We start from the raw sequence: 57,177 nt of genomic DNA on the forward strand, positions 1-57,177 counted from the left end.
CATAAAGGAATTAGATTTAACTGTGTTTTTAAAAACTATTTTAAAAGACGCCTTTCTCAGGGTCTGCCCTTTAAAAAGGCCATCTTTGCTGTAGTTCATAAACTTGTTAGAGTTATCTATGCTTTGCTTACTAAAAGGATGCTCTTTAATCCAACTCATTGCTTATAGTTGACTCCTTAAAAACATTTAAATCCCCTCATCCATCTTTTCCCTATTTTTCTTCAGCCACTCTATTAATTTATCTAGCACCTGTTTTATTTCATCCAAATGATAATAACAGATTTCATATAATTCTTCTGGTGTAATTTCATGGTAAAAGTGAACCATACGATTACGATAGCCAGCCATTTTTTTTAATAAAATTGCTTCTTTTTCTGGAAGGATATCTTTTTCTAAAAGCCCCTTTGCTACATCCTTATATTCTGTAGCAGGATAGCCAAAACCTTTGGCTAAAATGTGTCTGCCAAGGTCAAGCAATGCTTCCAATGCCCTTCTTAAGTAAGATTCAGCAGATGCCACATTTCTTTTGTCTTTTAAAAATTCATTTTGATCTTGGAGAGGCAATTCCTTTATAGACTCTATCATCTTTAAAACCCAAGAGATTCTTTGTGTAACCACTTCTTTATTAATCTTTGTAGGTGTCATTTAAAACCCTAAAATCATCTTTTGTTTCATGCGTTCATAATGAATGAGCTCTGCTGCCTGACGCATGATGTATAGTTGATATTCTGCTTCATAAGTTAAATCTTTGGCATAAAGCAATTCGCCTTTTACTATCTCAAGGGCTAAAAAGATAGGTGCTTCAGGAATGATTACTAAATCAACCCTTTTAACATCAAAAATTTCTTCAAGAGCTAAGGCAATTTCAACCTTTTCTTCTACATTAAGTCTTCTTCTTGGCTTTATGCCTATATCAAGGTCAGAAACACCTTTTGAAAGTCTTTCAATCTTTCCTTCAACTAAATTAAGTGCTTCCTTTGCCCTACTGCCAAAGGCATAAATGATTTGAATGTCATATTTTTCTGCCAGTTGTTTAAGTTCATTTTTAATTTTATTCATACTCCAACTCTACTAAATATGCTTCTATTTTTTTATTAACCTCACTAAGTTCCTTTTCAATCCACATAAGCTCCTTCCATTCTTTAGCAATGTCAATCTCCTCTATCTCCTCTTCTGGGAATATATATAAAGTAACATTTAAGTTATAGTCATTTTCTTTTATTTCATCTAAACTTACTACCTTGCAAAAGCCCTTTATATCCTTAAATTCCTTATAAGCATTTGCTATTTTTTTTATATGCTCATCCCCCAAACGATTTAGTTTTCTTACTTCTGGATGTTGTTCATATTCTTTGCTGGCATTTATAAATAAAATTTTATTTTTATTTTGTTTATTTTTATTAAGAATAATGATTGCCCCTGGTGCACCAGTATTATAAAAAAGTTTTTCTGGCAAAAGAATAACAGCTTCTATCAGGTCAGCATTTAAAATCTGTGTTCTTATAACCTTTTCCTTCCCTCCTCTAAAAAGGCAACCATTATCTATGACTACACCTACTCTGCCTGTATCATCCTTTGCTGATGAAAGCATGTGCTGTATCCAAGCCCAGTCTGCAGATTGTCTTGGTGTAAATCCAAATTTATACCTTTCTTTCCAAAACTCCCCTTTTTTTAGCACTGTTTCATCATAACCATCCTGATTCCAAGGGGGATTAGCTATGACAATATCAAATTTTTTTATACCTTCTCCTTCCTTAAATTTGGGATAAAGGAGGGTGTCTCCAAGCACTAGTTGGGCATTGCGTATATCATGGATATAAAGATTCATCTTGGCAAGGGCTAAGGTTTTATGATTGGCCTCCTGTCCAAAAAGAAAAAGTTTATCTGCTTCTTTACGACCATGTTCATTTTCCACATATTTATAAGAAACAATAAGCATGCCACCTGAGCCACAGGCTGGGTCATAGATGCTTTCACCTGGTTTTGGAGCAAGTATTTCTACGATTAATTTTATAACCTCTCTAGGTGTATAAACTTCTCCTTCTTTTGCCTTCTGTGGTGCAAAATAATGTAAAATCCATTCATAGGCATCTCCTAGAATATCAGGAGAGACATTATGAAGCGATTTTGCACTAAATAACTCAACAAGTTGTCTTAAAATTTCTGCATTTTCCCTACTAGTTGTAAACTGAACAAAATCCACATTCTCAAAGACATCTCTAAGCTCTGGATTTCTCTCTGCTAATGCTTTCATTGCCTTAGAAAAATTTTCTGGAAGGCGAGAGGGTTCTCTTCTTAGTTTTTCCCAAAGGAATTCTTCAGGGATATCAAAATCATGATATACTACGTTTTTTGCTTCTTCTTTCGCTTCTTCTTCGCTTAAGCCATCTGCTAAAGCCTCTTTATAAGCCTCTTTGAATTCCTTTTCCCATTTATCACAGATTCTTTTATAAAAAAGCAAAGTTAAAATAAAAGTATAATCTACCCTTGTTCTGATAAGGTCTGCTGCTTTCTTTAAAAGTGCTTCAAGTTCACCCCTTGTAAGTTCTTCCTTGCTAACAGAAAGCAAGTTAAAGATTATTTCTTTTTTACTTTTTAGTTTATATATCCTTTTTCTTGCATCTTGAGGATCAAATTCTACTGTAAGCCATCCCTTTTTTCTTAGCTCTGAAAGAAAGACATTAACCTGGTCTTCGTTATCTTGATTTTTTTCTTTCAATACTTTAGCCGCATCTTCAAACTTAAAAGGAGAATTTTGAAATGCCTCCCATAAAATTTCATGCCTTTTCTCTAACCATCTTGGTATCATAAGCTTTATATTATAAACTTATCGAAAGTTTTAAAATCATAAATAATTTCTAAAATCAAGAGGTAAATTATGTTAAAGAAAGTTTATATTGTTTGTTTTGTCATTTTTCCTTTTATGGTGTGTTCTGGGATGGTTTATTCTATTCTTTCTCTTTTTTTTGCTAAAGTAGGAGCAACAAAAAGTCAGATTGGATTTATTTATACTAGTGGTGCTCTTGCCGGTGCTGTCACTGCTCCACTTTGGGGAAAATTGGCAGATAAATGGGGGAAAAAGAATGTACTTTTAAGTTCTATGGCTGCTTTTATATTAGTATTTCTTGGTTATGCATTTAGTTCACATTATACTCATTTCTTTTTTATTCAAGTAATAGAAGGAATGGCTTGGACAGCTATGGTAGCAAGTGCTACTGCTTTAATCGCTGATTTAGCACCAAAAAGACAAAGAGGTGAAGCTATGGGTATTTATAATACTGCTTGGAGTATAGGCTGGGTTATTGGACCTACTCTTGGAGGAGTACTTTCAGAACATCTTGATTTTCAACTTACCTTTATTTTCTGTGCCTTTCTTATGTTAAGCGGTATTTTTTTAGGAATTTTTTTCCTTGATAAATAACTTATTCTTCCTCCTCTCCTCTCATACGAGTTAACAGAGCCTTATTATAAGCAGCCCAAACATCTCTTTGAGATAAAAATCCTACTAATTTTTTAGGATTATTAGGATCAACCACAGGTAATCTTTCAATATGATGATACCTCATCTTATCCATTGCCTTCTCAAGACTGTCTTCAGGATGAGCTGTTATCACTTCTTTTGTCCCCATATCTTTTACACGGATGTGATCTTTAGGGCCTTCTTCTGCCAACATTTCTCTAAAATTTTGAAAAGAAATGATGCCACACAATTCACCTTTTTTATTAACAACAGGAAAACAAGTATGTTTTTTATCTCTTACAAAACGGATAAATTCACTAAAAGTCATATCCTCTGGAACTACAACAACATTATGTGTCATAGCATCCTTAACTTTAACAGAAGCTAAAACATTTCTTTCATGACCTGCATGAAGATTAATACCTTTTTGGCTTAATTCATATGTATCTATTGAATCACGACTAAAGGCATAGGCAATTATTACTCCTATAACAGAAGCAAAAAGAATAGGCAAAATAATATAATAATCGCCTGTCATTTCAAAAGCTAAAAAAACAGCTGTAACTGGTGCATGAGTAAGAGCAGCTAAAAAAGCAGCAATACCTACAACAGCATAAGCTGGATAGGTTGCTGTAATTTCTGGGAAAAAATGATGAACAATGGCACCAAAACTCCCACCAGCCATAGCTCCAATATAGAAGGCAGGAGAAAACATTCCTCCCACACCACCAGACCCTAATGTAATAGCAGTAGCAAAAATTTTTAAAAATACTAATATAAGCATTAAGTTAAGTTCCATTTGCCCATCCAAAACCGTTTGCACTTGAGCATAACCAACACCAAATATTTGAGGGAAAAACATACCTATTAAACCTACAAGAAAAAATCCAATGAATGGTTTAAAGTAAGGTGAAAAAGGTAAATTGGAAAAACTTTCCTTTATTGCATAAAAGACACGAATGAAAAGGTAAGCAAGCAGTCCTAGAAAAATCCCTAAAATTATGTAGAAAAACAATTCCCAATAAGTGATAAAACTATAGGGTGGTAATTGGAAGATAGGTTTATTTCCAAAGAAAATTCTAGCAATAATAGTTCCCATACCAGAAGATACAACTACTGGCATAAAATTAGTAAGCTCAAAATCACCTAAAAGCACAATTTCTTGAGCAAAAAAAACACCTGCAATAGGGGCATTAAAAACAGAAGCAATCGCACCTGCTGACCCACAAGCAATAAAAGTGCGTCTTCTTTGTTCAGAAGCAACAAAAAAACGACTTATAATAGCACCTGTTAATCCTCCAATTTGGGCAATTGGGCCTTCTTGTCCAGCACTACCACCTAGACCTAAAGTAACAAGAGAACCTAAAATTCTTCCTAACATATCTTTAATTCGAATTACACCGCCTCTTAAATTGACATTGGTTAGAAAAGTAGGAAATCCATAACCATAAATTTGAGAAGAAAATAATTTAGTTAAAATAAACAATAAAAATGCGGCTGTGAGAGGCAAAAATGGAATTATAATGCGATTAAAAAAAGAAGATTGACAAAAAGTAAGTGCAGGGAGAAAGCAATGTTCCCATAAAAATTCTACTCCTTTTAAAAAAAGATAGCTACCAAAAGCAGAAAAAGTACCAATTATAAAAGCTACAAGGACTAAAAATACGTATTCAGGAAGACGAATTTTTGTGACAAACCTAACAATAATTTGTCTTATTTGAGTAATCTCCATACTTTTTTAATAAACCATGAATGAGAAAAAAATCAACCATTTTTAGAAAAAAATAGGTCTTTTTTTAAATCAGATTAAGTGTAAAATAAATTTAAGATGGCTATGATTCTTTCTTCTTTTGAAATCGAAAAGGCAGTTAGAATAATAAAAGAAGGAAAGGTAATTGTTTATCCCACTGAAACATTTTATGGCTTAGGAGCAAATGCCTTAGATAAAAAGGCTATTAATAAAGTCTTTTATATAAAAAAACGTCCAATTAATAAACCTATTAGTATCCTTATTCCAGACATAACCTGGCTAGAAAGACTTGTAGAAGAAATATCACCATATGCTAAAGAATTAATTAGACATTTTTGGCCTGGGCCTTTAACTCTTGTCTTTAAAGCAAAAGAAACTGTTCCATCAAATCTTATTGCAAGTACTGGAAAAATTGCTATTAGGATTTCAAGTCATCCTTTAACCCAAAAATTTGTTAAAAATCTTAACCTCCCTATTACTACTACCAGTGCTAATTTGTCTAACAATCCCCCTCCAACTTCTATAGAAGAAATAGATCAGGAAATAAAAAATAAAATAGATGCAATAATTGATGGGGGAAAGACAAAAGGAGGTCTTGCTTCCACTATTATAGATGTTACCACAGAAAATCTTTGCTGTTTGCGAAAGGGGGCAATAAGACTTGAAGATATTTTAAAAATTACTGGATTAAAGATTTATTAATATGGAATCTTTTGAAAAACTTATTGAGAAACTTCTCCGTCCTTTTTTGCTAGCTAAAAGAAATAATTATGCAGCTTTAGAAAAAATTAAGTTTCTTGAAAGCTTTGTTTCTATCATGATAGAAAAACTTATGCCCTTATCTGCTCCTTGGCAACAGACAATCCTTAATCAATTAAGAGATATTATTAAAGGCTTTGATAATGCTTCAAGATTAGAAAAACAAAATAGAGTAGATCAAATTATAAAACTCATAAAAAATTTATATCAACCTCCTCCTTGTTTTGAAGTATTACTTACCGCAATAGATAATATACCTTTACTTTCTACAAGATGGAAAAAGATTTTTCAAAAAAAGGGACTTCTTTCTTTAGAAGATCTCCTTTATTTTTTACCTACACGCTATGTTGACCATCGTCATTTTAAACGTATTGAGGAGTTAAAACCAGAAGAAACTGCCATTATTCAGGGAAAGATTATAGCAAGCGGAATAACTCCCATAAAGCAAGGTGAGCGCAAATTGTATAAAGTTGTTATTTCTGATGGGACTGGATACTTATCAGGTGTATGGTTTAATTTTAAATTAAAATATATGCAAAAGGAATTTAAACCAGGACGTACTGTAACTTTTATTGGCACAATCTATCAATATGGTGGAGAAAAGATTATATATCATCCAGAAGTAAATTGGAAAAAAGAAATCAAACCAGAAATTGTACCTATTTATCCAGAAATAGATGGTGTTTATCCAAAAGAATTACGCCATATTATGCAAAAGATTGCCTTAAATTATGCATCTTTTCTTGGTTGTCCTTTACCTGAGGAAATCAGAAAAGAATATAATTTGCTCCCATTATGGAAGGCGGTTTTATCTTTACATACACCAGAAATAAATAATTCTGTTTCTGCCCTTAATAGAAAAACTTCTCCTTTTCATTATACTCTTAAATTTTTAGAATTCTTTTTATTGGAATTAGGCTTAGCTTTAAAACGCAAATCTTTTTTGGAAAAAAAGGGTATCTCATTTTCTCCAACTGGTATTTATATTGAGCCTTTTTTAAAAAATCTTCCTTTTACTTTAACTAAAGCTCAACAGAGAACATTTACTGAAATTAAACAAGATATGATTTCTCCTCGACCTATGCATCGTTTATTACAAGGAGATGTAGGCAGTGGTAAGACTATTATTGCTTTATTGGCAGCCCTTATAGCCATTGAATCTAATTATCAAGTGGCTATTATGACACCTACAGAAATTTTGGCAGAACAACATTTCCTTACTACTAAAAAATGGTTTAAAGATCTTCCTATTAAAATCACACTTCTTACAAGCCAATTAAAATTGAAAGAAAAACAAAAAATATATGATGAAATTTCTAATGGAAATTACCATTTAGTTATTGGCACACATGCTTTAATTCAAGAAAAAGTCAATTTTGCTCAATTAGGATTAGTTATTATTGATGAACAACATCGTTTTGGTGTTATTCAACGAGCAAAACTAATAACAAAAGGTAATACTCCAGATGTGCTTGTAATGACAGCTACCCCAATCCCTCGTACCCTAGCAATGACCCTTTATGGAGATTTAGATATATCTATAATAGATGAGATGCCACCTGGTCGTAAGCCTATTAAAACTTTACATTTTTGGGAAGAACAGAGAGAAGAAGTATATCAATTTCTAGAAAAGATGCTTGCAAAAGATGCCCAAATTTATATTGTTTATCCTTTAATTGAAGAATCTGACACTTTAGACATAAAAGCTGCTACAACCATGTATGAGGATTTGAAAAAGCGTTTTTCCAAATTCCGCCTTGCTTTACTTCATGGGAGGATAAAAGCCGAAGAAAAACAAAATATTATGCAAGCATTTAGGCAAGGCAAGATAGATATATTAGTAGCGACTACAGTAATAGAAGTAGGAGTAGATGTTCCTCAGGCTACTGTAATGGTTATTGAACATGCGGAAAGATTTGGACTTGCTCAATTACACCAATTAAGAGGACGTGTGGGTAGAGGGAAAGAGCAAGCTTATTGTATTTTGCTTACACCAAAAAAGATTACCCCATTAGCTCAGGAAAGGATAAAAGTTATGGTTAAAACTAATGATGGATTTAAGATTGCTGAAGCAGATTTACGGTTACGTGGACCAGGAGAAATTTTAGGAATTAAACAAGCAGGTTTCCCAGATTTTCGATTTGCCGACATTATAAGTGATATAAAAATTCTTAAAGAAGCTAGAAAAGCTGCATTTAAAATTGTATCTAAAGACCCTGAACTAAAATTACCAAATCATACTTATCTTAAAGATTATCTTTATCATTATTGGGGAGAAAAACTAAAATTAGCTATGGTCGGTTAATCCCATATAATCTTTGACGGCATTTCTTCTTTTAATTTAGGCTTTTTTTCTTTTTTCTCCTTTTTTTCTTTTGGCAATTTTAAATAGCGGCGAATAAACCAACTCTTTTTAGCTGCTTCTATAACCTCTACCGCTCCTTCTGAAGCAGTACGAAGCCTTTCAACAACTATTGGTAAATCTTTCGAAGCTATTTTTGCTTTCTCTCCTACATATTTTAAGTCTTTTATCAATTTTTCTGCTTCATTTAACCAATTATCTAAACGAACAAAAAATATTTGCATTTGTTGAATAGTCTTTTTAGTCTCATTTGCTATTATAGGAAGTTCTTTAGTATTTTTTTGTAAGCGGAAAATCAATTCATTAAACTGACGTATAGTAATTAAAGTTTCTTGATAAAGGTCTTTTTTCTGCAATAAAGCACCCAAAGTCCCTTTCCCTGCAGCTAAGTCATTAGTAATTTTTTCTATATTGTAGAAAATTTGACGATATGTTTCATGCTCTCTTTTTATTTTTTCTGTAATTTCTGCTAAATTTTGTGCAACTTTTGTAACATTCTCAATTACAGGATATAATTGTGAGATAAAATCTTCCAATTGAAATGGTTCTATTGAATTAATAACACTTCCATAAGGTAAAATTGGTGCATTTGGGTCATCCCCTCCAACAATATCTATTGCCTTATCACCTAAAATACCTACAGATACAATCTTTGCATAACAACCTTTTCGAATTTGCTTATGATAACGAGCTTCAATACGCATAATTACTTCAACTTGACCATTTTCTAAAAAACGAAAACGAGCAACATGTCCTACTCTAAGTCCATAGCGGTAAACAGGAGATTCTTGAGAAAGCCCTGCAACAGATTTAAATTTAGTTTTTAAAATAAATGTCCGTTTAAAGGTCTGTCTTTCTTTTCCAAGAAAAACAATAACTGTTCCTAATAAGGCAAAGGAAAAAATAAGAAATAATAATGTTTTTAAAATAAAAACCCATTTTTCTTTCATTTTTTACTCCTTAATCGGCCCTTCTATTTTACCTTCAAGAAATTGTTTAAGATAAGGATTTTTATCCTCTCTAAATGTATCAACATCACCTGTAACTAGAATTTTCCCTTCATGTAAAAACATAAGCCTATCAGCTACTTTAAAAGCACAATTTAAATCATGAGTAACAACAATAGAAGTAATGCCATATGTTTTTTGAAGATGACGGATAAGTTCACTAATAACAGCTGAGCGAATAGGGTCAAGACCAGTAGTTGGCTCATCATAAAGTATTAAAGGAGGATTAAGAGCGATAGCCCTAGCTAAAGCAACTCTTCTTTGCATACCTCCAGAAAGTTGAGCAGGGTATTTATCTTCTATCCCCTCTAATTGAACAGCAGAAAGAACCTCTTTTACTTTTTTCTTTATTTCAGTTTCAGGAAGCTTTAAATGAAAACGTAAAGCAAAAGCAATATTTTCATAAACTGTCATAGAATCATAAAGACCACCAGCTTGAAACAAAAAGCCTGTTTTTAATCGTATGGGATACCATTCCTTTTCATGACGAAAACGTGTAACTTCATAACCATGTACCCAAATTTTACCTTCATCAGCTGACAATAATCCTACAAGAATTTGTAATAATACTGATTTTCCACTTCCACTCGCGCCAAGAATAACAACTGTTTCACCTGAATAGACTTCAAAACTTATCCCACGTAATACTTTTAAAGTACCAAAAGATTTTTTTAAATTTTGTACACAGACAATGCTTTTCATTATGAAAAAACCATAAGTAAAATCTTTGTTAAAATGACATCAGAGATAAGAATAGCAAGACAGGCTGTAACTACAGCAGTTGTAGTTGCCTTTCCTATCCCTTGAGTACCTCTAGGGGCATTAAAACCAAAATAAGTAGAAATCCAAGCAATTATTCCTCCAAAAAAGGCTGCTTTTATTAAACCTGGGAAAAAATCTTCAAATTCAATAAATTGAGCAGTTACTTTTGCATACCAGCCTGCAGTACTCAAACCTGTAAATACACTTACAATTCCACCACCAATAATGCCTACTACATCAGCAATTACTGTAAGTAATGGAAGGCAAATAGTACAGGCAATTAAACGAGGCACTACTAAATAATTTAAAGGAGAAATAGCACTTACTCTTAATGCATCAATTTGTTGAGTAACTTTCATTGCCCCTATTTCAGCAGTAATACCTGATCCTGAACGACTAGCTACTAATAAGGCAGTAAGAACTGGCCCCAATTCTCTAACAATGGATAGACCAACAATGGCAGCTATATATTTTTGAGCACCAAATCGGTGTAAAGTAGCACCTGTTTGAAGTCCTAAAACAATGCCTACTGCTGCAGCTGCTGTGGCAATTAAAGGAAGTCCATCTGCTCCAATAATATATATTTGTTTTATTATTTCAGAGAAAAAAAAGGGTCTTTCAAAAACAGACTTTAAAGTTTTTATTATAAACAAAATGGGGTTTTTATACACTATCCACTTAAATATTTCAAAAAAATAGTGGCAATAATCATATAAATCAAAATACCAACAACATCATTGGCTGTAGTAACAAAGGGGCCAGAAGCTACTGCTGGATCCACTCCTAATTTACGTAAAATAACAGGCATTAAAGTTCCCATTAAAACAGCAACAGTCATAGCACAAAACATAGCTAATCCTACAACTAAACCCAATATTGCTTCTCCATGCCATAAAAAAGCAATTAGACCTACAGTTGCCCCACAGATATTGGCCATGAGAAAAGCTACTTTAATTTCTTTTATCAAATGATATTTAAAATTAAAAGACCTAACTCTTCCTGTAGCCAATCCTCTTACTGTAATAGTAGAAGATTGAATACCTACATTTCCCCCCATACCAGTAATAACAGGTATAAAACTAATCAACGCAATTGCTTCTCCGATAGTACGTTTAAAAAACCACATAATCAAACCTGTAAGCAAGCCACCAAAGAGATTAGTTATTAACCAAGGCAATCTAACCCGAGAAATTTTTAATATTTCATCACCATAAACTATTTCTTCTACATCTGTACCAGCTAAACGATAAAAATCTTCTGAAGTCTCTTTTTCAATAACATCAATAATATCATCAATAGTAATACGCCCTAACAAAACTCCTTGATCATCTACGACAGGTGCAGAAACAAGATCATATTTTTGAAATTTTTTAGCTACTTCTTCTTGATCTTCATCTACTTTTATAACTACTTCTGGTTTTTCCATAATAGCAAAAAGTTTTTCATAAGGAGGAGCAATTATTAATTTATAAAGTGGAATAATACCTAATAATTGATGTTTTCCATTAACGATAAAAATTGCATGATATTTTTCTTCTGTTTCTTCTGATAAACTTCTTATTTTTTCAATGGCTTCTTCTACTGTAATGTCTGCTGGTAAAGTTAAAACTTCTGTTTGCATGAGACCGCCGGCAGTTTCTTCATGATAACGTAAAAGATGTCTAAGTTTTGCTTGATTTTTTGGTGGTATTTGATCTAAAACTTTTTTAGCCTTTTCTTCTGGTAAATCACCAATAATATCAGCAGCTTCATCAGAAGGTAAATCTTCAACAATATCAGCTAAATGTCCATGAGTAAGTTCTTCTAAAATAAGGCGTCTAGTATCCTCTGAAAGTTTAACAATAACTTCTGAAGCAATATCTACATCAAGTAATTGAAAAACTTGAATTTTTTCCTCTTCATCAGGAAGATTTTCTATAAGCTCAGCAATATCTGCTGGATGAATTTCCCTTAATAATTCAATAGTTTGTTTAAATTCCTTTTGTTTTAAGAGTTTTTCTATTTTTTCTTTTAATTCTTCTGAATACAATTTTTTCTCCTTAAATTTAAACTTTTTTCATATTAATCCCTAGCTATTTTTCGGGCAAGACTAAAATTTTAAATTTTTGACACCATATTTAGAAAATGATACAATTTTATAAATTTCTCAATTAATTCTTTCAGGGAGTAGATATGGCAGTTTTAAGAGAAAAAATAGAATTAGTGCGTTTAGAAGAGGAGTTAAAGCGTTCTTATCTAGATTATGCTATGAGTGTGATAATTGGAAGGGCATTGCCTGATGTCCGTGATGGATTAAAACCTGTACATCGCCGTATTCTCTATGCTATGAAAACACTTGGTAATGAATGGGATAAACCTTATAAAAAATCTGCTAGAATTGTTGGTGATGTTATTGGTAAATATCATCCTCATGGTGATGCTGCTGTCTATGATGCGCTTGTAAGAATGGCTCAATCTTTTTCTCTCCGTTATCCATTAATAGATGGACAGGGAAATTTTGGTTCTATTGATGGCGATCCACCTGCAGCTATGCGTTATACTGAAGTACGCATGAGTCGTATTGCACAAGAATTACTTCGAGATCTTGAAAAAGAAACCATTGATTGGGTGCCAAATTATGATGGTACATTAGAAGAACCATCTGTTTTGCCATCTCGTTTACCAAATTTACTTGTCAATGGCTCAGCAGGCATTGCTGTTGGTATGGCTACAAATATCCCTCCTCATAATTTAGGAGAAGTATTAGATGCTCTTATTGCCTGTATTGAAAATCCTAACATTTCTTTAGATGAACTGATGAAAATAATCCCTGGTCCTGACTTTCCTACAGGTGGCATTATTTATGGTATAGAGGGAATAAAAGAAGCATATAGTAAAGGTAAAGGAATCATTTATATAAGAGGTAAAGTTGAAATAGAGGAAAAAAAAGGAAAAACTTTTCTTGTAATTAAAGAGATTCCTTTTCAAATATGTAAAGCAAAATTAGTAGAAAAAATTGCAGAATTAATTAAAGAGAAAAAATTGGAAGGTATTTCTGAAATAAGGGATGAATCAGATAGAGAAGGTATTCGTGTAGTAATTGAGCTTAAAAAAGGAGAAGATGCGCAGGTAATCTTAAACAGACTTTATACATACACTCCATTAGAAATAAGTTATGGCATTATATTGCTTGCATTAGTAAATAATCGTCCTTTGCTTCTTAATTTAAAAGATTTACTTTTTCATTTTATCGAGCATCGTAAAGAAATTGTTATTAGAAGAACTCGTTTTGAATTAAAAAAAGCAAAAGATCGCGTTCATATTTTAGAAGGTTTAATGTTAACATTAAATCATTTAGATGAAATCATTAGCCTCATTCGAAAAGCAGAAAGTCCAACATCAGCTAAAAAAGATTTAATTGAGAGATTTTCTCTTTCAGAGGTTCAAGCACAGGCAATCTTAGATATGCGCCTTCAACGTTTAACACAATTAGAAAGAGAAAAACTTATTAAAGAATACAAAGATTTAATTAAAGATATTGAACGTTATGAATCAATTTTAAGTAGTGAAGCTTTGGTAAATGAAATTATTAAAGATGAATTTAAAGAATTAAAAGAAACTTATGCTGATGCACGTAAAACAGAAATAAGAGAAAAGAAAGAGATTATTTCAATTGAAGATTTGATCCCTGATGAAGAAGTAGTAGTTACTATTACCTATCGTGGTTACATAAAAAGGATTAAATTAGATATATATAAAAGTCAAAAACGTGGAGGAAAAGGTATTATTGGAACAGAAGTAAAAAAAGATGATTTTGTCCAAGACATATTTGTTGCTTCCACACATAGCTATTTACTTATTTTTACTTCTAAAGGCATTGCATATGCCTTAAAAGTGCATGAAATTCCTACAGCAGGACGTATAGCTACAGGTAAGCCTCTTATTAACCTTCTTCGTTTATCACCTCAAGAAAAAATTGCCATTATTTTACCAATAAAAGATTTTGAAAATGATTATTTTATTACTATAGTAACTAAAAAAGGTTTTATTAAAAGGACATCCATTAAAGAATTTGCCTTTCTCTCAACTACTACTAGAGGTATTAAGGCAGCTACTATTGATTCTGAAGATGAATTAGTAGCAGGTCGTCTTACAGATGGAAAAAACGAAATATTTCTACTTACAAGGAAAGGACAATGTATTAGATTTAAAGAAACAAATATTAGATTTATGGGAAGAACAGCTAAAGGTGTAAAAGGAATAGATTTAGGTTATGATGATGTTGTAATTGGTATGGAAACATTAAATAAAAATAAAGGATATATTTTAATTATTACAGAAAATGGTTATGGAAAAAGAACCCCTGTGGAATTTTTCAGACCACAAAATCGAGGTGGAAAAGGTATTATTGCTATAAAGCCATCTAAAAAGACAGGAAATGTTATTGGAATGTGTCATGTGGAAAATTCTGATGAAATATTGTTGATAACTAACTTAGGAAAAATCATTAGATTAAAGTCAGAAGATATTTCTGTTATGGGAAGACAAGCAAAAGGAGTCAAATTAATAAATTTAGGAAAAGATGAAAAAGTAGCTGGTCTTGCAAAAATTGTTAAAAAAGATGTAGAAAATTTTTATTAAAATTTATGTTTTTTAGAAAAAAATTAACAAATTTTAATGTTATTATGATTAAATTTAAAGGAGATAAAAAATGAAGTTAATAGTAGAACGTCAAAATCTTTATTCTTGTTTACAAAAAATTCGTCCATTTATAGGAAAAAAAACAACAATGCCTATCCTATCACATATATTACTAGAAGCTCGTGAAAATGAGCTGATTATGATGGCAACAGACCTTGAACTTGCATTTAAAGGAAGTTGTCCAGCAGAAGTTTTTGCACCTGGTCAGTTACCTGTGCCTGGAAAGACCTTATATGATTTTGTTAGAACTCTTGAATATGAAAAGATAGAACTTAAAGAAAATGAAAATCATTGGCTTGAAATCACTGGAGGTAATTCTTATCTCTGTTTAGCTACACTCCCTCCAGATGAATTTCCAACTTTTCCTGAAATTGAACACTTTCATTTAATTTCTTTTCCTGGTGAATTGTTTAGAAAGGCAATTATGAAGACTTATTTTTCTATGGCTAAAGAAGATGTAGATACTAATCTTGCTGGTTTATGTTTAGAAAAACAAAAAGATAAATTATGTTTTGTTTCAACAGACACATATCGATTAAGTTATATGGAAATTCCTTATGCTGATTTAGATCTCCTTCAATTTGATAAAAGTATTATGTTGCCAAGAAAAGCAGTATTGGAAATATTGCGGCTTTGTTCAACAGGTATGTTACAAATAGGTTTTGATAATAGTGCTGGTGTGATAAAAACTGATGGTTATATTTTTTATTTCAGACTAAAAGAAAACAAATTTCCTGAATATCATTCTATTATTCCTAAAAAAAGTGAATATGAAGCAAAAATACCAAAAAGAATACTAAAAGATATTTTAAAAAGGACATCTGTGCTTATTGCAGATAAGTTTAAAGTAGCAGATTTTCTATTTTATAGAGATAGATTGATTGTTAGGGCAGAAAATCCTGCAGTAGGTAAGATTGAAGAAAATTTAGATATAGAATTTTCAGGTGATAAGTTAAAAATGGCTTTTAATATTTCATTTCTTTTAGATATTCTTAATGTTATGGATAGTGAAGAATTTATCTTTGGATTAAATACAGAAAGAACACCTTGTGTCATTACAGGTAAAAATGATATTGGTTTTAAAGCATTAATTATGCCAGTAATAGAGAGGGAATAATAAAAATGGAAAAATACACAGCTGAAAGCATAAAAGTGTTGGAACAGTTGGAAGCAGTAAGACAGCGACCTGCAATGTATATTGGTAGTACAGGTAGTGAAGGTTTGCATCATTTAGTTTTTGAAGTAGTGGATAATAGTGTGGATGAATCAACGGCAGGCTATTGTGATTTGATTAAAGTAACTATTCATCCTGATAATAGTGTGACAGTAGAGGATAATGGGAGGGGTATTCCGGTTGATATTCATAAAACTGAAGGAATTCCTGCTGTTGAAGTAGTTATGACTAAATTACATGCAGGAGGAAAATTTGATCAAAAAATATATAAAATTTCTGGAGGATTACATGGAGTGGGTGTTTCTGTAGTTAATGCCCTTTCTGCTTATTTAGAAGTGGAGATAAGAAGAGAAGGAAAGGTATATTGGCAACGTTATGAAAGAGGAAAACCTGTTACTTCCCTTATGAGTATTGGAGAAACAAATCGAACTGGTACAAAAATAACATTTCTACCAGATGATGAGATTTTTAAAAATATTCGATTTGATTTTGATATCTTAAATCAAAGATTACGTGAACTTGCCTTTCTTAATCCTAAATTAACTATTGAATTGATTGATGAACGTGCAGACAAAAAAGAAATTCATAATTATAAAGGAGGCATTATTAGTTTTATTAAACATTTAAATCGCACAAAAACTGTTTTACATGAGCCTATTTATTTTGAAGATAAGAAAGAACAAATAGAGATTCAAATAGCAATTCAATATAATAATAGTTATCATGAAAAAATTTTAACATTTGTAAATAATATAAATACACGCGAAGGAGGAACTCATTTAGTTGGTTTCAAAGCAGGACTTACACGCTGCCTTAATAATTATGCCAATCGGTATAATTTTATAAAAAAAGTGAAATTTTCTGGTGATGATGTGAGAGAAGGTTTAACAGCAGTCATCAGTTTAAAGATGCCAAATCCTCAATTTGAAGGTCAAACAAAAACAAAGTTAGGTAATAGTGAAATTAAAGGGCTAGTTGAATCTATTGTAAATGCTCAACTTTCTGCATATCTTGAAGAACATCCTGAAACAGCAAAGATTATTATTGAGAAGGTAATTGAGACTGCCAGAGCGAGAGAAGCAGCTAGGAAAGCAAAGGAACTTATTAGACGAAAAAATGCACTTGGAGATACAATATTGCCTGGTAAATTGGCTGATTGTCAAGAGAAAGACCCAACAAAAAGTGAAATATTTTTGGTGGAAGGTGAATCAGCTGGTGGTTCTGCAAAACAAGGAAGAGATAGGCGTTTTCAGGCAGTTTTACCTCTAAAAGGTAAAATTTTAAACGTGGAAAAAACAACATTTGATCGGCTACTTAAAAGTGAAGAGATTCGGACAATTATTTCAGCTTTAGGTACAGGTATTGGAGAAGATTTTAATATCAATAATATACGTTATCATAAAATTATTATTATGACCGATGCTGATGTAGATGGACTTCATATTCGCACTTTATTATTAACTTTTTTCTATCGTCAAATGAAGCAAGTTATAGAAAATGGTTATCTTTATATTGCTCAACCACCTTTATATCGAATAGCAAAAGGAAAAAAAGAAGAGTTTTATGTAGAAGATGAAATTTCTTTACAAAAGTTACTTATAGATAAAGCAAGCAAAACTGTTATAGTAAAAGGAAAAAATGGAAAAGTTTTAGAAAAACAGGAATTAAAAGATTATCTTACAAATGCTTTTATTTATTATTCTCTTATAGAAGATCTTTCAAAACAAGGCTATCCTTATAAACTTGTGGAAATGCTTATATCTTTTGGCATTAAAGAAAAGACAGTACTTCGGGATGAAAAAAAACTTTTTGCTTTAAAAGAATTTTTAAAAGAAAAAGGAATTTCTTTAAAGAATGAAAGAAGAGATAAAGAGACAGGATTTTATACTTTAGAGGTAATTGTTGATGGACATCTTACAACTATTAATAGTGAGTTAATAAATTCTTTTAATTATCAAAAATGTTTTCTTTTAAAGAAAAAAATTCTTCTTCCTTTTTCCTCTCCATACCTTTTACAGATTGGTCAAAGAAAGATAACAATAAATTCTGAGAAGGATCTTTTTCTTCAAATTCTTGAAGAAGTAAAAAAAGAATATACTATTCAACGTTATAAAGGTCTTGGGGAAATGAATCCTGAACAATTGTGGGAAACAACAATGGATCCAAAGAGAAGAATTTTGCTTAAAGTAACAATTGAAGATGCAGCAATAGCAGATGAGCTATTTAGTATTTTAATGGGTGAAGCTGTAGAACCTCGTCGTGAATTTATTCAAACACACGCACTTGAAGCAAAAAGATTAGATATATAAATCTTATCTTTGTCCAATGTTCAGTAGGACAGTTCATAAAGTTTAAAAACTCCTCTAAATCCTTTTTCATACTTTATCTCTAAAATAATACTTAATAGATTCTCTACCAGAAGTGTACCTATGAACCTTTGCTAAATAGGAAAATAGCTGTTAGAATAGTTTAAAACTTATAAGTTACTAATTTAATGTTAAAAGGGAGGTAAATATATGCCCATAGCTTTAAAGGAATTGATAAAGTTTGTTGAAAACCTTGGCTACAAGGTAATCTATCCGGAGAAATTAGAGGAAACCAGTTTAGTTGATGAACTGTTGGGGGAATTTGAGGGGGCGATTCCAGAGGATATGACAAGTACGGAGTACCTGAAAAAACTCAGGGAAAGCGGTTATGGCAAATATTAAGGTATTTTTGGATACGGATGTGATAATAAATTGGCTGTCCAAGGAGATAGACCCACTGGTTCTGAGCTTTGGAAGGCTCCTTATGAGATCCTTTTGATTCTATTTACTTTGCAATTTTTAGAAAAACAACAGATTACTTGATTTCCAGAGATAGGGTGTTATCAATCTTATAAACAAAGCCGAGAACAAACCTGTTGCCTTTACTCCAGAATCCTTTTTGGAAGAGATGCGGTTTTAGATATAAAAAAAGAATATACCCTATTTTTTTCTCTTTGGAAATTACACACTTTTTATTTTACACTGCCGGGCTAATAAAAAACTTGACAAATATGTATCATTATATTAAAAAATTTAAATTTAAAAGGGGGAAATTCAAATGGAGGTGCAGGATAAAGAACTAACAAAAGAGGAGATATGGGCTTTACTTAGCAAGGAAGAAAAGGAAATTATTGCTGGAGGCTGTCAAGTTTTACCTGATAAAGATTGGCTTTTGACAAGAATAGGACAAGCATTTCCAGCAGTAGGATTAGATCTTTATATTGTTAATGAACTATTTAAAAATTTGGGTAAATTAAGATTTCCTGAAGAAAGTAAGTGGTTAATAAGTTTTTATTATGATCAATTTTTTAATGGAAAAAAATAAATCTATTTCCATTCTTTAAATTCTTTTTATTTTTTAAGAGTTGCTAAAAATTTTAGATTGGGTAAAATAGCAAAAGAGGTGAATTATGTTTGAAAATTTAAGTGAAAAGCTTAATGCTATTTTTAAGAAATTAAAAGGGCATGGTCGGCTTACAGAAGAGCATATTAATCAAGCACTAAGAGAAGTTAAATTGGCATTACTTGAAGCAGATGTAAATTATAAAGTTGTAAAAGACTTTCTTAATCAGGTAAAGGAAAAGGCATTAGGACAGGAGGTGATGCAAAGTCTTACTCCAGCTCAACAGGTAATAAAGATTGTAAAAGATGAATTGACTACCTTAATGGGAGGCAGTGGAGTTGAATTAAATTTAAAAGGAATGCCTGCAATTATTATGCTTGTTGGTCTTCAAGGTTCAGGAAAAACAACAACTTGTGCTAAATTGGCAAAATTTCTTAAAGAAAAAAGAGGAAGAAGACCTTATTTAGTTTCTGCTGATGTTTATCGACCTGCTGCTATTGAGCAACTTAATAAATTAGGAGAACAAATAAGTATAGATGTTCATCCTATAGAAGATTCAAAAACTCCTTTAGATATCTGTTTAGATGCAGTGATAAAAGCAAGAAAAAAAGGCTATGATACGATTCTTATTGATACAGCAGGAAGGCTTCATATTGATGAAAAAATGATGGATGAATTAAAGCAACTTAAATCTCAAATTATGCCTCAAGAGATTTTACTTGTTGCTGATGCTATGACTGGTCAAGATGCGGTTAATATAGCAAAGAGTTTTAATGAAGCTTTGGATATTAGTGGTGTTATCTTAACAAAGATGGAGGGAGATGCTAGAGGAGGTGCAGCTCTTTCTATTAAAGCTGTAACACAAAAGCCAATTAAGTTTATTGGTGTAGGAGAAAAGCTAGATGCACTTGAAATTTTTTATCCGGATCGCATAGCATCTAGAATCCTTGGTATGGGAGATATTCTTTCATTTATTGAAAAAGCTCAAGAAACAATTGATTTAGAAAAAGCAAAAGAATTAGAAAAAAAATTAAGAAAAAGTGAATTTACTTTAGAGGACTTTCGCGAGCAATTACAGCGTATCCGCAAAATGGGTTCTTTAGAACAAATTTTAAGTATGTTACCTGGATTTAATCAATTAAAACAATTAAAAAACTTGCAAATAGATGAAAAAGAGCTAATAAAAATAGAAGCAATTATTAATTCTATGACTAAGGAAGAAAGACTTCATCCAGAAATTATTAATGGAAGCCGTAGAAGACGTATTGCCCGGGGCAGTGGTACTACTGTACAAGATGTAAATAGGCTCTTAAAACAATATGCTCAAACAAAAAAGATGATAAAAACCTTTACAAAAATGGGGAAAAAAGGTAAAAGACTAAATTTGATGAATTTTTTTTCTTAAGGGAGGTGAGAGGGAAGGCAGATGGCTGTAAGAATACGGTTATTGAGGATGGGAGCGAAAAAAAAGCCTTTTTATCGTATTGTAGCAGCAGATGCAAGATCACCAAGAGATGGTCGGTATTTAGAAATGCTTGGATTTTATAATCCACTAACAGACCCGCCGCAGGTAAAGATAGATAAGGAAAAGTTAGAAAAATGGTTGCGGCAAGGGGCTGAACTTACAGGAGCGGTAAAAGGTTTATTAAAAATGCTTAATTAAAAGTGGAGGTGCAAGATGCTTAAGGAATTAGTAGAATATATTGCTAAATCTCTAGTTGATAGACCTGATTCGGTAGAAGTAAAAGAAATTGTAGGAGAGCAAACTTCTGTAATTGAATTAAAAGTAGCAAAGGAAGATTTAGGGAAGGTAATAGGTAAACAAGGACGCACAGCCCGGGCAATACGTACAATTTTAAATGCAGCCTCTACAAAAGTAAAAAAGAGGGCTGTTTTAGAAATTATTGAATAATCCGATGAAGGAGGAATTTCTCCTCATCGGTAAAGTAGTTAATACTCATGGTATAAAAGGAGAAGTAAGAGTAATTCCTTATACAGAATCTGTAGATTCTTTTAGGGCCGCAAAGGAAGTTTATTTAAAGCAAAAAAGCGGCCCTTTTCAAAAATTTCATGTTGTTAGGGTAAGACCTCATAAAAATATTTATATTGTTGCTTTAGAAGGGATAAATCATATTAATAATGCAGAGGCTTTGATTGGGGCTGATATTTATCGAAAAAAATCTACTCTCCCTCCATTAACCTCTCCTGATGAATATTATTGGCATGAGGTAATTGGATTAGAAGTTCGGCTTATAACAGGTGAAAAAATAGGTAAAGTGAAACAAATTTTTAATGCTGGTAGCAATGATATTTTTGTTGTTTATAATAGACATAAGAAAAAAGAATATTTAATTCCATCTATTGAAGATGTTATAGAAAAATTCGATTGGGAAAAAAGGATTTTATGGATTAAACCTATAGATGGACTATTAGATTAATTCTTCATATACAACACAATTTCTTCCTTTTTCTTTTGCTTTATAAAGAGCATTATCAGCTGTTTTTATACTTTTTTCTATTAAGTTTTCCATTTTTATATCTAAAGAAGATTTAATACAAGTTACTCCAAGGCTTATACTGATATTTAATCTTTGATTGTCTATTTTGAAAACATTTTCACAAATGCATTTGCGTAAACGTTCACTTGCTTTTATTGCCTTTTCTTTATCAATTTTTGAAATTATTATTAAAAATTCTTCTCCCCCATATCTTCCAAGATGGTCATATGGTCTTAAATGTGATTTTAAACGTTTTGCTATCTCTATAAGTATTTTATCACCTATAAGATGACCATATTTATCATTAATTTTTTTAAAATGATCAATATCTGCCATAATTATGGCTAATGTATAATTTTCGCGTTTTGCACGGTGTATTTCCTCTTTTAATCTTTCTAAAATAGCCCTTCTATTTAAAATTCCTGTTAATCCATCTGTAATAGCAAGAAATTGAAGTTTTTGATTTATTTCTTTTAGTCTTTGTTCAAGGGCAATAATACGTAAGCCCACTTTAATACGAGAGAGGAGTTCTAAAGGTTCAAATGGTTTTGTCAAATAATCATCTGCTCCCGCCTCAAGACCTGTTATAATATCTTTTTTTTCTCCTTTGGCAGAAAGAAAGATAATATAAACATAGTGATTTAGATTTGATGCTCTTATTTTTTTACACAATTTTAGACCATCCATCTCAGGCATTATCCAATCAACAATAATTAAATAAATATTTTCTTTTTCCTTTTGAAATATTTCCCAACCTTTTTTCCCATTTTCCGCTAAAATAATTTTATAACCTTGTTTTTCAAGTGTTTTTTTTAAAATTAAACGAGAAATAGCATCATCCTCTACAACAAGAAATTTCATATTTCTTCCATTACTATTTTATTTTTTCCTCTTTCTTTCGCTTTTAAGAGGAAATTATCTGCATTTTTTATTATCTTTTGCAGTTCATCAGATGGATTTTTCACAAAATTTATTCCCATGCTTACTGTTAAATTTATTTTTTTATCACCTATTTTAAAAGATTTTTCAGAAATAGCTTTAAAAAATCTTTTAGCAATTTTATAAGCTAAATCTTTATCTCCCTTTTTTACATTTATTCCAATCAAAAATTCATCTCCTCCATACCTTCCTACAAGGTCATAAGGTCTAATATTGTTAATAATTCGATTTGTTGTTTCTATAAGTACTTTATCCCCTGCATCATGTCCAAACACATCATTAATCCTTTTAAAATTATCAATATCTAATAATATAACAGCAAAAGATTTTCCTTCTCGTTTGGCTCGATTTAATTCCTCTTTTAATCTTTTTAATATCCCTCGGCGATTTAGCACTCCAGTAAGTTCATCTGTTAAAGATAAGCTTTCTAAACGTTTTTGCATTTCTCTTAATTGTTTATCAACTTCAACAATTCTTGCCCCTGTTTTTATACGGGAGAGTAGTTCATGAGGGTCAAAAGGTTTAGTAACATAATCGTCTGCACCTGCATCAAAAGCTTTTATAGCATCTTCCCTTTTTTCTTTCACTGTAAGAAAAAGAATATAAACATAGCGAGAAATTTTTGCTTCTCTAATTTTTTTACAAAGTTCTAAACCATCTATCTCTGGCATGAGCCAGTCAATTATAGCCATATTGATTTTTTCCTTTTGAAATATTTCCCATGCTTCTTTACCATTTTTTGCACAAAATATTTTATAGCCTTCTCTTTTTAAAAGATTTTCTAAAATTAATTGTGTAATTTCATCATCTTCAGCAATTAATACATTCATTTTGACTTTCTAATGAAGAAAATTTTTAAAAAGATTTTCAATTATTTCAAAAAGTTTTTGTATTTTTATAGGTTTTGAAATATATGCATCCATACCAGCAGCAAGACATTCTTTTTTATCCTCTTCAAAGGCATGAGCAGTTAGGGCAATGATAGGAAGATGCTTTCCTGTGATTTTTTCCCTTTCTCTAATTGCTCTTGTAGCAGAAAGTCCATCCATTTTAGGCATCTGAATATCCATTAACACTAAATCAAAATCCTCTTTTTCTGTTATTTCAACTGCTTCTTTTCCATTATTAGCTACAGTTACTTGCCAACCTTGTTTTTCTAAAATTTTCACTATTAATTTTTGATTTACAGGATTATCTTCAGCAACGAGAATTCTTAATGGTATATTATTAAGTTTGCTTTTAATTATTTTTTTTGGTGTTTCTGTTTTCTCTCCAGAAATTGCCTCAATAATAACATTATATAATTTTGATTGTCTAATAGGTTTTATAATATAATGTGAAATGCCAAGTTCCTTTGCTTTTTTCCTTCCTTCTATACTTTCAGTAGAGGTCATAATGATAATAGGTGTTTTTTTGTAGGATTCCATTTTTTTTATTCTTTCTGCTACTTCAATACCACTTATATCTGGCATCCTTTCATCCAAAATAATGAGCTCAAAAGGTTTTTCTTTGATAGCTTCTGCTAGTTTATCTAAAGCAGAAAAGCCATCTTCTGCCTCATCAAATTCCATTCCCCAAGATTCCAATGTTTCTCTTAAAATAAATCGATTTATAGGATTATCGTCTACAATTAAAACTTTAAGTCCTTGAATATCTTTTGGAATTGTTTCTTCTTTTTCTCCCTTTGTTAGACCAAAACATGCTGTAAAATAAAAAGTACTTCCTTTACCTACTTCACTTTCTACCCAAATTTTTCCTCCCATCATCTCTATTAGTTTTTTAGATATAGCAAGTCCTAAACCTGTTCCACCATATTTACGTGTAATAGAAGTTTCTGCTTGGGTAAAACTTTCAAATATTCTTTCTTGTTTTTCCTTTGGTATACCAATACCAGTATCTGAAATACTAAATTGAAGTATTACTTTATCTTTTTCCTCTTTAATTTTCTTCACTTCAACAACAATATGACCTTTTTCTGTAAATTTAATGGCATTGCCAATGAGATTTACAAGAACTTGACACAACCTTATATCATCTCCTATTACATAATTAGGTGTATCCTTTTTTATATGACAAAGTAATTCAAGCCTCTTTCTTTGTGCTCTTTCAGCTAAAGCAACAACAATAGATTCTACTGTCTCTCTTAATTTAAAAGGTTTCTTTTCAAGTTCAAGTTTACCAGATTCTATTTTTGAAAAATCAAGAATATCATTTATTATATTAAGGAGATTGTCAGCAGAAATCTTTAACATCTCTATATATTCTCTTTGTTCTTTTGTAAGTGGTGTATCCATAAGAAGTTCTGTCATACCAATAATAGCATTCATAGGTGTTCTAATTTCATGACTCATATTAGCTAAAAATTCACTTTTTGCCTTACTCGCTTTTTCTGCTGTCTGCTTTGCCTTAACCAATTCTGTCACATCTACCATATTTAAAAGAACTCCTTCATATTTTCCTTCTCGATAAATAGGTTGAATCCTTAAAATTACTTCTTTATCTTTAAAACGACGCTGAATAGTAACAGGAGGAGAATGTAATCTTGTTCTAAAATTAAAGATAATTTCTCTTATATGAGTATATGCCTTTTTTGAATGTAATTCTTCAAGTGTTTTACCAATAATATTATGAGCTGATGTTCCCATAAATTTGCAAAAAAATTCATTTACTTCAGTTATTCTATTCCTCTTATCAGCAAAAACCACACCTTCTTCCATGCCCTTTAGCATTGCCTTAAACTTAGCCATCTCTTGACGCATTTCATCTTCTACTTTTTTTAATTCTTCAATAGGCTTTCCTTCTATAACACCACCAATAACTTTTCCTTCCCTATCTAAAAGAGGAGCAGTATTTGTTAAAGTTGAATAAGATTTACCATCTTTGCTAAATCCTATTATTTCAAACTCTGTTCTCTTTCCTTCTAATGCAAGAAAAACTGCATCTTTTATAATTGCCATAGTTTCTTCACTAGGTGTAAACCAAGCTGTTTCCCAAACAGGAAGACCAATAACTTCTTCCTGTCTTAATTTACCTATTTGTAAGGCAGTTTTATTAACAAAAATAAATTTACCTTCTTTATCAAAAATACCTGCAAAATTACTCATAGAATTTAAAAGATATAAATATTTACTAAGTTCTTCTTCTTTTTTCTTTAAATCAGTAATTATTACTCCTTCTACTACTACTCCTTTAACTTTTTCTCTTTCATACATAGGAGTAATGGTCAATAAGCTCGGTATAGAACTTCCATCTTTAGAAACCACTGGCGTTTCAAAACGAATGGTTTTTCCTTCTCTAAGTACTTCTTTTACCGCTTTCTCTACTTTTTTTCTTATTTCTGGAACAAACCATCCTGTTTCCCAAAAAGGTTTTCCTAAAAAATCCTTTTCTTCAAATTTAAGCCATTCAATAACTTTTTTATTAGCAAATTGAATTTTTCCTTCTTTATCTAAGATTCCAGCAAAATTTGACATGGCATTTATAAGTTCATAACTAACTTGAACCTTTTCTTGTATTTTCTTAATTTCTGTGATATCTTCTGCTTCTGCAATTAAGTATTCAACTTCTCCCTTTTCATCAAAAACAGGAATCAAAGTAAATTGGATGGTAATGAAACCATTCTTTGTCCAAATCTTTTCTTCTGAGATGACAGTATTTCCTAAAGCTACTTTATTAATATATTGATTAATTTTTTCTTGAAGCTTTTTATCATAATTCCAAAAATGAATTTCAGAAAAATGTTTTCCTATAAGCTCCTTTGATTTATAACCCATTGCCTCAGCAGCAGTTTTATTGATCATAAGAATATTTCCATTTTTATCAAGCTTTGCTACAAAAGAGAAAAGACTATCAATAAATCGACGCAAATCCTCCTTTGCCTTTTCAACTTCTCTATACAATTTCTTTTGTTCTGTAATATCTCTCATAATTGTTTGAATAGCAGGTCTCCTATTATAGGTTATTTTAGAAGAAACAAGTTGTAACTCTTTTATTTCCCCTTCTTTTGGCTTAAATTTATACTCTTGTAATCCAATCTTCTCTCCTTTTATTACTTTTTGAATATTTTTTAATGCTCTTTCCCTTTCTTCAGGAAGTATAAACTCAGAAATATCTCTGCCAAGGATTTTTTCTTTAGAAAGATTTAACATTTTTGTTAAGGCATCATTAACAAAAACAAATTTACCATCTTGAACAATAACAATAGCATCTTGCGAGCTTTCACTAAGCTGTTTATATTTTTCTTCTGATTCTTTTTGTTTTGTAATATCTCTTAAAAATATAGTTACATTAAAAACTTTACCATCTTTCTTATTTGGGAAGATAGTAATCCTAGCCCAAAAAGTTGAACCATCTTTTTTTAGTATTTGAATTTCCTCTGTTAATTCTTCTTTAAACCCTCTTTGAATGAGCTCTTTAATCTTCTCTTGTTTCTCTGATATAAAACAATCAAATATAGATTTTCCAATTAGTTTTTTTCTATCTTTTAAATCATAACCTAATATTTTAAGAATAGATGGGTTTAAATATTCAATTTTATTTTCTTTATTCAAAAGAACTATTCCATGAATGGCATTTTCTATCACAGAGCTAAGTATAAAGTCTCTTTGCATAATTCAACCCTTAAGGATGTATTTTACATAAAATCGACATTAAAAATGATTTTGTTCGGAAGATAACCGAACATAAAAGAGCATTTAACCGAATTAAAAGATGTATGGAAATAAAGAAAAAAGCAAAAGATTTAGGTTTAGATGAAAATGAATTTTTTGAATTAGTAAAAATTTTTTTAGAAGTTAGTATTTCTGATTTAAATAAATTACAATCTGCTTTTATTAAAAAAGATGTAAAACAAGTAGTTGAAGCAGCACATTCTATAAAGGGTGCAGCTAGCAATCTTGAATTTCAGGATATTTATGAAATTGCAAAGGGAATAGAGAAGAATGCACTTAAGAACAAATTAAAGGGAATAGAAAAAGCAATTCAATTAATAAAAGAAAAATTAAATTTGATAGCAAAGGAATTAGCCATATGAAGAAAATATTAGTAGTAGACAATCATCCTCTTATTTTACAATTTATGGTTAATTTACTTAAAAAAAGAGGATATGAAGTTTTAACAGTCTTAGATGGTCTTTCTGCTTTAGATATTCTAAAGGATTATATTCCCGATGTTATATTTATTGATTTAGTTATGCCAAATATTGATGGAAAAAGATTATGCCAAATTATTCGAAAAAATCCTGATTTGAGAAATACATATATTATTATTCTTTCCAGTATTGTTGCTGAAGAAGGGATAAATCTAGCAGAATTTGGGGCAGATGCATGTATTGCTAAAGGACCTTTAAAGAAAATGGCAGAGAATATTCTTGCTATTTTAGATAAAATAGAAAAGAAAGAACTTGAAAAATCCCCAGAAGTCTTAGGAATTGAAGGTATCATTCCACGAGAGATTACGAAAGAATTACTTTGGGTTAAAAAGCATTTTGAAATTATCTTAAGTAGCATGTCTGAGGGTATTTTAGAAATCACACCAACAGGAAGAATAGTTTATGCTAACCCCTTTGCCCTTTCTTTAATTTGTAAAACAGAAGAAGAATTATTAGGTTTAGATTTTATATCTTTATTTGCTCAAGAAGATCGTCAAAGAATTAAAAGTTTACTTGAAGTAGCATCTATTGCCCCTCAAAAAATAAGTGAAGAAAATCCAGTAATATTAAATAGTAAACAAATTATTTTAACATTTTTACCAGTTAAAGATGAGGAACATAATAGTATTATTGTCATTTTAGTTGATGTTACTGAGAAAAAGCAAATGGAAGCTAGACTTCTTCAAGCTCAAAAAATGGAGGCTATAGGCACATTAGCAGGTGGTATTGCGCATGATTTTAATAATTTGCTTATGGGTATACAAGGACATATTTCTCTTATGCTTATGAAAATGGATGCATCTCATTGTTATTTTAAACATTTAAAAGCAATAGAAAATATGGTGAAAAGAGGGGCTGAGCTTACTAAACAGCTTTTAGGATTTGCTAGAAAGGGTAAATATGAAGTTAAATCTATTAATTTAAATGAAATAATTGAGAACTGTTTAGAAATGTTTGGACAGGTTAGAAAAGAAATAAATATTCACAAAAATTTTCAAAAAGATATTTGGCTAGTGGAAGCAGACCGCTCTCAAATGGAACAAGTATTTTTAAATTTATTTGTTAATGCTGCAGATGCTATGCCAAAAGGAGGGGAATTATATGTTGAAACAAAAAATATTGTATTTAACGATTCTTTTAAAACAAGACCAGGGGATTATGTAAAAATTTCGATTACAGATACTGGTATAGGTATGGATGAGGCAACTCAACAAAGGATATTTGAGCCTTTTTTTACTACTAAAGAGAGAGGGAGGGGAACAGGACTTGGTCTTGCCAGTGTTTATGGAATCATAAAAAATCATGAAGGTTTTATTACTGTTTATAGTAAGAAAGGGAAAGGAACAACGTTTAACATTTATCTGCCAGCCTCAAAAAAAGGGATACAAAAAGAGAAGACTTCTTCTAAAGAAATATTAAAAGGTAATGAGACTATTTTAATTATAGATGATGAGGAAGAAATTCTTAAAGTTACTGCAGAAATGTTAAAGAGCTTGGGATATAAAGTAATAATGGCAAATGATGGTAAAGAAGCTATAGAAATTTATCAAAAAAACAAAAAAGATATTCAGTTGGTAATTTTAGATATAATTATGCCAGGAATGAATGGCAAAGAGATTTATGAAACATTAAGAACAATTAATCCAAAAATAAAAGTAATTATTTCAAGCGGGTATAGTTTTAATAATCAAATAAATGAAATTTTAAAACAAGAATGCGCTGCTTTTATCCAAAAACCTTTTAGTTTAAAAGAATTATCACAAATAATTAGAAAAGTTTTGGATAAAAAATGAATAATTTTTGAAAAAGAAGAGTCTTTTTAAGATTGTTTGAGAGGAGGTAAAAGATGTTTGATTTGAATAAGGTAATGGAGATGGTTGAGGGTGATAAGGAACTTTTAAAAGAACTTTTAAATTTGTTTTTTTCAGATTATCCAGAAAAACTTGCTAAAATTTATCATGCTCTTGAGAAAAATGATGCAAAGACAGTCTATGAAACTGCTCATAGCTTAAAAGGAGCTTGTGGTAACTTGGGTTTAAGTCGTGCTTATAATTTATCACTTGAAATAGAAAGAATGGGTAAGGAGGGCAAATTAGAGAGAGTAGAAGAGGCTTATAAAAAACTAGTAAAAGAATTAGATGAGTTTAAACAATTTGTTTCTGATATTAATTTATAAGCATTTTAAAAATTGCTTTTAATAATTGTGATTTACCTTCTGCTGTGCGGGCAGAAAAAAAATAGAGTGGAAAATCTTTTTTTAGGTTAAATTTTTGATAAGTAATTTTGATTATTTTTTCTCTTTCTTTATTTTTAATCTTATCAACCTTAGTAAGGACAATAATGGTTTGTCTTTTATAATAATTTAACCATTCCCAAAGTTGTAAATCATTGGCTAATGGGCCAAATCTAGCATCTAATAAAAGTACTATACCTTTTAATTGTTTTCTTTTGGCTAAATAAGTTTCTATACTTTTCCCCCACTGTGCTCGTAAATGGTTAGCTACCTTTGCATAACCATAACCAGGTAAATCAGTGAAGAAAAATTTCTCATTTATTAAATAAAAATTAATAGTGCGAGTACACCCAGGTGTATGACTGACACGAATAAGTTTTCTTTGACCAAGAATTGTTCTAAGTAAGGAAGATTTTCCTACATTAGATCTACCAGCAAAGGCAACTTCAGGATAAGGTAAATCTGGCCAATCTTTTTCCCAAAGAGCACTTTTAAAAAATCTTATTGTTTTAATTTGCATATTTTAAAATAGTTTTTAAGCCTTTTTAATCCCTCCTTTATATTTTCTAAAGAGTTTGCATAAGAAATTCTTAAAAAACCTTCTCCTTCAGTGCCAAAATCAATTCCTGGTGTTACAGCAACCTTGACTTTTTCTAAAATATCAAAAGCCAAAGCATAACTATTATTACTTATATGTTTTACATTAATGAAAAAATAAAAAGCCCCTTGTGGGGGTTTTTTTAAAGGGAAACCTATTTCTTTTAAAGTATGAAAGACAAAAATCCTTCTTTCATTATAAATTTCTTTCATTTTTAAAACATCTTTTTTTGCTTCCTTTAAGGCAGCAATACCAGCATATTGAGCTATACTAGAAGTGCAGATAAAGAAATTTTGCTGAATCTTTTGCATATGTCGAATAAATTTTTTAGGAGCAATTACATAACCTAATCGCCAGCCTGTCATAGCATAAGATTTGGAAAAACCGTTTAAAATAAAAGCATTTTCACTAAATTCCAAAGCTGTTTTTTCTTCACCTTCATAGACAAGCCCATGATAAATTTCATCTGAGATTAAAGGTAAACCAAAATCAGCAAGTGATTCTATAATTTCTGAAGGAGTTAATGCACCTGTAGGATTGGCAGGCGAATTGATAATGATGGCTTTTGTTCGGCGGTTCAAAACCTTTTTAATATCTATCAAATCATAAACAAATCCATTTTCCTCTTTAACCGGAATAAAAATTGGTTTTGCTCCAAAAAAATGAATGAAATTAGGATAACAAGCATAACCTGGATTCGGAACAATAACCTCATCACCTGGTTCCAAAAGGCTAGCAAAAACAAGAAATATAGCTGGTGAGCTGCCAGCAGTAACAATTACTTGTTCAGGAGAAACTGTTACTTTGTATTTTTCTTGATAATAATTAGCAATAGCTTCTCTTAATTCTGGCAAGCCAAGGCTATGAGTATAGTATGTTTTACCTTTTTTAATTGCATCTATAGCGGCTTTTTTAATGCATTCAGGTGTGTCAAAATCTGGTTCACCTATCTCTAAATGAATGACATGATGCCCTTGTTTTTCCAAACTTTTTGCTTTTTCCAATATATCCATGACAATAAAAGAAGAGATTTCTTTAGCACGCCTTGCTATCATGAGAGATTTTCTAAAATATTTATTGCCCGTTTTCTTAAGGGCCCATTATCTATCTGAACTACTTTTTCAAATTGTTTTTTTGCCTGTTCAATTTTGCCAATTTTAAGATAAAGTAAACCCATTCTAAAATAAAGTGCGGAGGCATCAGGAAGATATGTTATGCCTTCAGCATATACTGCTATTGCTCTTTCATATTTTCCTTCCTCTTCCCAAGTTCTGGCTAGACCAAGATATGCAGGTAAATAATGGTGATTTAATTCCAATGCTAAAATAAAATTTTTTCTAGCTTTAGAGAAATCTTTCTGTAAAAGATAACAAGAGCCAAGATTTGTATAAGCTGCTTCTGGAGTAGGATAAGTAGGGATAGCTAAGGCTTTTTTAAAATAAGATTCAGCTATCTTAAATTTTTTCTTTCGTAAATATAAAAGTCCAAGATTGTTATAGGCGGCTGCATAATTTTTATCTAAACCTAATATTTTTTTAAATTCTTTTTCTGCTAAATTTAAATTACCTCTTGCCATATATGCAAGTCCTAAAGCCAAATGAATATCTGGATTTTTATCATCAAGTTTAACTGCCTTTAACAATTCTTTTAAAGCTAAAGCATATTTTCCTTCTCTTAAATAAGAGCTACCTAAACGATAATGTATTTGTGCATTATCATGCTTATTTTTAGGCTGAATATTAGTACAATTTATTGATAAAAAGATTAAGCTATAAATTAACCATTTCATCATATGACTTTGTGAAGAGGATATTCAATAATGCCTTCAGCCCCAGCCTTAAGGAGCTTTGGAATTAGTTCTCGTACTATTTTAGCATTTACTACTGTTTCTACTGCACACCATTTTTGATCATGAAGAGGAGAAATAGTAGGTGCATTAAGGCTTGGTAATAATTTTACAATTTCTTCTAATTTTTCCTGAGGTACATTCATTTTTAAACCTACCATATGATATCCATGTAAAGCCCCTTTTAATAAAAGGACAATCTGTTCTATCTTTTCCTTTTTCCATGAATCTTTCCAACTTTCTGGATTGGCTATAAATTGAGGATAAGAAATCATTAATTCCTTAATTATCTTTAAACCATGTGCCTTTAAAGTTGTACCAGTTTCAGTAACTTCAACAATAGCATCTGCTAATCCAGAAACTACTTTGGCTTCTGTAGCACCCCAAGAGAACTCTACAGTAACATTTATACCTTCTTTTTCAAAAAAACGTTTAGTAAAATTGACTAACTCTGTAGCAATCTTTTTCCCTTCTAAATCTTTTATATCTTTAATATGAGTGTTTCCTGCTACTGCTAATACCCATCTTGTGGGACGAAGGCTTGTTTTTGAATAAATCAAATCAGCTACTACTACTACTTTAGATTCATTTTCTAATATCCAGTCCTTTCCTGTAATACCTGCATCTAATGTACCATTTTCTACATAACGAGACATTTCTTGAGCACGACACATACTACATTCAATTTCTTCATCATTAATAGTAGGAAAATAACTCCTTTCACCTACCTTTATCTCCCATCCTGCTCGTTTGAAAAGCTCTATAGTAGCATTCTGAAGACTGCCTTTTGGTATGCCTAACTTTAACTTCTTCATTTTTTATAAACCTCCTCTGGCTCAAAAACTTTTTCAGCTACAATTTTTAAGTCATTTCCTTCTAGTTTGCGATAAAAACAACTGCGATATCCAGTATGACATGCAGCTCCTATCTGCTCAACTTTAAGTAATACGGTATCTTTATCACAATCTACATAAATTTCTTTTACTTTTTGAATATGACCAGAGCTTTTACCTTTTTGCCATAGACATTTCCTAGTACGGCTATAATAATGAGCTAATCCTGTTTCTAAAGTCCTTTCCCAAGCCTCTTCATTCATAAAAGCCAACATTAACACTTCATTTGTCTTATAATCTTGAACAATTGCAGGAATGATTCCCCCCATTTTTTCAAAATCTAATTTAATCATTTTTAAACTCCCTTGGTTTTCCATCCAATTGACCACATGCTGCTCCAATATCTGCTCCCTTACTTTGCCGAATAGTAACTGTATATCCGTATTTTTGCAAGACTTCTTGAAATTGTAAGATTTCATAAGTTAATGGAGGGGAAAAATCAATATCTGGACAAGGGTTAAAGGGAATTAAATTGATTTTAACAGGAAGCCCTTTAAGTAATTTAGCTAAATCTTTAGCTTGCCTTACTGAAGTATTCACCCCTCTTAAAAGTACATATGCAATAGTAAATCTCTTTCTTTTAGGTAATGGCATCTTATGCATAGTTTTTATTAAAACTTCTAAAGGATACTTTTTATTTATAGGTACAAGAAAATTTCTTGTTTTGTTATCGGCAGCATGAAATGATATAGCCCAGCTTACATTAGCTTTTTGAGAAAATTTAAGCATTTGCGGAGCCAAACCAATAGTAGAAATAGTGACTCGGCGGTGAGAAAACCTTAATCCAAGTGGGTGAGTTAAGATATTTACGGCTTTCAAAGTAGCTTCAAAATTATGCAATGGTTCACCCATACCCATAAAAACAATATTTCTTAAAGGCCAATGTTGAGGTAAATGTTCTTTAGCATAAAGTACTTGATTGATAATTTCTGCAGTCTCAAGATTTCTTTTAAATCCCATTTTCCCAGTAAGACAAAATTTGCAGCCCATAGCACAACCTACTTGGGTGGAGACACAAAGGGTATAATAACCTGATTGAGGAATAAGTACCGATTCAATAAATTGTCCATCTTTAAGACGGAAGAGGAATTTGATTGTTCCATCAGAAGCAGTTAATGTTTCTTCAGATTGAAAACTACTAATTTGACATATTTCAGATAAATGAGAACGTAAAGATTTTGACAAAGTAGTGATAGAAAAAATATCTTTTATATTATGTTTATAAATTGCCTCAAAAATCTGATGCGCCCGAAACTTAGGCTCGCCAAATTTTCCTATCCATTTTTCCAATTCTGATAAAGTGAGATTTTTCAAATCAATTTGTTTTTCCTTTAAAACCACTTAGAAACTAAAGAAATTTGAATTCTAGTATATCGCGGTATGGCATGTTCTTGAAAATGTCCTTTTTTACTTGAAACTTGTCCAGCAATATCAAGCTGAAACCACTTTAATCCAAATCCTAATCCAGCAGTAAAAATGACCCCTTCATCTCCTTCTGCTACATTGCCCATAATACCACCTCTTAAAGAAAACCAGCTAAATGGATGAAAATTGAAACCTCCTCCAATAAATCTGCACTTATAGTTTGAAATAAATGTAGGATTAGCTGTTAAATCAACATCTGCAGCAAAAGTAATTTTCCAAAAATCATAAGCAACACCAGCTCTTACCATAGGCTTTATTTTATAAGTATTTCCTTTTGCTGTATCAAATTTAGGTGTATTTAGATTTTTCCCTACAAGACCTATTTTTAAACCAGGTATTTTTGGTTTATAAAGTAATCCTAAGTCAATACCCCAAGATGTATCTCTTTTATCTGCATCACTAAGTTCATCATCAATATCTTCTGATGCAGTATCAATATCTATTTTGGCATCAAATGTCCAGCCTGGCATAACTTTTACTGCTCCTCCAATAGTCAATGTGCCAAAAGGAGTCTCAAATTCATGAGCATAGGCAATAGGTATTTCCAAATAGGCAAGACCAGCAAGTTTTAAATAAGTCAGATTATTTTCAATAGCATATTGAAGGGAAGAATTCTGATACTCTGTTTCATTGGAAGATTCATACTGTCCTGTTGTTTCATTATATTTGTAATAATCATCATCTATTTTCACAATAAAATCCAAATGTTTTGAATCAATCACTGCATAGCCAGTAGCCTCTGAGAGACCAAATATACCAAAACCAAATTTCTTTATTTGCATACCTAATGAAACAGTGGGCATAAGTTGCAAACCATTTTTTTCAGCAATGCTTTGCAATTCATTTTTTATAGTATTTATTTTATCTTTTACATCTGATGATGCTATCCCTCCTGGTGCTTCTCTTTCTATTAAATCAAATGTATTTTCAATATCTATATCTGCCAGTTTATCAATATGATCAACAAGATTTACTTCCCTTGCACCTACACCAACACAAAGAGCAAACTCAGCACCATGCACTGGTTCAGATAAAAGTGCAGGATTATAATAAACAGCAAAGCTTCCTCTAGCAGAAGCTACACCTGCTCCACCCATAGAAAGGGATTCAAAACCAATAGGCTGAAACTCAATAGCAAATACCATTGTTGGACATAAAATAAAAAAACAAAAAAATAGCCCTATTTTTTTCATAATCCCCTCCCAAGATTTATTTCACAAATAACAATACACCTTCAGCTGTGGCGATAATTTTATTATCTATTATACGCCTCATCTCAGCCTTTGTTTCCACTTTACGATTTGTTTTATTTTCAATCCAGCCAGAAACAATAACTTTTTCATTTGGATGAAGGGCTTGACGGAAAGTAATATTTAAATGGATGGTCATAGTAGGACCTAATTGTCCAGCAGCATAGGCCATAATTTCATCTAAAAGAGTGGCAATAATTCCACCATGAATGAAACCTTTCCAACCTTGATACTCTGGAGGGAAAGAATAATATGTTTTGGCTATACCATTTTCATAAAAAACTTTAATTTTAAGACTTTTAGGATTTTTAGAACCACAAACAAAACAATAAGAACTGTCCAGGGTCATCAGTGTTTAATAGAGCGCTGCTTAATAATTTCATTAAAAGCTGCATCAATAGCTTTATCTATTAAACTAGCAGGTAAATGACCATATTTATGCATTTCTTTTTTTAATAATAAACTAAAGGCATTAAGCAACTCTTCATTAACTAATACACCAGTCTCATCCATCTTATCAAGCTCTTGCTCGATTCGACGTAAAAAAATTTGACTAAGTGAATCTATTAAATGTTTTTCATCCATTGTAATATCTTTTTGGTGGAGGCGGCGGGAATTGAACCCGCGTCCGGGAATATTCGGCTTAAGCATCTACATGCTTAGTTCGGGTCTCCCTTTTCGCTTCTGGCATTCCCCCGAACTGGAAGCCCAGAAGCTAGCCCATGTCAATTTTCGCTATCAACTGTCATGGGCACCAGTTGATAGCTAGCCTGCATCACCGACGCCTACACCAACCCTGCAGGCGAGGTTGGGTAGACGCTGGCTGCTTCAATTAGGCAGCCAGAGCATAAGCATAGTCATTGGCATTTGTTTTTACCCTATCTTTTTTTCACGAGGCGATAGGAACCCCGGCATGCAGCTTAAGCCTACCATATCCCCGTCGAACCCACATCGCCCCCGCATTTTTTATTATAAACATTTTTATCAAAAGAGCAAGAAAAAAATCAAATTATTTTAATTTTCCCTTTTTGATGCTCTTTTAATACTTGCCCAATAATATTTGCTTCTTTTATTCCTTCTTCTTTAAGTCTTTTTAAACAATTATTAGCCTCTTTTTCAGGTAATGCAATGATAAGTCCACCTGAAGTTTGGGCATCAAAAAGGAGGTCTATTTTAGGAAGTGGAATTTTTTCATTAATTTCTACTAAATTTTCACAAAAATGTTTATTAGCATAACTTCCTGCTGGAATAAGTCCCATAGAGGCATATTCTAATGCTTCTGGAATGATAGGTACATTTTCTGCCCAAATTTCAATCTCTTTTTTTGATGCAATAGCCATTTCTAATAAATGACCAGCTAAGCCAAATCCCGTTACATCTGTGCAGGCATGTATTGAAAAAAAATGCATTACTTTAGCTACTTTATCATTTAAAGTAGCAGCAATATTTATTAATTTTTTTATAGCTTCATAAGAAGCTAAATTAGCTTTAATGGCTGTAGCAATAACACCTATGCCTATTGGCTTTGTTAAAATTAATATATCTCCTACTTTAGCACCTGCATTAGTCAAAATTCTTTTAGGATGAACTATTCCTGTTACAGAAAGTCCATATTTAATTTCTGGGTCCTCTACACTATGTCCACCAACCAAAATAGCTCCTGCCTCATGGATTTTATCTAATCCTCCATGCAATATTTCTTTAAGAATATCTTTTGATACTTCTTTGGCAGGAAAACAGACAATATTCATAGCTGTTAAGGGTTTTCCACCCATTGCATAAACATCACTTAAGGCATTAGCAGCAGCAATCTGACCAAAAAAATATGGGTCATCCACAATTGGTGTAAAAAAATCTAATGTTTGGACTAAAGCAATGTCTTCTGTAATTTTATATACCCCAGCATCATCATAAGTTCCATAACTTACTAATAAATTGGGATGTTTTTGAATAGGTAATTTTGCCATTATTTCAGCCAGGTCCCCTGGACTGAGTTTTGCTGCTCAGCCAGAGGCCTTAACTTTAGCAGTAAGTTTATAATTCATTTTTTAATAACCTATTTTTTACTATTTCTGGTATTTCTATAGTCTTATTTAATTCCATTAAAATTTTTTGTGCTTCTTTTAAAGGAAAATTTATTTCTAAAGGAGGATAATCCACTACCATAATAAATTTTTTATCAAAATAAAGCATTAATTCACACGGTAAACAATATTCTTTATCCTTTAAATGTCTATCCCAAAAAATACTTAAATCTATTTCTTTTTCTTCTTGTGCTAAAAAAATAGTATCTTGTTCTGCATCATAAAGAAAAATAAAAAAAGAATTATTCTTTTTAAATCTTACTAAAAAGCATTTTTTATCTTTAAAAGAGTTTTTTAAATCAATCATTTTTAAATTATTTATCAAAAATGCAAATAGGTCAAATTTATGATATAAAATTGTTATGTTTAAATGCATTTTTTTATTCATTGCTTTTTTTATCCCAAATTCTTTATTTGCTGCTGGGGCTTATCCTTATCATGTACCAAATAAAACTGTAATAGGTGTTATTCTTAAGCATAAGATAAAAAAAGAAGAAACCATGCTTGATATAGCCAGAAGATATGGACTTGGTTATCAAGAACTAATGTTACTTTATCCTAATATGGATCCTTGGTTACCTCCTGCAGGAAAGACAATTGAAATTCCTACACAATGGGTTTTACCTCATTTTAAAGGAAAAGGTCTTGTTATAAATGTAGCTGAATTAAGGCTTTTTCTCTTTTTATCTGATATAGGTCTTGTTAAAACTTATCCCGTAGGCATAGGGGTTCAAGAATTTCCCACCCCTTTTGGAGACTTTAAAGTAATTGAGAAAAAGAAAAATCCTATATGGCAGATACCTCCTTCTTTACGCAAAGAATATGGAGGTAGATTTCAAATATTGCCTGGTCCTGAAAATCCTCTTGGAAAATTTTGGATAGGGCTTTCAGCAGATGGGTATGGTATTCATGGAACTAATTCACCTTGGGGTATAGGTAGATTAGTCAGTCATGGTTGTATCCGCTTATATCCAGAAGATATAAAAGAACTTTTCCCCTTTGTGAAAATAGGAATGCCTGTAAAAATTATATATGAACCAGTAAAATTTGGTTTTTTAAATAAAAAAATTTATGTAGAGGTACATCCAGATATTTATCATAAAATAGTTGATCTCTTTTCTTATGGGATAAAAAAGGCAAAAACTCTTAATCTTTTATCAAGGATAAATTTAAATATATTTTTAAAAGCCTTAAAAGAAAAAAAAGGTATTCCTATTAATGTAACTTATAAAACTAACTAAATATTATTTCCTTAATCCTTTTTCAAAACATCTTTCGCATTTTTCAGCCATTCTTTCAGCTTTTTCTGCAGCTACCTCAGCTTTATCTGCTGCAGTTTGGGCTTCAATTGTGCAAGATTGAGCCTTCTTAGCCGCAGCTTCTGCTTTGGCTGCTGCTTCTTCTGCTCTTTTAGCCGCTTCTTCTGCTTTCATAGCTGCTTCTTGAGCTGCCTTCATTGCTGTTTCAGCAGCAGCCCTATGCTCTCTCATCTCTTTTACACTAGCACAACCAATAATTAAGAAAATAAATAGTAAAAAAGAAGCTAACACAATACCTAACCTTTTCCATCCTGAAAACCTCATCTGTTAGCCTCCTTATAAAAATTTAAAGTGGCTCAATTATAAAGCTTTGTTTAAAAAAAATCAAGAAAAAATTAAAGATACCAGTGTTTTTAAATCTGGTACTTCTATGTCTGGATATCCAAAAACAGAAGGTGTAGCACCAAAGCCTCTTCTTTTTATTAAAATAGTAGTTAAACCTAATTTTTTAGCAGGATTGATATCATGATAAATGCTTTGAGCAATATGTAATATTTTCTCCTTTGGAACATTTATCTCTTTAATAGCATACTTAAAATTCTCTAATGATGGTTTATATGCTTTTATATCTTCAGAAGTAATTATCCAATCAAATTCTACTTTAAGCTGTTTTTGAGTAAAAGCAAATAAATCTCTGTCTATATTAGAAATAATAGCCAACTTATATTTTTCTTTCAGCTTTTTTAAAGCAGAAACTGTATCAGGAAAAGGTGGCCAATGTTTTAAAGAATCAACTAAACAATTTAATTCTTCCTTAGAAGGTGAAAATTTAAATTTTTCTCCAAATTTTTTCAATACTTTTTTAAGAACTTCTTTGTATTTGATATATGAACCTTTTTCTATTTCTGATTCAAATTCAGCATAATTTTTAAGAATTTCATTATCATTTATATTTATTCCATATTTTAAAAAAATAGGTCTTAATGCATTTAAAATGCCTGTTTCCCAATCTATCAAAGTACCATAACAATCAAATGTTAAAACTTGAAATTTATTGAAATTTAACATTTTTGAATAATTAGTTTAATTTTTTCTCCTTCCTCTATTTCTACTTTACAACCCTCATGCTCTGCCAATCTTTTAACATTTTCCTTTGAGGGTGGATAATCTACGATTACTTCCAATATATCACCTTTTTTCATCTTATCAAGCATGGCTTTTGTCTTTACTACTGGTATAGGGCAAACTTCTCCACATACATCAAGTATATGTCTTTCTCCCATTTTTCCTCCTATTTTAATGCTTTAATTAATGGTACCAAAAATTTATGAAATATAACTGCACCTGAAATAAAGCCAATAATATAGCTAAGTGCACTATAACTACCTTCTGCTGCCATAACATGTTGTCTAAAAGGGCAACCTCCTGCTAAAACAGAGAAAAAACCAACCATTATGCCACCAATAAAGGCTAAAATTAAATGATAAATTAATTTTGGTGACCAACTGATGGGATCACCAGGTACAGGCAGGATAGGATTTGGTGTAGCTTCAATGCCAATGACTTTCCATTTTTTGATAAATACACTTGCTCCATTTATAAACCAGGGAAATGTCTTTAATGTGACAAAGGGAATAATATAATGAAATAGAAAAAAGCCTAAAAATGCTCCAAAGAAAAAGCTAAAAAGCCCTTTAATTAAATAGGTATCTTTTACTAAGAAATAATCTCGCATCCCACCAATAAAACAGAGCCTTGCCCTTTGACCTAAATATCCTAATAAAAAACCCAAAAACAAACTATAAATGATAGACATTTTTCCTAACCAAAAACTTAATAACTTTACAGCCCAATATTACGCCAATAAAGATTGAAATGAGCCCAAATATAGCTGTAATATCTAAATAAGCTGCTTTTAAAGTTGTACGAATAGGACAACCACCCATCATCAATGCACCAATACAAACAAGCATGCCCCAAAAAAATTCTGTTTCAGGTCTTTGCCACCAAATACGCATAGTTTTTAATTGAAATTCTTTATTAATCTTTGCTGCTAAAAATGCACCTATTATAACACCAACAATGGTTAATAGAGGGAATTTGGCTGAAATCGGTGCACCAACAAATTTCCCATAAAAATTAGGAAAGATTTTAAAAATAACCCAATTAGTTAAATCTCTTACATGACATGCAATACAAATACCATAGGCAGGGGGTGGAAAGATTTTAAATAATGCTTGACCAATAGCTGCCCCAAACCCAATTAAAAAACCTACTTTTGCTGCTGTCCATTTCATATTATGCCTCCTCTATTGCCTTAGGAATAAACTTAACAATCTCAGAAACAGATGTTGCTGGTGTAGGATGAGCTAATTTTCCTGCAATACGATTTATTTTAGCTGCTAAAACACTTGCCTTTTCAAAAGGAAAGTCTGCTTCAATAAGACTACTCAATATACCAACCAATGTATCTCCAGTACCTCCAATTGCTTCCATTGCTTCTATTGATGGTTCAGAAACTGAAGCAATAATATTTCCATCCTTTACAATTAAATCTTTTTTTCCTTTTACAAGAGAAAAGCAAGGTAAATTTTTTTCTAAATAGGCTTGCTTTATCAAACTTTCCATTTCCTCTGTATCTATTTCAAATAGTACTTTTTTAACATAAGCAGGATGAGTAGCATCTTTATCTGCTAAAAAAGCTAATTCACCTGCATCTGGAGTAAATATATCTAAATTTCTTGCTAAACCTGCTGCTTTTGCTGCATACATCATACCTGCGTCGGCAATAATGAATTTGGCATTTTTCCTTAATTTTGGGAAAATTTTTTTAAATTCATCCACATAAGGCATCATATAATGTCCACAAATAACTGTTTGTCTTGTTAAATTACAATCTTTCAAATAGGAAAAAAGTCTTTTTGTTCCTTTCCCATCACCTTTATCTCCTGAAAGGATAACATGAAGCGAAGGTTTGCCTAAAGTGGACAGCACATGAATGGCAGCGGCTAAAAGAGCAGTGGTGCCAATTGTAACTGGTAGAGTTAAACTATTAATTTTTATCTCTTTTTCTTTTAATTTTGCTTTCCCATCAATTATTTCTATCTCAAATGGCATAGTACCTATTACTAACATTTTGTTATCTTTAAAGCCTTTTCTAATGCTTTTTTCAACATATAAGCACAGAGAGAATAGCCATTTTCCATAATTTTATTAGCCTCTTTTAAATGTTTTCCAATTAAATTTTTTGATAAAAATGGGATATCTGGACAGCCACCACCAGATATATTGACAATTATTCCAGTCTTTGGCTCAATTGTCAGTTTCATATTGGCTGCTCTAATTAAAATATAGTTATCTATTTCTTTTGTTTTTGTTATTTCTAATGGTCTTTCACTTGTACTTAAAGAGACAATTTCATAAATAATCTGAATCTTTTTTAATATACGTTCAATCCCCATCTGTTCAACTAAATCAAACTCTACAGCTAAATCACATCCTTTACGTAAATAAATAGGTGGTGCTACACCACGTACTGAAAAACCATGTTCTTTTAAAATTTCTTCAACAGCCATGGCATTGGCTACATTTTCTACCAAAATAAGCCCTTTTTCTCTTAAATCCTTTTTCTTAAATAATCTTTCTTTAATTTGCTTTAACATTACCAATTAAATCCAGAAAATTTTATATCTTTTTTAGGGAAAATGCTATAATAATTGACATTTGAATTAGGAAATGGCATAAACTGCAAAGTTACTTTGTTTTTAAATAATTTAAATGTCTGTTTTAGTAGAAATAGATTTAAAGGCTATTGCAGCTAATCTAGCAGAGATAAAAAAATTTGTTGGGAATAAAATTAAAATAATGCCTGTAGTTAAAGCAGATGCTTATGGACATGGACTTATACCAGTAGCACAGACATTAGTAAAAAATGGGGTGGAATTTTTAGCTGTAAGTTATGTAACAGAAGGGATAGAGTTGAGAGAAGCAGGAATTAATATACCTATTGTTATTTTGCTTGGAGTACTTCCAGAAGAAATTGAGGCTGTTTTTAAATATCAGTTTATACCTGTCATTTATCGTTTAGAAATAGCCTCCCTTTTATCAAAAAAAGCAATAAAATACAAAACAGTTTTATCAGTATTTTTAAAGATAGATACAGGTATGGGAAGATTGGGTGTATTTTATAAAGAGGCAATCTCTTTTTTAAAATCTATTTTGACTATGCCTGGCTTAAAAATTTTAGGTATTACATCACATTTAGCAGTAGCAGAGTCTAATGAAGAGTTTACTAAAAAGCAATTGAGTCGTTTTAAAGAAGTATTAAAAGCTGCTAAAGAGATGGGATTTCAATTGCCTTATAATCATATTGCAAATAGTGCAGGCATCCTTAATTACAATGAAAGTTTTTTTCAAGTTGTAAGACCTGGCTTAAGCATCTATGGCATTTATCCTGTTTCTTCTCTTAGGAAAAAAATAAAATTAAAACCAGCAATGAGTGTTAAAACAAAAATTATTTACTTAAAATGGCTTCCTCCTAATGTAGGAGTAAGTTATGGTCATACATTCATGACATCAAGAAAAACAAAAGTGGCTGTTTTACCTATTGGTTATGATCAAGGACTTTTAAGACAACTTTCTAATAAAGGAGAAGTTCTTATTCAAGGTAAAAGGGCACCTATTATTGGTACTGTTTGTATGCACTTAACTATGGTAGATGTTACACATATTGAGCATCTTAATTTAGGGGAGGAGGTAGTAATCCTTGGGAAACAAGGGAAAGAAGAGATTACAGCTGAGGAGATAGCAAAAAAGGCAGGTACTATAAGCTATGATGTGCTTTGCCGTTTTGGTAAAAATAATTTAAGGGTATATAAATGTTAAATTCATCTTTTAAAAAATATACTTATGGTCAAGATAAAGCTTGTTCCCCAACTGAGACAATAAAAAAGGCATTAAACCGATTATATCAAGATAAAAAACCTATATTAAAAGAAATTTTGCGAATAGATACATTAGATAGAATTGGTATTCCCGTTTACACTTGTAAGCTTAATTTAGAAGTTATTAAAACTCTTGGGTTTGAAGAGACATTTGGTAAAGGTATTACACCTGAGCAAGCCCAAGCTAGCGCCCTTATGGAATTAGTAGAAAGATATAGTGGTTTTTCTTTTTTGAAAAAGAATTTTTTAATAGATTCCTTTATTAAAATAAAGGAAAAAGCTATACCAATTGAGAATTTACTTTTACCTTTGCCTTTTCTTTTTAGGCAAGATATATTTGTTGAAAAATTAAGAAATGTTTCTTTATGTTGGATTGAAGCATATAATCTTATTAAGAACAAAAAATTTTTATTTCCCTTACCTTGGTTTTATCGCATTTATGGTACTACTGGTTGGGCAGCAGGTAATAGTTTAGAAGAGGCTATTCTTCAAGCCATTTGTGAAATTATTGAAAGACATTGTGTTTCAATTGTAATGGAAGAAAGACTTGAAGTGCCTACTATAAGGATTGATTCAATAAATTCTTCATTAATTCAAGAATTGCTTAAAAAAATTTCTGATGCAGGTATTGAATTATTTATAAAGGATTTTTCATTAGGTTTAGGTATTCCTACAATAGCAGTTATTGCTCATGATCCCTCTCCGCCAACGCCAACTCTAAAAGTATATGCTGCTGCTGGAACTCATCTAAATCCAAATTTTGCTCTTATTCGAGCCTTAATAGAATTTACTCAACACCGAGCACAAATCATTTATCGTGAATTAATACAAAAGCGTCCTGGTGGCCCAACCTATTGCTTTTTAAGGTTTAAAGATTTAAAAGATGCAAATTTCCTTATAAAGGGAGATAAAATTCCCTTTAGTAATCTTCCTTCTTTTTCTCATCCTGATTTTAAAGTAGAAATAGAGTATATTTTAAATTTAATCTCTCAAAGAGGATTTGAAGTATTTATAATAGAAACTACTCATCCTTCTATACAGTTGCCCTCTGTTATTGTCACTATACCTGGTGTTCGACTTAATCGGCCAAGTACAAAACTTCATCCTTATTTATTATTAGCTCGCCAATTTATGGATTTAAAAGACTATAAAAAAGCATTAAGTTATATAGAAGAAACTTTTGAAGATGAGCCTTCTTATCGTAAGCTGCCACAGATTCTTTGTCAGGCAGCTGTATGTGCAAAAAAGGCAAGTGATTATCAAAAAGCATTAAAATATTATGAAGAAGCAGTAGAGATTGCTCCTTATCTCCTTCAATCTGAAAAATTTGTATTGGATTTTGCTGAAACACATGCCAAAATCTTTAAATCATCTCAAACAGATTCTTAAACATATAAATGGACATGGTTATAAAGCATATAAAGAATTGGAAGGAACTTATCAATTTTCATGGTTCCAATTAGCTATTGATCATGTACAAGGAGATCCATTTGCTTCACCTTCTCGCTTTACTTTAATTATCCCTATAGAAAAGACAAAAATTCCTAAATATTTATGGTCAAATAAAAGAAGAATTATTGCTTTAACTGACTTTCTTACCCGTTTTTTTAAAGAGATTTCTTATCCCTTTTCTAAAATTTGTGGTACTGGTCATAGTGGGAAAATAGGGATTCAATCAACTGGCCAAGCTATTCTTGAAAGAAACAGTATTGTTATAAAACCACCAAATTTAGAAGTACGTTTTACAATAGGACTTCCTGCTAGCGGTCGTACCATTTTAGGAGAAAAAGCAGAAAAGATAATATGTGAGTATATTCCTCAGATTGCTGAAAAAACTTTTTTATATCAAAACTTACCAAAAAAAGCATTAGAAGAGCATGTTTTTGTTTATGAAGATCAAGAAATCTTGCGAGAAAAGTTAAAAGAATTAAATTTAGTAGCCTTTATACCTGATGGGGCTATTCTTCCTAGAAAAAGCGGGATAGAAGATACACCTCTTCCAGACGCCATTCCTTTTATTTCTCCGAAAGAGGCAAAAATTTCTATAGAATTGCCTTATAAGGGGAAGATCACAGGAATGGGTATACCTAAAGGTGTGACTTTGATAGTAGGTGGTGGTTTTCATGGAAAATCTACATTACTTAAGGCAATTCAAGAAGGTATTTATAATCATATTCCAGGAGATGGACGTGAGTATGTAGTTAGTTTGTCTGATACAGTAAAGATAAGGGCAGAAGAGGGGCGTAGGATTGAAAAAGTAGATATTTCTCCTTTTATAAATAATCTTCCTTTTGAAAAGGATACAAAGGCATTTTCTACAGATAATGCAAGTGGTAGCACGTCACAGGCAGCTAATATTATGGAGGCTATTGAGATAGGTACACATTTAATTTTATTAGATGAAGATACATCTGCTACTAATTTTATGATTAGGGATAAACGTATGCAGACCTTAATAAGTAAAGAAAAAGAACCAATAACTCCTTTTTTAGATCGTGTGAGAGAACTTTATATTAATTATGATATATCTACTATTCTAGTTATGGGTGGATGTGGTGATTATTTAGATGTTGCTGACTTTGTTATTATGATGCTAAATTATCAACCTCATATTGTTACTAAAAAAGCTAAGGAAATTGCTAAAAAATATGATATAGGTAGAGAATACGAAGCTTATTTTCCTTTTCATTTGCCCATACCTAGAAAACCTTTAAAAGGAATAAATCCAAAAAGAGGAGAAAGAATAAAAATAGCGGCAAAAGGTGTTAAGAATCTTGTTTTTGGAAGACAAAATATAGATCTAAGTGCCAATGAACATCTGAAAGAGTCTAATCAAGTGTTAGCCATTGGTTATATTCTTAATTATTATGCCAATCATTATCTTTCAAAACTTTCCATAAAAGATGCTTTGGAAAAAATAGAAAAAGAAATAGATAATTATGGTTTAGATATATTATTGCCTTACCGTGCAGGTAATCTCTCTCGTTCTAGAAAACAAGAGGTAGCTTTTGCTTTAAATCGTCTTCGTTCTTTAAAAATATCTTGATAAAAATTTTGAGCCTTTTATAATAAAACGCCAAGGCCAATCTTTTGCTTCTTCTGCATAAGGAATATTTATCCTTGGTGTAGCAATTATGTCTTCTTCTTTAATATTTTCTCCAAAAGCAATATAAATTTCATTTCCTTCAATCATGTCCTTTCCATTCATAGCCTTTGTTATCTTTAATGCTTTACACAATTTTCCTGGCCCATTTAAAAGCCTTGTTATATCATAATTTTTTTTATTTAAATTTTTTAAAATTATATCAATGCCATAAATAGGTTCTAATGCCCTTATTAGTACAGCCCCTGCTTCTCCATCTTTATGTGCTACAATATTTAAACAATAAGTATTAATATAAACAGAATAAACATAAGCATAACCTACTTCACCAAATAGAATTGCTGTTCTTTTTGTATATCCAAACCTTCCTACATGACACCCCTTATCTTCTTTACCTCCATAAGCCTCTGTTTCTACAATTTTTCCAACAATTTTTTGATAATTAATCTCCCTTATTAAATACTTCCCCAATAAATCTTTTGCTACTTCTTTAGGATGTCTTTTAAAAAATGCTCTATTGAGCCTTTTTAGCACTGCTAATTACTAATTTTGACCATTTTTCTGCTAATTCATCACGGCGTGGCTTATAAACAGTTTCATAAAAGTAGCGCTGTGACTTCAATATACCTGGATCATAAGATTTACAGATATTTATTGCTTCTTTAAAACATTCATCAAAATATTTCCCAAATCTTGATTCTATCTGTTTATAAAAATCATCCTCTGTTTGTACCTGATTTCCAATAACAAACATGGGTCTTTCATCAATCTTTACACAATATGCCATCTCATCTCCTAGGTGAAATAAACCAAATGTTTTTCTTATTGTTTCAAGTTTTTCAGTTGCAATAGGTTTGCCTTTTATAGTTATTTCTTTTATCAATTGTGGTTTTGCCCTTACAAATCCACGTTTTGCTGCTGCATAAAATATTGCCCGATTCAATCCCCATGATTTGGCAGAAGGTATTTCTAATCCCAATACATAGGCTCTAGCAGCTTGAAGGATTGCCATCACTTGGAATCGACCAATAATTTTAGACCTTCTTATAGCCATAACTTTGCTTTTTCTATTGCTTCTTTTGGCGTTTTAACATAATGAATCTTCTCAAAACCTGGCCAAGTATTGAGTCCAATAATAGGTTTATCCATTTTTAAGGCAAAGGCAATTTCAGAAAGGGTGCCATAACCACCAGAAATAGCGATTAATACTTTGGCTGTACGCACAATGATGATATTTCTAGCCTCTCCTAAGCCTGTAACAATTGGTATGTCTATATAAGGATTGGCATCAAGAGGATTAAAACTAGGCAAAACACCAATAGTTAATCCACCTGCTTCCTTTGCCCCTTTTGCTGCTGCCTCCATTACTCCACCTAAACCACCACATATCAAAGCGCAACCACAAATAGCAATCTCTTTGCCTACTTCTTTAGCTAATTCATAAGTAGCTTTATCACACTCTCCTGCCCCAATAACACCTATAATTTTCATTCTAACAATCTATTTAATGCTTCAAAATATTTTTCTCTAGTTTTATCAATTACCTCTTGGGGTAAAGGAGGAGGTGGTGGTTTTTTATTCCAATTAATACTTTCTAAATAATCTCTTAAATATTGTTTATCAAAACTTATTTGAGAGCGACCGGGTTCATAATCTTTTTCTGGCCAAAAGCGAGAGGAATCAGGTGTTAATAATTCATCTATTAAAATGAGTTTGTCATTTTCATCAAAACCAAATTCAAATTTTGTATCAGCAATAATGATACCTTTCTTTAAAGCAATTTCTGCTGCTTCTTTATATATTGCTAAACTATATTCTCTTATTTTTTCAGCTAATTTTCTATCACCAAGTATATTTACCATCTCTTCAAAAGTAATATTTATATCATGTCCTTTTTTTGCCTTTGTTGATGGTGTAAAAATAGGTTCTTGTAATTTTTCTGCCTCTTTCATTCCATCTGGCAATTTAATACCACAAATAGAACCACTTTTTTTATATTCTTTCCAAGCAGAACCAGCAAGATAACCTCTAACAATACACTCTACTGGTAATGGTTTTGCCTTTTTAACAAGCATGCTCCTTCCTTCAAGAATCTCTTTATATTTTTGACAAATTGAGGGAAATTCACTTACTTCAGAAGCAATTAAATGATGAGGTAAAAAATCAAACTTTTTAAACCAATAAAGAGAAATCTGAGTCAAGACATAACCCTTATCAGGTATGGGTTCTCTCATTACTACATCAAAGGCAGAAATTCTATCTGTAGCTATGATTAATAAATATTTATCTAAATCATAAATATCTCTTACTTTACCCTGATGTTTTTCCCCTATATCCAAATTTGTTTCATAAACAATCATTTTAAATAACTCAATCCTTCCTTAAATTTTATTGGTTTTAATGGAAAAATTTCATAAAATTTATTATCTTTTGCTACATTTCCAGCTAAAAGCATAGTAAGCATCTCTTCTGTTAAAGGATAAAGAGATAAATTTTGTAATTTTTTTGTAAAAAAATTCACCATTTCTAAAGGCACATATACTTTTTTAATTTTTTTATTTAAAACACTGGCTATTGTATCTACTATCTCTTTATAACTTAATACTTGAGCCCCTCCTACTTCAAAGACCTGATTTTCACTGGCAGGGAGATGTAAAGATAAGGCAAAGGCTAAAGCAACAGTTTTAACAGGAACAGGCTGCATCTTATAAAGTCCATCACCAATAATGGGTAAGATAGGAGAAATTTTTATTATTTTTGAAAGCATACTGACAAAATGATCATAAGGGCCATAAATTACTGAAGGTCTAAATATTGTATAAACAAGCCCACTTTCTTTTACCAAATTCTCTGCCCTAAATTTGGTCTTATGATATTGGCTAATTGCCTCTGGCCCTGTTCCTAAGGCACTCATATGGATAAACCTTTTAATACCTGCTTTTTTTGCTGCTTCTAAAGCAAAATGAGTAGCCTCTACATGAAGTTTTTCAAAGGTAATTCCTTTTTTTGGAAACTCACGGATGATTCCAATTAGATGGATTACAGCTTTGCAGCCCTCCATCTTTTCTGCCAAATCAGGAGAAAAAATATCTCCTTTAGCAATTTCTACTTTATAACGAAGCTTTTTTTCTGAACCAGGTCTGACAAGGCATCTTACCCTTTCCCCTAAAGCCAAAAGTGCACCTATAATGTGATTTCCAACAAATCCTGTACCACCTGTAACAAAGATCATTTAATGACCCAATCCTTTAATTCATTACTGGTTTTATTTAACCTCTTACAACCATTTTCCTCAATTACTACCATGTCCTCTATGCGGACGCCACCCCATTCACTAAAATAAAGTCCTGGCTCTATTGTAACTACCATGTTTCTTTTTAATGTTAAAGCAGGCTTTCTTGGAGAAAGAGCTGGCATTTCATGAACCAAAATTCCTACTCCATGGCCTAAAGAATGTTTAAATGCTTTTTCTAGCCCTTTTTCTTTAAAAAAATCTCTTGCTAATGCGTCAGCTTCATCTGTCTTTAAGCCTGCTTTTATCCCATTTAATGCCCGTTTTTGCGCTTCAAATACAGTTTCATATATTTTTTTAAACCTTTCATCTGGCTCACTTAAATAAAATGTGCGTGTCATATCTGCACAATATCCTTCCCATCTTAATCCAAAATCAATAATTATAGGCTCATTTTTTTTAATTTTTCTTTCTGTAGGAACAGCATGAGGAATAGCACTATTTTCTCCACTAGCTACAATAGGAGGGAAAGAAAGCTCTGCTTTATATTTTAAACGAATCTTTTCTTCAATCCACCAGGCAATTTCCTTTTCTATAAGACCTGGTTTTAAGAAATCTTTTAAATTTAAAAATATCTCTTCTGTCATAGAAAGTGCCTTTTTTATAGCATCAATTTCTTCTTTTTCCTTTATCTGACGTAAACTCTCTATCAGATTTTCTGTTGGTAATATTTCATTTTGATAAATTTCTTTTAATCTTTGATAAAATTTATAATTCAAATGATTTGCCTCAAAACCTAAAGGAGGAGGCATTTCTTTTAATACTTTTTCAATTTCTTCAAAGAGATTTAAATGATAAACACAGATTTCCCATCCCTTTGCCTCTTTTATGGCTAAATCAGCATAACGTGGATCAGTAAATAAAAATGATTTTTCTTGAGAAATAAGTAATACACCAGCTGTTTCTCCTACTTGTGGGTCTTCCGCTTTAAATCCACTTAAATAGCGACGATTAGCTGGATGTGAAACAAAAAAACTACCAATGTTTTTTTCTTTCATCAAATCTCTCAATCTTTTAAGCCTCTTTATAAAAACTTCCATATTGCTTATCTGGTAATGCATAAATTAAAGTATGTCAATGTTTTTAATTCTTTATTAAGACTTGCTTTTTTCTTTAATTTTCTTTATTCTTGACACATGAATGTCATAGATGTGATAGTTTTGTCTCTTATGGGTATCTTTTTAATTTTAGATGGTTTGAGAGGATTTGTTAAAAGCATTGGTTTTCTTGTTAGTTTTATATTAGGTTTTTGGTTTGCAGGACATTATGCATATATTGGAGTAAATTATTTAAAATCATGGCTCCCTTCAATCTTGGCTTATATAATAAGTTTTGTCTTTATCTTAATTTTGGTTTTTATTATATGTCATTTTCTTACCTTTATTTTAAAAACCCTTTTAAGAGAAAGAACAATAAGATTTTTTGATCATATTTTAGGTATCTTTTTTGGAGCAATAAAAGGATTTTTTTTGGCTACTATTTTATTTACATTTTTAAATCTTTTTTACCCTTTACCTCCTGAATGGAAAGAGAAATCTTTTACTTATCCTTATCTTTATAAATTAAATAGATTTATGGTGAAACAAATACCACAAAGGATGCAACTTACCAATCCAAAAAAGGTAAAACATGGCAAATTTATCTAGATTAGAAGATATTGTGGCAAGTTTAAGAGGAGAAAATGGTTGCCCATGGGATAAAAAACAAACTCCATTTACTTTAAAACAATATCTTTTAGAAGAAGTTTATGAGCTTATTGAGGCAATAGAGGAAGAAAATATTGAGGCTATAAAAGAAGAATTAGGTGATGTGTTATTTATTTTAGTTTTTATTGCTCATATATATAAAGAAAAAAATATTTTTAATTTGGAAGAGATTATTCAATATGTAGCAGAGAAGATGATTCGTCGCCACCCCCATGTTTTTGGTCAAGAGAAAGCAAAGGATATTGAGATCATTCGTGCTCGTTGGGAGGAAATAAAAAATAAGGAAAAAAAGAAAAAATCTATTTTAAATGGTATTCCTAAAACACTTCCTGCTTTAACTCTTGCTTATAAGATAGGAGAAAGGGCTTCAAAAGTAGGTTTTGATTGGAAAAATGTAGAAGATGTTTTTGAAAAAATGATTGAAGAAACAGAAGAATTTAAAAAAGCTATTAAGGAAAATGATACAGAAAAGATAAAAGAAGAATTAGGAGATATCCTTTTTACATGGGTAAATATAGCTAGATTATTAAAAATTTCTCCTGAGGAGGCATTGAGAGGAACAATAAAAAAATTTAAAGAACGATTTTATTTTATTGAAAATGAAATAAAAAGAAAAGGAAAATCCCTCAACAATGCTTCTTTGTATGAAATGGATCGTCTCTGGGAGCAGGCAAAGAGGAAATGATTTTTTTAAAATTATTCATACTTTTTACTCTTGTTACCATATTGGAATTAGCGCTTATCATTGAAGTAGGTAGCCGTATAGGAATAATGTACACTATATTGTTAATTATTGGGACAGCTATATTAGGAGCTTATTTAGCTCAAAGTCAAGGTTTAGCTATACTTATGCGTATCCAAAATGAATTAAAAGCAGGCATATTACCTAATGATGCTCTTATAGAAGGATTGCTTATTCTTATTGGTGGTGTTTTACTTTTAACACCTGGCTTTGTTACGGATACTTTAGGTTTTCTTTGCATCTTACCACCTAGCCGAAAAAGGTTTAGAGAAAAGTTAAAAGCTTACTTTCGGAATCGAATTTATTGGGAAATTTATTATGGAGGCTGAATATGGGGGTTAAATTGCTAAGTATTGGTTTTGGTAGTAGTGTAGCTATTAGTAGGATTGTTGCTATTCTTACACCTAATTCTGCGCCTATGAGGAGATTGCGTGAAGAAGCAAAAAAAAATGGACGGTTAGTAGATGCTACTTTTGGTAGAAAAACACGTTCTATCATTATCACTGATAGTAATCATGTTATTCTTTCATCTTTACATGCTGAAACACTTGCTCAAAGATTATCTACTATTTATCATGAGGAGGAATAAAGGAAATATTTTTGTTATTTCTGCCCCTTCGGGTACAGGTAAAACTACCCTTATTAGAATTTTAATGTCACGTTTTCCTGAAATGGTCTTTTCTGTTTCCTGTACTACTCGTCCACCACGTCCTGGAGAATTACATGGTCGAGATTATTTTTTTATAACTGAAACAGAATTTAAAAATATGGTTGAACATGGTGAAATGTTAGAATGGGCAAAGGTTCATGGACATTATTATGGAACTCCATTGCCTTTTATTAAAGAGAAACTTGCTGCTGGTAAAGATATTATTTTAGATATTGATGTCCAAGGTGCACGTCAGGTAAAAGAAAAATTGCCAGAAGCAATTTTAATCTTTATTATTCCTCCTTCTTTAAAAGAATTAAAAAAAAGGCTTCTTAAACGTTCTACAGAATCTTTAGAAATAATAGCAAAAAGATTAAAGGTTGCACAAAAAGAGATAGAGATGGCAAAAGAATTTGATTTTATTGTAGTTAATACAGAGATTAAAACAGCTTTAAAGGAATTAGAATGTATTATATTTGCTACAAAAGCTAAAACAATAAAAAGATGGCATCTAGCAGAAAAATTATTGGAAGAAATGTTGCCTGTTTAAAGGGGGTGATTTATGGGATTAACTGAATTAGATAAAAAGATTATTAAAGCATTACAAAAAGATTTACCTTTGGAAGGAAAACCATTTGCAAAAGTAGCAAAAGAGCTTGGGATGAAAGAAGAAGTATTACTTAAACACATAAAACGTTTTATTAAAAAAGGAATTATAAGAAGATTTGGGGCTACAATTTTTCATAATCGCTCAGGTTTTGAAGCCAATGTAATGGTAGCTTGGGAGGTACCAACTGAGCGTTTAGATAAAGTAGGTAAAATTATGGCAAAATTTCCAGAAATTACTCATTGTTATGCTAGAGTTAGTTATCCAGAATGGCCATATAATCTTTATACTATGATACATGGTCATAGTGAAGAGGAATGTCGTGAAATTGTTAAAAAAATTGCTAAAATTACAAACATTAAGCATTATCGTCTTTTATTTACTGAGCATACTTTCAAACGAGCTTCTATGCAGTATTTTTAAATGGCTCTCCTAAAATTAATTTTTCTTTTTTTCTTTTTAGTTTTTTTACTTAAAAAAAGATGGCTGTTAGGTCATGCCCTATTTTTAGCAGCTATTTTATGCGGATTGATACAAAATCTTTCTATTTTACAAATTTGTTTTTCGTTTATTACAGCTATAACTTATAAACAAAATCTTCTTTTAGCTTGTGTTATAATTTCAATTTTAATTTTTGCTCATAGTCTGGAAAAGACCGGTTATATTAGACATATAATTGATATTTTTCAGGGTGTTTTTCCTTGGCCTCGTTTAAATCTCATGATATTGCCTGCATTGATTGGCTTATTACCAATGCCTGGAGGGGCTATTTTTTCAGCACCATTTATAGAAGAGATAGCAAAGCATTATAAAATATCACGAACACAACAAGCAATAATCAATTATTGGTTTCGCCATAGTTGGGAATATTCTTGGCCACTTTATCCAGGTTTACTTTTAACTGTACATTTAGGTCAAGTAGGATTATTTGAATTAGCAATAATTGATTTGCCTATTATGATACTTTCTTTTCTTTTCGGATACATATTTTTTCTAAGTCCAGTAAAAGGGAAGAGTTTTGCCTTAAAAGGTCAATTTTGGATTTTTTTAAAAGAAATAGCTCCTATTCTTACTGTCATTTTTCTTGCTGGAGGAAGTGAACTTATTTTTCACTTTCTTCCTAGGGAATTGTTTATTATTCTGGCGGTATGGGTTGGGATTATCTGGGTATGGATAAGAAAAAAAATAACCTTATTTCAACTATATACTATTTTAAAGGACAAAACCCTTTTAAAAGTATTATATGCAGTGATGGCAATTTTTTCATTTAAACAAATTTTAATTGATAGCCAAATTGTTTTATATGCCAACAAAACACTTATAAGCTACCATATACCTATTGCCTTTATTGCATTTTTTTTGCCTTTTTTAGTAGGATTAACAATTGGTCTTACTCTTGCTTTTGTTGGTAGTACGTTTCCCTTTATCTTTAGTCTGCTTGAAACTACTCATACCCCTCTACTTCCCTACGTAATGCTTGCCTACTCCTCAGGAATAATAGGTGTTTTACTTTCACCTATGCATCTTTGTCTTGTACTCAGTATAGAGTACTTCCATGTTGAATTTAGCAAAACCCATCAGCAATTATACTGGCCATGCATATTAATGCTTTTTTGTATTATAATTTGGTTTGTATTTTTAAGATGGCTTTATTAAGTCCGAACTTTTTTTTAAAGATGCCGATTTGTCATAAAACAGATGAGTGTTATGAAGCCAATTATCCTTGTTGTTGATGATGAATATGAAACTATTCAGGTAATAAAATCTGCTCTTTCTGATGAGTATAGAATTATAACAGCAGACAATGGAAAGACAGCTTTAGAAAAGATTTCTTTAAATCCTCCTGATTTAGTGCTCCTTGATTTATTTATGCCAGAAATGGATGGCATTGAATTTTTAAAAAAAGCTCAATCTATTTTAAATAAATATTATATCCCTGTCATTGCCGTAACAGGTTATACTGAAGAAAGTAAGATAGAAGCCTTTTCTCTTGGCTGTTATGATGTAATTGAAAAGCCATTTCACCTTCTTCAACTCAAATTTAAGATAAAAAAAGTTTTGCAAATTAGAGAGCATCTAAAAACATTAAAGAAAAAACTTTATGAGAAAGCAGAAAGAATCAAATTAGCTTGGGAAGAGGCTAAGAGACAATCTCATTATCTCAATTCTATTATCAATGCCGTAGATGAAGGGATAAGGGTAGTGGATCTGGATTTTACCGTAAAATTAGCGAATGCAAAAATGGAGAAATTTTTTAATATACCGGTTTCAGAACAGATTGGCAAAAAGTGCTTTGTTTGCTCTCCAGTAAAGGATTGTCATACTCCTCTATGTCCAATAGAACGTATAAAGGTTGGTGAAACATTGGTAAATAGAGAAGAATTCTATGGTTCACCTCAGAAAGGAGTATGGATTCATAAGTTAAGTGTACCTTTTAAAAATGAAAAAGGAGAGATTATAGGAGTGATTCAAACTTTTCATGATATTACTGCTTTAAAAAAAGTAGAAGAGGAATTGAGGGCAACAGTAGAGGAGCTAAAAAATACTCAATCATTTTTAGTGCAACAAGGTAAGCTTATGGCTATTGGTCAATTAGCTGCAGGTATTGCTCATGAGATGAATAATCCTTTGGGATTTG

At 31.3% G+C, this 57,177-nt stretch carries 62 protein-coding genes and 1 other RNA gene (1 of these 63 only partly in view); 27 read left to right on the plus strand and 36 right to left on the minus strand.

Features of this window, described 5'->3' with window-relative positions; all coding sequences use genetic code 11:
• Positions 1-186: 186 nt before the first annotated feature.
• The 3 genes from LWW95_03855 to LWW95_03865 are packed head-to-tail and all read right to left on the minus strand — an operon-like array spanning position 187 to position 2,809.
• Complete coding sequence (locus LWW95_03855) at positions 187-645, minus strand: DUF86 domain-containing protein (protein ID MDL1956174.1); 459 nt, start codon at positions 643-645, stop codon at positions 187-189.
• The gene (locus tag LWW95_03860; GenBank protein ID MDL1956175.1) at positions 646-1,059 is read right to left on the minus strand and encodes a nucleotidyltransferase domain-containing protein; all 414 of its coding nucleotides are present in this window, start codon (positions 1,057-1,059) and stop codon (positions 646-648) included. It abuts the gene before it with no gap.
• Complete coding sequence (locus LWW95_03865) at positions 1,052-2,809, minus strand: type I restriction-modification system subunit M (protein MDL1956176.1); 1,758 nt, start codon at positions 2,807-2,809, stop codon at positions 1,052-1,054. Before LWW95_03865 ends, LWW95_03860 begins: the two co-directional genes overlap by 8 nt.
• Positions 2,810-2,878: 69 nt before the next feature.
• On the opposite strand from LWW95_03865, the gene LWW95_03870 reads away from it, so the two are divergent.
• Complete coding sequence (locus LWW95_03870; protein ID MDL1956177.1) at positions 2,879-3,421, plus strand: MFS transporter; 543 nt, start codon at positions 2,879-2,881, stop codon at positions 3,419-3,421.
• A 1-nt stretch (position 3,422) separates the two neighbouring features.
• Here the strand turns inward: LWW95_03870 and LWW95_03875 are convergent, their stop codons facing one another.
• Positions 3,423-5,192, minus strand: a complete 1,770-nt coding sequence (locus LWW95_03875) for a chloride channel protein (protein MDL1956178.1) — start codon at positions 5,190-5,192, stop codon at positions 3,423-3,425.
• Between the two features lie 96 nt (positions 5,193-5,288).
• Between LWW95_03875 and LWW95_03880 the strand changes: the two genes are divergently transcribed.
• Positions 5,289-5,912, plus strand: a complete 624-nt coding sequence (locus LWW95_03880; protein ID MDL1956179.1) for a threonylcarbamoyl-AMP synthase — start codon at positions 5,289-5,291, stop codon at positions 5,910-5,912.
• Between the two features lies 1 nt (position 5,913).
• Entirely contained in the window at positions 5,914-8,274 is a 2,361-nt protein-coding gene (gene recG, locus LWW95_03885; GenBank protein ID MDL1956180.1) for an ATP-dependent DNA helicase RecG, read from the plus strand.
• Here the strand turns inward: recG and LWW95_03890 are convergent.
• The 4 genes from LWW95_03890 to mgtE are packed head-to-tail and all read right to left on the minus strand — an operon-like array spanning position 8,271 to position 12,129.
• Complete coding sequence (locus LWW95_03890) at positions 8,271-9,281, minus strand: MlaD family protein (GenBank protein MDL1956181.1); 1,011 nt, start codon at positions 9,279-9,281, stop codon at positions 8,271-8,273. The two genes, recG and LWW95_03890, sit on opposite strands and share 4 nt — an antisense overlap.
• Positions 9,282-9,284: 3 nt before the next feature.
• Positions 9,285-10,040, minus strand: a complete 756-nt coding sequence (locus tag LWW95_03895; GenBank protein MDL1956182.1) for an ABC transporter ATP-binding protein — start codon at positions 10,038-10,040, stop codon at positions 9,285-9,287.
• Positions 10,040-10,753, minus strand: coding sequence for an ABC transporter permease (locus tag LWW95_03900; GenBank protein MDL1956183.1), 714 nt, complete (start codon positions 10,751-10,753; stop codon positions 10,040-10,042). The genes LWW95_03895 and LWW95_03900 overlap by 1 nt, the downstream gene beginning before the upstream one ends.
• 17 nt (positions 10,754-10,770) lie before the next feature.
• Positions 10,771-12,129 (minus strand): magnesium transporter, encoded by a 1,359-nt coding sequence (gene mgtE, locus LWW95_03905; protein MDL1956184.1) that lies wholly within the window; start codon positions 12,127-12,129, stop codon positions 10,771-10,773.
• A gap of 143 nt (positions 12,130-12,272) precedes the next feature.
• Between mgtE and gyrA the strand changes: the two genes are divergently transcribed.
• From gyrA to rimM, 9 genes are all read left to right on the plus strand, one after another.
• Positions 12,273-14,720 (plus strand): DNA gyrase subunit A, encoded by a 2,448-nt coding sequence (gene gyrA, locus LWW95_03910; protein MDL1956185.1) that lies wholly within the window; start codon positions 12,273-12,275, stop codon positions 14,718-14,720.
• A gap of 70 nt (positions 14,721-14,790) precedes the next feature.
• Complete coding sequence (gene dnaN / locus LWW95_03915; protein ID MDL1956186.1) at positions 14,791-15,897, plus strand: DNA polymerase III subunit beta; 1,107 nt, start codon at positions 14,791-14,793, stop codon at positions 15,895-15,897.
• Positions 15,898-15,902: 5 nt separating this feature from the next.
• Entirely contained in the window at positions 15,903-18,263 is a 2,361-nt protein-coding gene (gene gyrB, locus LWW95_03920) for a DNA topoisomerase (ATP-hydrolyzing) subunit B (GenBank protein ID MDL1956187.1), read from the plus strand.
• Between the two features lie 207 nt (positions 18,264-18,470).
• Positions 18,471-18,662, plus strand: a complete 192-nt coding sequence (locus LWW95_03925) for a hypothetical protein (GenBank protein MDL1956188.1) — start codon at positions 18,471-18,473, stop codon at positions 18,660-18,662.
• A gap of 376 nt (positions 18,663-19,038) precedes the next feature.
• Entirely contained in the window at positions 19,039-19,305 is a 267-nt protein-coding gene (locus tag LWW95_03930; GenBank protein ID MDL1956189.1) for a hypothetical protein, read from the plus strand.
• Positions 19,306-19,387: 82 nt separating this feature from the next.
• Positions 19,388-20,728 carry a signal recognition particle protein gene (gene ffh, locus LWW95_03935; protein ID MDL1956190.1) on the plus strand — a complete coding sequence of 447 codons (1,341 nt, stop codon included), beginning with the start codon at positions 19,388-19,390 and terminating at the stop codon, positions 20,726-20,728.
• A 21-nt stretch (positions 20,729-20,749) separates the two neighbouring features.
• A complete protein-coding gene (gene rpsP, locus LWW95_03940; protein MDL1956191.1) occupies positions 20,750-20,986 on the plus strand; it encodes a 30S ribosomal protein S16 in 237 nt (78 codons plus the stop codon).
• Positions 20,987-21,001: 15 nt separating this feature from the next.
• Positions 21,002-21,235, plus strand: a complete 234-nt coding sequence (locus tag LWW95_03945) for a KH domain-containing protein (GenBank protein ID MDL1956192.1) — start codon at positions 21,002-21,004, stop codon at positions 21,233-21,235.
• 4 nt (positions 21,236-21,239) lie between these two features.
• Positions 21,240-21,761 (plus strand): ribosome maturation factor RimM, encoded by a 522-nt coding sequence (rimM, locus tag LWW95_03950; protein MDL1956193.1) that lies wholly within the window; start codon positions 21,240-21,242, stop codon positions 21,759-21,761.
• Here the strand turns inward: rimM and LWW95_03955 are convergent.
• Genes LWW95_03955 through LWW95_03965 form a run of 3 tightly spaced genes read right to left on the minus strand, consistent with a single transcriptional unit; the run spans position 21,753 to position 27,370 of the window.
• Positions 21,753-22,682 carry a diguanylate cyclase gene (locus LWW95_03955; GenBank protein ID MDL1956194.1) on the minus strand — a complete coding sequence of 310 codons (930 nt, stop codon included), beginning with the start codon at positions 22,680-22,682 and terminating at the stop codon, positions 21,753-21,755. The genes rimM and LWW95_03955 overlap by 9 nt on opposite strands.
• Complete coding sequence (locus LWW95_03960; protein ID MDL1956195.1) at positions 22,679-23,590, minus strand: diguanylate cyclase; 912 nt, start codon at positions 23,588-23,590, stop codon at positions 22,679-22,681. Before LWW95_03960 ends, LWW95_03955 begins: the two co-directional genes overlap by 4 nt.
• Before the next feature lie 9 nt (positions 23,591-23,599).
• Positions 23,600-27,370 carry a PAS domain S-box protein gene (locus LWW95_03965; GenBank protein MDL1956196.1) on the minus strand — a complete coding sequence of 1,257 codons (3,771 nt, stop codon included), beginning with the start codon at positions 27,368-27,370 and terminating at the stop codon, positions 23,600-23,602.
• Positions 27,371-27,474: 104 nt separating this feature from the next.
• Here LWW95_03965 and LWW95_03970 point away from each other — a divergent pair, with 104 nt between their 5' ends.
• From LWW95_03970 to LWW95_03980, 3 genes are read left to right on the plus strand one after another with little or no spacing between them, the layout of a single operon-like run.
• On the plus strand, positions 27,475-27,792 hold the full coding sequence (locus LWW95_03970) for an Hpt domain-containing protein (GenBank protein ID MDL1956197.1): 318 nt from the start codon (positions 27,475-27,477) through the stop codon (positions 27,790-27,792).
• Positions 27,789-29,702, plus strand: coding sequence for a response regulator (locus LWW95_03975; GenBank protein MDL1956198.1), 1,914 nt, complete (start codon positions 27,789-27,791; stop codon positions 29,700-29,702). Before LWW95_03970 ends, LWW95_03975 begins: the two co-directional genes overlap by 4 nt.
• Before the next feature lie 53 nt (positions 29,703-29,755).
• On the plus strand, positions 29,756-30,085 hold the full coding sequence (locus tag LWW95_03980) for an Hpt domain-containing protein (protein ID MDL1956199.1): 330 nt from the start codon (positions 29,756-29,758) through the stop codon (positions 30,083-30,085).
• On the opposite strand, the gene yihA is transcribed toward LWW95_03980, so the two are convergent.
• The 12 genes from yihA to LWW95_04040 all read right to left on the minus strand — a co-directional run bounded on the left by yihA (position 30,075) and on the right by LWW95_04040 (position 38,545).
• Entirely contained in the window at positions 30,075-30,662 is a 588-nt protein-coding gene (yihA, locus tag LWW95_03985) for a ribosome biogenesis GTP-binding protein YihA/YsxC (GenBank protein MDL1956200.1), read from the minus strand. The genes LWW95_03980 and yihA overlap by 11 nt on opposite strands.
• Complete coding sequence (locus tag LWW95_03990; protein ID MDL1956201.1) at positions 30,644-31,795, minus strand: pyridoxal phosphate-dependent aminotransferase; 1,152 nt, start codon at positions 31,793-31,795, stop codon at positions 30,644-30,646. The genes yihA and LWW95_03990 overlap by 19 nt, the downstream gene beginning before the upstream one ends.
• The gene (locus LWW95_03995) at positions 31,792-32,532 is read right to left on the minus strand and encodes a tetratricopeptide repeat protein (protein MDL1956202.1); all 741 of its coding nucleotides are present in this window, start codon (positions 32,530-32,532) and stop codon (positions 31,792-31,794) included. The genes LWW95_03990 and LWW95_03995 overlap by 4 nt, the downstream gene beginning before the upstream one ends.
• Positions 32,529-33,401, minus strand: coding sequence for an ATP phosphoribosyltransferase (hisG, locus tag LWW95_04000; protein MDL1956203.1), 873 nt, complete (start codon positions 33,399-33,401; stop codon positions 32,529-32,531). Before hisG ends, LWW95_03995 begins: the two co-directional genes overlap by 4 nt.
• Positions 33,398-33,772 (minus strand): phosphoribosyl-AMP cyclohydrolase, encoded by a 375-nt coding sequence (hisI, locus tag LWW95_04005; protein ID MDL1956204.1) that lies wholly within the window; start codon positions 33,770-33,772, stop codon positions 33,398-33,400. Before hisI ends, hisG begins: the two co-directional genes overlap by 4 nt.
• Positions 33,765-34,820: a 23S rRNA (adenine(2503)-C(2))-methyltransferase RlmN gene (gene rlmN / locus LWW95_04010; GenBank protein ID MDL1956205.1), complete on the minus strand. Its 1,056-nt coding sequence runs from the start codon at positions 34,818-34,820 to the stop codon at positions 33,765-33,767. The genes hisI and rlmN overlap by 8 nt, the downstream gene beginning before the upstream one ends.
• Positions 34,811-36,097, minus strand: a complete 1,287-nt coding sequence (locus LWW95_04015) for a conjugal transfer protein TraF (GenBank protein ID MDL1956206.1) — start codon at positions 36,095-36,097, stop codon at positions 34,811-34,813. Before LWW95_04015 ends, rlmN begins: the two co-directional genes overlap by 10 nt.
• A 16-nt stretch (positions 36,098-36,113) precedes the next feature.
• Positions 36,114-36,503 (minus strand): PaaI family thioesterase, encoded by a 390-nt coding sequence (locus LWW95_04020; protein ID MDL1956207.1) that lies wholly within the window; start codon positions 36,501-36,503, stop codon positions 36,114-36,116.
• Complete coding sequence (locus LWW95_04025) at positions 36,503-36,739, minus strand: hypothetical protein (GenBank protein ID MDL1956208.1); 237 nt, start codon at positions 36,737-36,739, stop codon at positions 36,503-36,505. The genes LWW95_04020 and LWW95_04025 overlap by 1 nt, the downstream gene beginning before the upstream one ends.
• A 13-nt stretch (positions 36,740-36,752) precedes the next feature.
• Positions 36,753-37,113: a transfer-messenger RNA gene (gene ssrA / locus LWW95_04030) on the minus strand.
• A gap of 45 nt (positions 37,114-37,158) precedes the next feature.
• Complete coding sequence (gene selD / locus LWW95_04035) at positions 37,159-38,199, minus strand: selenide, water dikinase SelD (protein MDL1956209.1); 1,041 nt, start codon at positions 38,197-38,199, stop codon at positions 37,159-37,161.
• Positions 38,189-38,545: a hypothetical protein gene (locus LWW95_04040; protein ID MDL1956210.1), complete on the minus strand. Its 357-nt coding sequence runs from the start codon at positions 38,543-38,545 to the stop codon at positions 38,189-38,191. Before LWW95_04040 ends, selD begins: the two co-directional genes overlap by 11 nt.
• 55 nt (positions 38,546-38,600) lie before the next feature.
• Here LWW95_04040 and LWW95_04045 point away from each other — a divergent pair, with 55 nt between their 5' ends.
• On the plus strand, positions 38,601-39,479 hold the full coding sequence (locus LWW95_04045) for a L,D-transpeptidase family protein (protein ID MDL1956211.1): 879 nt from the start codon (positions 38,601-38,603) through the stop codon (positions 39,477-39,479).
• A 3-nt stretch (positions 39,480-39,482) separates the two neighbouring features.
• Here LWW95_04045 and LWW95_04050 read toward each other — a convergent pair whose 3' ends face one another.
• The 7 genes from LWW95_04050 to LWW95_04080 are packed head-to-tail and all read right to left on the minus strand — an operon-like array spanning position 39,483 to position 43,159.
• Positions 39,483-39,821: a hypothetical protein gene (locus LWW95_04050; protein MDL1956212.1), complete on the minus strand. Its 339-nt coding sequence runs from the start codon at positions 39,819-39,821 to the stop codon at positions 39,483-39,485.
• A gap of 60 nt (positions 39,822-39,881) precedes the next feature.
• Positions 39,882-40,565, minus strand: coding sequence for a haloacid dehalogenase type II (locus tag LWW95_04055; GenBank protein ID MDL1956213.1), 684 nt, complete (start codon positions 40,563-40,565; stop codon positions 39,882-39,884).
• On the minus strand, positions 40,559-40,780 hold the full coding sequence (locus LWW95_04060) for a sulfurtransferase TusA family protein (protein MDL1956214.1): 222 nt from the start codon (positions 40,778-40,780) through the stop codon (positions 40,559-40,561). Before LWW95_04060 ends, LWW95_04055 begins: the two co-directional genes overlap by 7 nt.
• A gap of 8 nt (positions 40,781-40,788) precedes the next feature.
• Positions 40,789-41,313 (minus strand): YeeE/YedE family protein, encoded by a 525-nt coding sequence (locus LWW95_04065; protein ID MDL1956215.1) that lies wholly within the window; start codon positions 41,311-41,313, stop codon positions 40,789-40,791.
• The gene (locus tag LWW95_04070) at positions 41,297-41,794 is read right to left on the minus strand and encodes a YeeE/YedE family protein (protein ID MDL1956216.1); all 498 of its coding nucleotides are present in this window, start codon (positions 41,792-41,794) and stop codon (positions 41,297-41,299) included. Before LWW95_04070 ends, LWW95_04065 begins: the two co-directional genes overlap by 17 nt.
• A 1-nt stretch (position 41,795) precedes the next feature.
• The gene (locus LWW95_04075) at positions 41,796-42,632 is read right to left on the minus strand and encodes a hypothetical protein (GenBank protein MDL1956217.1); all 837 of its coding nucleotides are present in this window, start codon (positions 42,630-42,632) and stop codon (positions 41,796-41,798) included.
• Positions 42,626-43,159, minus strand: a complete 534-nt coding sequence (locus LWW95_04080) for a DUF3343 domain-containing protein (protein ID MDL1956218.1) — start codon at positions 43,157-43,159, stop codon at positions 42,626-42,628. The genes LWW95_04075 and LWW95_04080 overlap by 7 nt, the downstream gene beginning before the upstream one ends.
• Positions 43,160-43,274: 115 nt before the next feature.
• Between LWW95_04080 and alr the strand changes: the two genes are divergently transcribed.
• Genes alr through LWW95_04095 form a run of 3 tightly spaced genes read left to right on the plus strand, consistent with a single transcriptional unit; the run spans position 43,275 to position 47,486 of the window.
• Positions 43,275-44,381, plus strand: coding sequence for an alanine racemase (alr, locus tag LWW95_04085; GenBank protein ID MDL1956219.1), 1,107 nt, complete (start codon positions 43,275-43,277; stop codon positions 44,379-44,381).
• Positions 44,375-45,829, plus strand: a complete 1,455-nt coding sequence (locus LWW95_04090; GenBank protein ID MDL1956220.1) for a YcaO-like family protein — start codon at positions 44,375-44,377, stop codon at positions 45,827-45,829. Before alr ends, LWW95_04090 begins: the two co-directional genes overlap by 7 nt.
• The gene (locus LWW95_04095) at positions 45,792-47,486 is read left to right on the plus strand and encodes an ABC-ATPase domain-containing protein (protein MDL1956221.1); all 1,695 of its coding nucleotides are present in this window, start codon (positions 45,792-45,794) and stop codon (positions 47,484-47,486) included. The genes LWW95_04090 and LWW95_04095 overlap by 38 nt, the downstream gene beginning before the upstream one ends.
• Here the strand turns inward: LWW95_04095 and LWW95_04100 are convergent.
• The 6 genes from LWW95_04100 to LWW95_04125 are packed head-to-tail and all read right to left on the minus strand — an operon-like array spanning position 47,472 to position 51,875.
• Positions 47,472-48,077: a DNA-3-methyladenine glycosylase gene (locus LWW95_04100; GenBank protein MDL1956222.1), complete on the minus strand. Its 606-nt coding sequence runs from the start codon at positions 48,075-48,077 to the stop codon at positions 47,472-47,474. The genes LWW95_04095 and LWW95_04100 overlap by 15 nt on opposite strands.
• Positions 48,058-48,597 carry a hypothetical protein gene (locus LWW95_04105; protein ID MDL1956223.1) on the minus strand — a complete coding sequence of 180 codons (540 nt, stop codon included), beginning with the start codon at positions 48,595-48,597 and terminating at the stop codon, positions 48,058-48,060. The genes LWW95_04100 and LWW95_04105 overlap by 20 nt, the downstream gene beginning before the upstream one ends.
• Positions 48,588-49,034 carry a TIGR00725 family protein gene (locus LWW95_04110; protein MDL1956224.1) on the minus strand — a complete coding sequence of 149 codons (447 nt, stop codon included), beginning with the start codon at positions 49,032-49,034 and terminating at the stop codon, positions 48,588-48,590. Before LWW95_04110 ends, LWW95_04105 begins: the two co-directional genes overlap by 10 nt.
• A complete protein-coding gene (locus LWW95_04115; protein ID MDL1956225.1) occupies positions 49,031-49,903 on the minus strand; it encodes a phosphoribosylaminoimidazolesuccinocarboxamide synthase in 873 nt (290 codons plus the stop codon). Before LWW95_04115 ends, LWW95_04110 begins: the two co-directional genes overlap by 4 nt.
• A complete protein-coding gene (locus tag LWW95_04120) occupies positions 49,900-50,775 on the minus strand; it encodes an NAD(P)H-binding protein (protein MDL1956226.1) in 876 nt (291 codons plus the stop codon). Before LWW95_04120 ends, LWW95_04115 begins: the two co-directional genes overlap by 4 nt.
• Positions 50,772-51,875, minus strand: coding sequence for an aminopeptidase P family protein (locus LWW95_04125; protein MDL1956227.1), 1,104 nt, complete (start codon positions 51,873-51,875; stop codon positions 50,772-50,774). The genes LWW95_04120 and LWW95_04125 overlap by 4 nt, the downstream gene beginning before the upstream one ends.
• A 96-nt stretch (positions 51,876-51,971) precedes the next feature.
• On the opposite strand from LWW95_04125, the gene LWW95_04130 reads away from it, so the two are divergent.
• The 8 genes in view from LWW95_04130 to LWW95_04165 are tightly spaced (at most 51 nt apart) and all read left to right on the plus strand, a layout consistent with a single transcriptional unit that may run on beyond the window.
• Positions 51,972-52,481, plus strand: coding sequence for a CvpA family protein (locus LWW95_04130; protein MDL1956228.1), 510 nt, complete (start codon positions 51,972-51,974; stop codon positions 52,479-52,481).
• Positions 52,465-53,226, plus strand: coding sequence for a nucleoside triphosphate pyrophosphohydrolase (gene mazG, locus LWW95_04135; GenBank protein ID MDL1956229.1), 762 nt, complete (start codon positions 52,465-52,467; stop codon positions 53,224-53,226). Before LWW95_04130 ends, mazG begins: the two co-directional genes overlap by 17 nt.
• A complete protein-coding gene (locus LWW95_04140; protein MDL1956230.1) occupies positions 53,223-53,612 on the plus strand; it encodes an FxsA family protein in 390 nt (129 codons plus the stop codon). The genes mazG and LWW95_04140 overlap by 4 nt, the downstream gene beginning before the upstream one ends.
• A 2-nt stretch (positions 53,613-53,614) precedes the next feature.
• Complete coding sequence (locus tag LWW95_04145; protein ID MDL1956231.1) at positions 53,615-53,872, plus strand: DUF370 domain-containing protein; 258 nt, start codon at positions 53,615-53,617, stop codon at positions 53,870-53,872.
• A complete protein-coding gene (gmk, locus tag LWW95_04150; GenBank protein MDL1956232.1) occupies positions 53,859-54,482 on the plus strand; it encodes a guanylate kinase in 624 nt (207 codons plus the stop codon). Before LWW95_04145 ends, gmk begins: the two co-directional genes overlap by 14 nt.
• A gap of 12 nt (positions 54,483-54,494) precedes the next feature.
• A complete protein-coding gene (locus tag LWW95_04155; protein MDL1956233.1) occupies positions 54,495-54,962 on the plus strand; it encodes a winged helix-turn-helix transcriptional regulator in 468 nt (155 codons plus the stop codon).
• Positions 54,963-56,195 (plus strand): DUF401 family protein, encoded by a 1,233-nt coding sequence (locus LWW95_04160; protein ID MDL1956234.1) that lies wholly within the window; start codon positions 54,963-54,965, stop codon positions 56,193-56,195.
• A 51-nt stretch (positions 56,196-56,246) separates the two neighbouring features.
• Positions 56,247-57,177, plus strand: the 5' portion of a protein-coding gene (locus LWW95_04165) for an ATP-binding protein (protein MDL1956235.1). The gene runs 770 nt beyond the window's last position; only the first 931 of its 1,701 coding nucleotides appear in the window; its start codon is at positions 56,247-56,249; its stop codon lies off the right edge, out of view.

Source organism: Candidatus Desulfofervidus auxilii, assembly GCA_030262725.1.
In the GTDB taxonomy this organism is placed as follows: Bacteria; Desulfobacterota; Desulfofervidia; order Desulfofervidales; family Desulfofervidaceae; genus JAJSZS01.

Bases quoted from the DNA above. Each gene is read 5' to 3' on its own strand.
- LWW95_03855 (MDL1956174.1), bottom strand. From the start codon at position 645: ATGACACCTACAAAGATTAATAAAGAAGTGGTTACACAAAGAATCTCT.
- LWW95_03860 (MDL1956175.1), bottom strand. From the start codon at position 1,059: ATGAATAAAATTAAAAATGAACTTAAACAACTGGCAGAAAAATATGAC.
- LWW95_03865 (MDL1956176.1), bottom strand. From the start codon at position 2,809: ATGATACCAAGATGGTTAGAGAAAAGGCATGAAATTTTATGGGAGGCA.
- LWW95_03870 (MDL1956177.1), top strand. From the start codon at position 2,879: ATGTTAAAGAAAGTTTATATTGTTTGTTTTGTCATTTTTCCTTTTATG.
- LWW95_03875 (MDL1956178.1), bottom strand. From the start codon at position 5,192: ATGGAGATTACTCAAATAAGACAAATTATTGTTAGGTTTGTCACAAAA.
- LWW95_03880 (MDL1956179.1), top strand. From the start codon at position 5,289: ATGGCTATGATTCTTTCTTCTTTTGAAATCGAAAAGGCAGTTAGAATA.
- recG (MDL1956180.1), top strand. From the start codon at position 5,914: ATGGAATCTTTTGAAAAACTTATTGAGAAACTTCTCCGTCCTTTTTTG.
- LWW95_03890 (MDL1956181.1), bottom strand. From the start codon at position 9,281: ATGAAAGAAAAATGGGTTTTTATTTTAAAAACATTATTATTTCTTATT.
- LWW95_03895 (MDL1956182.1), bottom strand. From the start codon at position 10,040: ATGAAAAGCATTGTCTGTGTACAAAATTTAAAAAAATCTTTTGGTACT.
- gyrA (MDL1956185.1), top strand. From the start codon at position 12,273: ATGGCAGTTTTAAGAGAAAAAATAGAATTAGTGCGTTTAGAAGAGGAG.
- dnaN (MDL1956186.1), top strand. From the start codon at position 14,791: ATGAAGTTAATAGTAGAACGTCAAAATCTTTATTCTTGTTTACAAAAA.
- gyrB (MDL1956187.1), top strand. From the start codon at position 15,903: ATGGAAAAATACACAGCTGAAAGCATAAAAGTGTTGGAACAGTTGGAA.
- LWW95_03925 (MDL1956188.1), top strand. From the start codon at position 18,471: ATGCCCATAGCTTTAAAGGAATTGATAAAGTTTGTTGAAAACCTTGGC.
- LWW95_03930 (MDL1956189.1), top strand. From the start codon at position 19,039: ATGGAGGTGCAGGATAAAGAACTAACAAAAGAGGAGATATGGGCTTTA.
- rpsP (MDL1956191.1), top strand. From the start codon at position 20,750: ATGGCTGTAAGAATACGGTTATTGAGGATGGGAGCGAAAAAAAAGCCT.
- LWW95_03945 (MDL1956192.1), top strand. From the start codon at position 21,002: ATGCTTAAGGAATTAGTAGAATATATTGCTAAATCTCTAGTTGATAGA.
- rimM (MDL1956193.1), top strand. From the start codon at position 21,240: ATGAAGGAGGAATTTCTCCTCATCGGTAAAGTAGTTAATACTCATGGT.
- LWW95_03955 (MDL1956194.1), bottom strand. From the start codon at position 22,682: ATGAAATTTCTTGTTGTAGAGGATGATGCTATTTCTCGTTTAATTTTA.
- LWW95_03960 (MDL1956195.1), bottom strand. From the start codon at position 23,590: ATGAATGTATTAATTGCTGAAGATGATGAAATTACACAATTAATTTTA.
- LWW95_03965 (MDL1956196.1), bottom strand. From the start codon at position 27,370: ATGCAAAGAGACTTTATACTTAGCTCTGTGATAGAAAATGCCATTCAT.
- LWW95_03970 (MDL1956197.1), top strand. From the start codon at position 27,475: ATGGAAATAAAGAAAAAAGCAAAAGATTTAGGTTTAGATGAAAATGAA.
- LWW95_03975 (MDL1956198.1), top strand. From the start codon at position 27,789: ATGAAGAAAATATTAGTAGTAGACAATCATCCTCTTATTTTACAATTT.
- LWW95_03980 (MDL1956199.1), top strand. From the start codon at position 29,756: ATGTTTGATTTGAATAAGGTAATGGAGATGGTTGAGGGTGATAAGGAA.
- yihA (MDL1956200.1), bottom strand. From the start codon at position 30,662: ATGCAAATTAAAACAATAAGATTTTTTAAAAGTGCTCTTTGGGAAAAA.
- LWW95_03990 (MDL1956201.1), bottom strand. From the start codon at position 31,795: ATGATAGCAAGGCGTGCTAAAGAAATCTCTTCTTTTATTGTCATGGAT.
- LWW95_03995 (MDL1956202.1), bottom strand. From the start codon at position 32,532: ATGATGAAATGGTTAATTTATAGCTTAATCTTTTTATCAATAAATTGT.
- hisG (MDL1956203.1), bottom strand. From the start codon at position 33,401: ATGAAGAAGTTAAAGTTAGGCATACCAAAAGGCAGTCTTCAGAATGCT.
- hisI (MDL1956204.1), bottom strand. From the start codon at position 33,772: ATGATTAAATTAGATTTTGAAAAAATGGGGGGAATCATTCCTGCAATT.
- LWW95_04015 (MDL1956206.1), bottom strand. From the start codon at position 36,097: ATGAAAAAAATAGGGCTATTTTTTTGTTTTTTTATTTTATGTCCAACA.
- LWW95_04020 (MDL1956207.1), bottom strand. From the start codon at position 36,503: ATGACCCTGGACAGTTCTTATTGTTTTGTTTGTGGTTCTAAAAATCCT.
- LWW95_04025 (MDL1956208.1), bottom strand. From the start codon at position 36,739: ATGGATGAAAAACATTTAATAGATTCACTTAGTCAAATTTTTTTACGT.
- LWW95_04040 (MDL1956210.1), bottom strand. From the start codon at position 38,545: ATGATTGATTTAAAAAACTCTTTTAAAGATAAAAAATGCTTTTTAGTA.
- LWW95_04045 (MDL1956211.1), top strand. From the start codon at position 38,601: ATGTTTAAATGCATTTTTTTATTCATTGCTTTTTTTATCCCAAATTCT.
- LWW95_04050 (MDL1956212.1), bottom strand. From the start codon at position 39,821: ATGAGGTTTTCAGGATGGAAAAGGTTAGGTATTGTGTTAGCTTCTTTT.
- LWW95_04055 (MDL1956213.1), bottom strand. From the start codon at position 40,565: ATGTTAAATTTCAATAAATTTCAAGTTTTAACATTTGATTGTTATGGT.
- LWW95_04060 (MDL1956214.1), bottom strand. From the start codon at position 40,780: ATGGGAGAAAGACATATACTTGATGTATGTGGAGAAGTTTGCCCTATA.
- LWW95_04065 (MDL1956215.1), bottom strand. From the start codon at position 41,313: ATGTCTATCATTTATAGTTTGTTTTTGGGTTTTTTATTAGGATATTTA.
- LWW95_04070 (MDL1956216.1), bottom strand. From the start codon at position 41,794: ATGAAATGGACAGCAGCAAAAGTAGGTTTTTTAATTGGGTTTGGGGCA.
- LWW95_04075 (MDL1956217.1), bottom strand. From the start codon at position 42,632: ATGTTAGTAATAGGTACTATGCCATTTGAGATAGAAATAATTGATGGG.
- LWW95_04080 (MDL1956218.1), bottom strand. From the start codon at position 43,159: ATGTTAAAGCAAATTAAAGAAAGATTATTTAAGAAAAAGGATTTAAGA.
- alr (MDL1956219.1), top strand. From the start codon at position 43,275: ATGTCTGTTTTAGTAGAAATAGATTTAAAGGCTATTGCAGCTAATCTA.
- LWW95_04090 (MDL1956220.1), top strand. From the start codon at position 44,375: ATGTTAAATTCATCTTTTAAAAAATATACTTATGGTCAAGATAAAGCT.
- LWW95_04095 (MDL1956221.1), top strand. From the start codon at position 45,792: ATGCCAAAATCTTTAAATCATCTCAAACAGATTCTTAAACATATAAAT.
- LWW95_04105 (MDL1956223.1), bottom strand. From the start codon at position 48,597: ATGGCTATAAGAAGGTCTAAAATTATTGGTCGATTCCAAGTGATGGCA.
- LWW95_04110 (MDL1956224.1), bottom strand. From the start codon at position 49,034: ATGAAAATTATAGGTGTTATTGGGGCAGGAGAGTGTGATAAAGCTACT.
- LWW95_04115 (MDL1956225.1), bottom strand. From the start codon at position 49,903: ATGATTGTTTATGAAACAAATTTGGATATAGGGGAAAAACATCAGGGT.
- LWW95_04120 (MDL1956226.1), bottom strand. From the start codon at position 50,775: ATGATCTTTGTTACAGGTGGTACAGGATTTGTTGGAAATCACATTATA.
- LWW95_04125 (MDL1956227.1), bottom strand. From the start codon at position 51,875: ATGGAAGTTTTTATAAAGAGGCTTAAAAGATTGAGAGATTTGATGAAA.
- LWW95_04130 (MDL1956228.1), top strand. From the start codon at position 51,972: ATGAATGTCATAGATGTGATAGTTTTGTCTCTTATGGGTATCTTTTTA.
- mazG (MDL1956229.1), top strand. From the start codon at position 52,465: ATGGCAAATTTATCTAGATTAGAAGATATTGTGGCAAGTTTAAGAGGA.
- LWW95_04140 (MDL1956230.1), top strand. From the start codon at position 53,223: ATGATTTTTTTAAAATTATTCATACTTTTTACTCTTGTTACCATATTG.
- LWW95_04145 (MDL1956231.1), top strand. From the start codon at position 53,615: ATGGGGGTTAAATTGCTAAGTATTGGTTTTGGTAGTAGTGTAGCTATT.
- gmk (MDL1956232.1), top strand. From the start codon at position 53,859: ATGAGGAGGAATAAAGGAAATATTTTTGTTATTTCTGCCCCTTCGGGT.
- LWW95_04155 (MDL1956233.1), top strand. From the start codon at position 54,495: ATGGGATTAACTGAATTAGATAAAAAGATTATTAAAGCATTACAAAAA.
- LWW95_04160 (MDL1956234.1), top strand. From the start codon at position 54,963: ATGGCTCTCCTAAAATTAATTTTTCTTTTTTTCTTTTTAGTTTTTTTA.